This is a genomic window from Clostridia bacterium, from assembly GCA_024685775.1.
Classification (GTDB): Bacteria; Bacillota; Clostridia; order Christensenellales; family CAG-1252; genus CAG-1252.
On the sequence record JAIKVL010000011.1, the window covers coordinates 1 to 57,671 of the forward strand.

Genomic DNA, 57,671 nt, shown 5'->3' on the forward strand with positions numbered 1-57,671 from the left:
GCCATACCGTGGGCGCGCCCGTTAAAGGCGCTTCCGCCGATCTCGACGACGGGTAGTTCGTTGATGACGTTCGGGATGATCAGGTTCTTATGCGAAGAATTGCAGATATGATCGTTCAATCCCGTGATCTTGTAGCCGCTCTTTGTTTGCGAGCCGACGGTAAAGGTCGTGGACTCGATCTTGAAGCAGCCCCAAGTCGTCCCGAGGTTGAAGGTAATGCCCTTTTCTTCGCAGTATTCGTCCAGTTCGCTCGCGGTCATACCGTAGACGATAAGTCTCGAATCGCAGCCGTCGAAGATATTCGTCCCGATGATCGGGTCGGAATTGACGTAGACCTCGCCGAGTTTTTGGACGTTACGGAACGCGTAGGAACCGATCGACTTGATCGTGGAAGGCAGGTTGATCGTGCGGAGGTTCGCGTTTCCTTCGAAAGCCGCGTCGCCGATCTGCGTGACCTTCTTATTCTCGATGACGGACGGGACGATCAGACTTTCAACTCGGACGGCGTCGTCCACGTATCTCTTGATCTTGATCTCGTTTCCGTTTACCGTCTCGTAGACGAAGTTTCTGAGGTCGGTAACGAGGACGTGTTCCAAACCGTTCTCCTCGCAGTATTGCGCGAGGACGCCGTCCGACGCGCCGCTCGCATTCCTGTGATAGACGACGACGGGGAGATCCCCGAAGATCTTTTCGCCGAGGTGATCGGGACTATTGAATCCAAAGTGGAAATAGACGCTTTCGAGACCGGATCCCGCAAAGGCGTACTTCCCGATGAAGTTATTCGACGTGCTGCTCGTGTCGCCCGGGAGCTTCATATATTTCAAGCCCGTGCAATTCATAAAGGCGTACGCGCCGATCTTCGTTACGTTATTCAGATTCACGGTTTCGAGAAGCGTATTATTCGCGAAAGCATAATCGCCGATCTCCGTGCATTTATCCGGAAGCGTAAACTCGGTAACGGTATTGCTGCCGAGGAAGGCGACGAGCTTCAAGTTGCTGCCGTCTTTCAAGTACAAGCCGCCGCCCGAGAACGCATAGTCGGGATCGTTCTCGTTGATCTTATAAAGGACGTAATACTCGTTCGTGGCGTCGATACCGACTTCCTGAATGCCGTTCGTGTTGAGGAGCGCGCCCGCGCCGATATCGTTTACGCACTTTCCGAAGGACGCTTTGGTGATACCCGAGCAACCTTCGAGCGCAAAGTCGTAAAGGACGCGAACGTGGCTGAGATTATCGAGATTACCGCCCGAATCGACCATCGACTGCACGGAATCGTACAGAGAGTTATCGTAGAAAGTCATCTTGCCGTCTCTGTCCTTCTCGCCCGTGATCGTGCGTCCGTCGATCTTCGCCGTAAGTTTGCCGTAATAGCCTTGAGTCGATTTCGCGTAGTTACCGAGGGAAAGCGGATGCCCGGAGAGATATCCGAACGCGCTGCTTTCGAAGAATTGGAGCGCAATGGAAGTAAGCCCGCTACGATACACCGTCTTCTTCTTAATGAAATCATTGATCACCGTCAGGTTGAACTCGATATAGAACTTACCGTTTCCGTCCGCAGGCGAAATCGTGATGCCTTGGGTAACGATCGTCTCCGTCGAAGCGCCGATCTGATACTGGTAGAACATATTCAGATTCCCACCCTGCAAAAGTCCCGCCTGCGCGAGCTGGATCAAAGTGTAGCCGCCGTAAGTCGAGAAGACTTGAGTGTTCGTTACGTTTTGGACGAGGCCCATCTGGCGGACTTCGTTCAGCGTCTTGGTCTGGTTCGCAAGGATCGTGTTCGTAACCGCGGCGTCGTAATCATCCGGCGACAAAGCGATTTGATCCGCCGAAGCGACGATCTGAGCGACTCCGTAGAACGGGATGCGGACCCATGCGGTCTCATAGTAGGGTCTGACCGCAGCGTCTATATTTTCGACCCTCGCGCAATCCTCCTCTTTCGTGATCTGGATATCGAGAGCGGAATCGTACTTGATCTCGAAATCGCCCTCCGTCTTCGCCATGACCGAGTGAATCGCGACGTTATGCGTAAAGTCGGTGCGCTTGATCTGACTCAGCGTGTAGACTCTCCACGGCGCGTCGGGCGCGTCGGGATCGTTCTTCGTAACCGTCGTCGCATAAAGGATGCGGAGTTGACCCGTCATTTGCGAGAACTTCTCATTCTGCCAGTTGATCGAGACGGTACCCGTCGTTTCATTGTACTTAAAGAATCCGGTGTTCGGGATCGCAAAGTAATTCTGATCGTTCGGATTCGTCGTGTTCAAAGACACTCTTCCTTGCGAAACGGGATTTTGTCCTTCCTCGTCCAAAGTGAAGTTTTCATACCAGAATCCGGTGACCGCACCGATCGTAAAGCGGACGTACATTTCACGCGTGTGGTGTCTATCGGAATAAAAACCTTTACCGATATGACTCGTGTAATATTGATGGATTCGGATGACGTACGTTCCCGGTTGCGTAAGTATTCCCGTCTTTAAGGGTCTGAACGTGTAGGTTCCGTCGGCGGGATTCTTGTTCCAAGAAAAGTTCGTCGTAAGCCATTGGTTGATAACCGCGTTATAGATGGAGCTGTCACCGCTGGGAGCTTGCCAAAGCGTCGTAAACGCGATGGAACTCGGATTATCGGAAACCTTTTGATGTTGGTATCCGGGCGCCGACGGGCTCAAATGATATAAGCCCAAATAGTTATACCACAACTTACTATCCTCGGTCTTATTGAAATTGGTCGTGTTGTAATAATTCGTGCCGTCGTGCTCTTCCAAGTACGTGCCGTCGTACGGGAAGGTGAAGTTCTGCCCGTGGATCTCGAACGAACCGTTATCGAGAGCGACGCCCTCGGTCTTTTGGACGTTGATCGTTTCGTTCATATAGATGACCTCACCCTCGGCGTCGAGCTTATAGGCGTTGCAGCCTGCGTCGTCAATTTCGAGGTTGGCGCAACCCGCGAAGGCGCCGTTTCCGAGCTCGACCAAAGTTTCGGTCATCGTAAAGGTCGAGATCGCGCTGTACGCAAAGGCTTTTTCACCGACTTTTCTGAGGGACTTATATTCTTGCTCGGTAAAGAGCTCGCTGAGAGACGAGCAGCCGTAGAATGCGTACTCCTCGACGGTATGCAACGAGCCGACGAGACCGACTTTCGTTACGCCGTTGGTCGCCGTGTAGAGAAGCGACGTCAAGGACGAGCAGCCGTAGAACACATAACTCGGGATATAGGAAGCCTTCGGCATCTTGACGGTGATAAGACCGCTGCATCCGTAGAAGATTCCTTCGGTCAAACTCAACACATTATTCGGAATAACGACTTCCTTCAAGCTATGGCAGTTCATAAAGGCGTAGTTCCCGATGGTACGAACCGAGGACGGCATAACGATCTTTTCGAGCGAAACGCAGTTGCGGAACGCATTCGCACCGATATAGTAAACCGATTCGGGAATGCGGATCGTGCGGAGCGAGCTGCAATTATCGAAGAGCGTCGGATTGATAACGGTGATCGATTCGGGAAGAGTGACGTCTTCGAGAGTCGTCAATCCGCTGAACAGCGAATCCGCAAGCTCGTTTACAGTGACGCCGTCGATCGCATTCGGAATATTGATCGTCTTATGGTTCGCGTTGCAGACGTGATCTTTAATGCTGTCGATGCGAATCCCGTTCTGCGTCACGGTATAGTTGAAGCAGTTGATCGAAGTGCAGGAGTTATAGCCGATGCCGCTCTCTCCGAAGTAATCGATCATATACTGCGTGGACGGACCGAACGCGCTGAAATTCCTTTCGGCGCCTTGCGAAACGCTCATCGTGTTATTGAAGATATTCTCGCCGAGCGAAGTCGCTGCGCCGAGGAAGTACGCCTCGTAGAGATTCTTACAACCGCTGAACGCGAGTTTTTCGACGACTTGCAAGCTGGACGGGAAGATCAGGTTCGTCAAATTCACGCAGTTCGAGAACGCGAGTTCGGAGATCTTCGACAAACCTTCGGGGAAGACGACGGAGGACATAAGCCTTCCGTCGAACGCGCCCTTGCCGATCGTGGAGACGCGGCGACCGTTGATAAATTGCGGAATGACGAGCGTGCTTCCGACCGGAGTCTGGAATCCGCCCGCAGCCACGGCTTTGATGCCTTTTATGACGACGGTATTGTCTTCATCCTCCAAGTACTCGTAATCGAAGCCGGTCACCTTATTCGCCGCGACGACGTTGATGTTCGTCCCGACCAACGTCGTGTAGACCACGGACGAAGAGGACGGCGCGTAGACGACGAGGTTCTTATTCAGACCGCTGAACGCGGAAGAGCTCAAAGAGTAGACGTCTTCGAGGAAAGTAATGGAAAGCAGGTTCGCCGCGCCACTGAAAGCGGAATTCGAGATGTATCTCGCGTTACGGTTGACGTTCGCGGAGATGTCGCTTCTCGCGCACATATAGGCGTAAAGCGTCTTGAAGTCCGCGCTGTACAACGCGCCGTTATCGAGGGCGAAGTACTGGCTCGACTTGGTCTCGACGAAGGCGCCGCTTTCATCATAGTAGTAGAACGAAATATCGTTCAGCTTCTTCATTCCGACGAACGCGTTTTCGCTGATGCTCTTCACGGTGTACGGAATATAGAGCTTAACGACGGTCTTATTCCCGGTAAAGCTCGCGCCGGAGATCGAAGTTACGGTCTTTCCGTCGATCTTTTCGGGGATCACGATGCGGTTATGGCAATTCGGGCAAACGTGAGAAGCCAAGCCCGCAATACGGATCTCGTTTCCGTTAAAGACCGAGTACCTCAAACAGACGATCTCATCCAACCCCGCGACGACGAGTCCGCGCGTAAGCAACGACTCTCTGATCTCGGTCAGATTATCGGAGAGATAGACGGTCATGGAATCGTCCGCGCGCTCTTCGAAGCAGTCCTCCGAGAGGGAGACCTCTTCGGAAGTCAGGAAGACCTCGGTCAAGGATTCGCAGGAATAGAACGCTTTGCTTCCGATATAGGACACGTTCTCGCCGATGAGGATGCTCGTCAGGTTCTTACAACCCGCAAACGCCGCCACGCCGACTTTCGTTACCGTCTGCGGAACGACGATGGTCAGGACGTCTTGGTTATGCGCGAACGCTCTGTCGCCGATCGCGGTCACGCGAAGCCCGTTGATATACATCGGGACGACGACGTCGCCGTGATACTCGCAAACGTGCGATTGCAGACCCGTGACTTTGATCTCGCCCGCGACCATTCCTTCGGTCGTGGTCGTAAAGCAGGTGCTCGGGGTCAGGTTGCGGAAAGAGACGCCGCACTCGGTGCAGAAGAGTTCGAGCGCGCCTTCGGAGAGACCGCTGACGACGAGATTCGGAAGCGTGTTGCCGAACGCGCCGTCATCCACCGACGAGATCGCGCCGTAGACTTGGACGTCGATGAGCTGTTTCGCGCCGTAGAAAGCATTCGTGGAGATGCTGGAAACGCTCTGCGGAAGCGTGATGCTCTTCAAATGCGCCGCGCCGCTGAACGCGCTGTTTCCGACGACAACCACGCCCGAAGACACCGTGTAACTTTCCGCTTTCGTTCCCGCGGGATACGCGACGAGGTTGGTCTTGCTCTTATTATAGAGGATTCCGTTCTCCGCAAGATAACGGATGTTCTCTTCTTGGACGGTAAATTGGACCAAGTGGCTCGCGCCGCTGAACGCGCCCGTTCCGATCGAGAGGACGGATTTTCCGATCTCGATCTTTTCGACGGCGGATTCGAAGAGCGCGCCGGAAGCGATCTGCTTCGTATCCTCGTTGATCACGATCTCTTTCCCCGCGAGGGAATCGACGATCGCATAAAGGGTCTTAAAATCTTTGGAATAGACGAGTCCGTTCTCGACCGTCAAATACGGATTCTCATCGACGATCGTAAAGCTCGTCAGCGCGGTGCAGCCGTTGAAGGTTCCCGTCCCGATGCTCGAAACGTATTGCGAGATCGAGATCGATTTCAGATTCTTTCTGCCTTCGAACGCTCCGCTCTTGATCGCCATGACTTTCTTTCCGAGCATCAAAGGCGCGATCGTGATATCCGTGTGACCGTAGGGGCACTTATGGTTCTTTACTCCGTCGATGCGGACGTAAGACTCACCGAGCGCATTCATCAAAGTGGAAGTCAGGAAGCAGGTGTACGGCGTCCCGGTATTGAAGTTGATGGAACGCTCGTTTGCATACTTCGCGATTTCGTCGTTCGATTTCTCGGAATAGAGGATCAAAGTGGACTTCGCGGCGAGGAAGACTTTCTTTCCGCCGAAAGTCACGTCCGAAGTCTTGAAGACGACTTCATCCAAGGAAGCGCAGGACGCAAACGCGCTGTCGCCGATCGACTTCACGCTGTACGGGATCGCCATATACGCAAGCGAAGTACACGCTTCGAACGCGCTCTCGCCGATCTTCGAGATCGAAGTCGGGATGATGATCGACACGACTTTTTCGTTTCCTCTGAACGCGGAAGGCGCGATCTCGGTAACTTTTACGCCGTTGATAAACATCGGAATAACGACGTTGACGTGATCGCCGGAGCAACCTTCGTGACCCGAAGCGTTCAGCTTCGTGATGGAGATGCTGTCGATCGTCTCGTATTCATAGTCGAAGCAGGTCGCATCGTTCCACGAAACGTAAATAATGTTATGCCTCGTGCAGTAGCTTTCGAGGTACTGCCCTTTCGGCCCGAAGAGTTGCAACCCGATCATAAAGTTATCGAAAGCGGATTCGGCGATATAGCCGTGTTCGACTTCGGTCTCCATATCGGTGCAGAAATAGATCTCTTCGAGGTCTTCCATATTCTTGAACGCGCGATCGCCGACGCGATAAACGTGATACGGCACGGTCAGGAAGCGGATCGTTTGGACGCCTTCAAAGGCGCGATCCAAGACGATCTGGACGTCCTCTTTGCTCTCGAACACGTTGGTCGCGAACGCGTTGAACATCGTGTGGAGGACGGTTCCTGTCTCACCGTACAATGCGCCGTCCTTCAAGTAATAATAACCGTTATTGACGAGTTCGAACGTTTTAAGAGCGTTCAAATAGACGAACGCGCCTTTGCCGATCTCGTTTACGGTCGAAGAGATCGTAATGCTCGTCAGCATCGCGGAATTCTCGAACGCGCTCTCGCCGATCACTTCGGGTTCTTCGAGAATCAGGACGGAGGTCAAAGCGGAATCTTTGAACGCGTTGTCCGCGATTCCGTAGACCTTCGTGTTGTTAATGAAGCTCGGCACGGTCAAAGTGCTGTGGTTGCCCTTCTTGACGAGCGCGCCGCCGATGTAATCCATCGTCGTCTCCTGCGCACACGCTTCTTCCTCGGCAAAGCCTTCGATGACGTAACCGTTCTCGGTCAAGTTGAGTTTCAGGCAATCCTTCGGAGTGTACATCACGAGAGTAACGACGTTCGTCATTTCCGCCGGATGGTTGACGTAGCTCGTCGCGGGAGCGTAGACGGTCACCGTCCTTTCCTTGAACATCTCGCCGAAGATGTCTTTGACTGCTTCGACCGTTACTTCAAACGAAGTCTTGATCGCTTCGTTCTCCGCAAGGATAAGAGTGATCGTGTACTTACCGGAGAGGTACTTATTGTACTGCGAAGCGTCTACGATGTAATCGGTGCTTTCGAGAAGGACTCTGCCGCCGTCCGAATAGGTCGCGTAGACGGTCAAACCTTCCGCGCGGAAATCGTCGCCCCACTTGAAGCTGTTCGTTCCGACGAAGACTTCGCGGGAAGTGGTTTCACGGCTGTAATAGACGAGTTCGGGATCGTAGACCTCGTTATAGATCTTATAATCGTTTCCGACCTTGACGTAAAGCGTGCCTTGGACGTAATTCTCCTCGGTGACGTCGGTCAGCTCTGTGTAGACGTGCGTGTAAAGCGCGGTCGTGGCAAGAAGCCCATTCAGGACGGCTTTATCCGCCGGCACTTTCTGGCAAGCGATGATATCTTCTTCTTTGACTTCGACGCCCGCGGGTTCTTTCGCGTCCACGCCGATCGAGATGCGGTTCTCGAAGAAAATCTCTTCGAGCGCTTGCATATTCGCAAACGCGCAAGCTCCGATCTCGGACGCAGTCGAGATCTCGTCATTCGCACCGAGGTATTCGGGGATGCGAATATATTCGAGTCTATCGTTTCCTTCAAACGCGTAGGACTCGATCGCGGTCACGCCCTGCGGGACGACGAACACGCCCGTTCCCGCGTTGCCGCCACCCGTCGCGAGATAGGTGTGGAGCAAGGTCATATCGTAAGAATACAGCGTAAAGTTATCGAAACGGAAGCTCGTGTTGCCCGAAGCGATAATGATCTCGTTCAGCCATTCGCAATCCGCAAACGCGCCCTCGCCGATCTCTGTGACTTCGGAAGTCAAGCGGATCTTCGTCAGGTGTTTGGAGCCCGCGAATGCGCCCGCCGCCACGCGCTTGACGCTGTCCGGCAGGAGGAAATCGGTAAAGTTCGCGCCGATCGCGGTCGGAGCGTTCAGCGGGAGATACGCCATAAGCGTCTTCTTATCGCTCGTGTAGACGATACCCGCGGCGTAACTGTTTTCATTCGCGACGACGATATAATTCGCGTTATCGTTGACGTAGATATTCTCGATATTGTATGCGCCCTTGATGAATCCTTCTTCGATGAGGTCGATCGAGTAAAGGAGGGTCAGCATCTTGATCTCGACGCGGTTCTTAAAGGCGTCTTTGCCGATCGTGCGGATATCGTAACGAACGCCGTCCTTGACGAGATACGGAGCGACGACGATCTCTTGATAACCGTAGCCGTAATCGAACGCGGGTTCCGCGCTCATCGCGACGATCTTCGCGACGCCTCTCTTCTCGCTCGTCTTCGTAAGTTCGTACTCGAAGGCGTCGTCTTCCGTCCAAGCGACGTAGCGGACGCGGGTCGTCGCATCGTCACCCTCGTAGTAATTATCGATGAAGTACATTTGAACGGTGCTGTACTTCTCTTCGGGGATATTGCTCGCCCTGTCTTTTCCGCCCGGACCGTAGACGGTGATCTTACGGTCGACTTCGATCTCGTCGATCTTGCCCATGATCCAGTTGCCCATCGCGTTCTTGGTCGGAGAGCTCTCGAAGTAGACGTAGGTCAGGTTCTTCATATCCTTGAAGGCGTAGTCGCCGATCGAGATGATCGTGTCGGGCAAGCGGACGCGCGAAGTCACCGTTCCTTCAAAGGCGCGCGCGCCGATATGGGTCATATCGTTGCCGCCCATAACGTTGACGTTTTCGAGGACGACCGCATCCTTCTTGTTGGAATAGAGATAGGTGTGGAGGAGGGAGCGATCTTTGTTGAAGAGCGCGCCGAGGGTCAGATCGAATTCGTACTGCTCGTTATCGTTATCGACCAAGATATCGCGGAGCGCGGTCGCGACGGAGAATGCGCCTTCTCCGATCTCGGTCAACGTCCTCGAAACGCCGACGACTTGGACGAAGTCGTTTCCGTACATCGCGCCCGGGAGAAGTTTTTCGACGCCGCGGAAAGTGATCGTCGAGGTTTCGAGATCGACGACGGTGTCTTTGACTTCCTTATAGGAGACGACGATCTCGGTTTGGTTCGGATTCGCGGGCTGCTGATTCTCGGTGCCCTCGCTTCCTTCACTTCCTTCACTTCCTTCGCTGCTTTCGCCGCTTTCATTACCTTCGCCTTCGCTTCCTTCGCCGCCTTGGCTCGGGTCGAGCGCAGGATCGATGCTCGGTCCGGGGATCGGCGAGGGAATCGGATTGCCTCCGCTCTGTTCGCCGCTCTGTTCGCCGCTCTGGGTCTCGCCTTGGTTGCCGCCTTGGCTTCCGCCGTTATTGACGGGGACTTCGGTTTCGACCCTTTCGAGTTCGACGTTACCGAAGTTTACGTTCTTGAATTTGTTCGACGCGAGATAGGTGTGGACGACCGTCTTCGCCGCGTTGGAATACAGGACGCCGTTCTCGAAGACGTAAGGCGTCGTGTTGCCGTTGATCGGGCTCGCGAGAAGCTCGATCTCGGTCAGGTTATCCATATCCGCAAACGCGCCGATACCGATGATCTGCATCGCGCCGGTCACGCTGATCTTCGAAGCCGAAGAACCGAGCAACGCATATTGCCCGAGTTCCGCGACGGACGCGCCCTTATAGAAGAGCGGCAAGACCAAAGTGTCGTGACCGCCCGAGGGGCAAGGCGCCGTCAGGTGATCGTTGATACCCGTGATCATATAACCGTCCGCATTCTTTTCGAAGGTGAAGCAGTCTTTATAGGTATAGCGCAAGACTTCGAATCCGAGGATCTCTTTGGCGTACACCGCAAGACCTTCCGCATCGCTTCCGATCGGCAAGCAGATCTTGAAGGACGCGGCGTTACGAATGTTCGTAAACGCAGTCGGGCTGAACGTCTTGATATAGGTCTCGAAATAGACGAGCGTCAGATTGACCGCGCTGTCGAAGGCGCCGTCTCTGACCGCGGAGACGTCATAGCTCGATCCGATGATCGCATAAGCGGCTTTCGCGCCCGCGGGATACGCGACGAGCGAGGCTTCCGACGGCTTTCCGGTCTCGGAATCGGTCGCGAGGATCTCAAAGAGCATTCCGATCGCGCTCGAATCGGGCGAAGAAGAGGAGACGAAAGCGATATTCTCGGGATCGACGTAAATGTTTTGCAACTGCAAGCATTGCTCGAACGCCCTGTCGCCGATGATCACGACGTCTTTACCGATCGTGATCGCGCGGAGCGATTCGCTTCCGTAGAACGCGCCCGTTCCGATTTCGGTGATGCCTTCGGGAACGGTATAAGCCACCGCGGTATTCTTCGCAGTGTAGACGATGATCTTCACCCTCTCGGATTGATCGTTCTTTCCGAAGAGGACGCCGTCTTCAAAGGTGAAGTACGGATTTTGCTCGCTGACGACGATCTCCGTCAATCTCGTGCATCCGCTGATCGCGCCGTTACCGATCGTGCGGACGCTGTCCGGCAAGGTCATACGGATGATCTCTTTATTGTTTTGGAGCGCGCCGTCGCCGATCTTAACGACCGTATACGAATTCACGCCGGAGTAAACTTCGCTCGGAATCACGAGATCGTTGTGGCAATTGATACAGACGTGATCTTTGATCCCGATGATCGTGGCTTCGTTATTCATAAGATCGTAAGAATACTCGAAGCAGTTCTTGTCGTCGTCGAGCGAATCGAGGTAGACGACGTTGATATTGACTTCGCCCGTGCGGATCAACGCGCGGAAGTATTCGTCGAGCGTAGTGCAATCGCTCGTGAAGTAGACGTTCAAAGGCTCGGGCTCGTTAAACGTCGCGAAAGTCCCGTTTACGAGTTCGAGATCCGCGGTAAAGTAGACTTCGCGGAGCGCCTTCGCGCTATGGAAAGCGTCGGGATCGATATGATTGACGTTCTTTCCGATGACGATGCTTTGCAACGCGCTGTTCAGGAAGGCTTCCGATCCGATCTTCGTAACGGAATTACCCGTGCGAACGCCCGTAAACAGATAGTAGTACTCTTGGTCGACTCGGTACTCTTCCGCAAGCGTGTAGTGAGCGCCGCTCGCGTCGTAGGTCCTCGCGTAGAACTTGCCGGGGACGAAGCTTTGCTCGGAAAGGATCGCGAGCTTATAGCCCTCTTCGTAGGATTCTTCCGCGAAGGCGCCCTCTTTGATGCCGACGACTTCGTGACCGCCGATATAGAGCGGGATATTGATGACCGGGTGGACGTGATAATTACCGCAGGAAAGACCCGTCACGACGACGCCGCCTTCGACTTCCTCGGTCGCGAGACACTTCGTGATGTCCGCATAGAATTCCAAACCGGCGTAGATCGCCGCTTTTTCGAGGTTATAGCTGCCTTCGGGCGCGTAGATGGTCGCGGAGATATTTCCGACGTCACCGAAGATCTTCTCTCCGACTTCGACGTCGGACGTAAAGCGGATCTGCTCCAAAGAGGTCGCTTTCTTGAACGCCGCCTCGGAGACGGTGCGAACGGTCTCGGGGACTTCGTAGCTCTTTTCCTTATTGGTATAGAGATAAATATAGAGGTTGGTCTTATCCTTATTAAAGAGGACGCCCGCGTTGAACACGAAGTTCGGGTTCTGCTCGGAGACCGCGATCCTTTCGAGTTTGTCGCATCCGCGGAACGCGTCGGAAGCGATGGTCTCGACGGTGTCGTTCAAATAGAGGATCTCGACGTTGACCGCGCCGTCAAACGCGCCGTCCATGATCTCCACGACTCCGTCCGGAACGGTGTAGATCACGTCGGACGAGAGGCAGATGAACATCTTCTTGCCGTCCATGCTGAGGAGCGCGCCGTCCGTGTACTTATACGCGGGATTCTCTGTCGCGACGAAGACTTCTTTCAGCCCGGTGCAGCCGTAGAACGCGGCGGTTTCGATGTTCGTGATCGTGGCGGGGATGCTCAAAGAATAGATCTCGGTATGATTCGCGAACGCGCCCGTCGCAATGCCGACGACTTTCAAGCCGAGCATATAGTCGGGGATATCGACGTTCGTGTGACCGGTCGCGCAATAGTGATCTTTCAAACCGGTGATAATAAGGTTTCCTTCGACGTCTTTCGCATACTTAAAGCAAGTCGGCATCGTGCTGGCGTTGTAGGAAACGTTTTGATAGGTCAAAATATTCTTTTCGAGATTGCCGTCGGAAGGACCGAACGCATTGACGTGCTTATCGGTCGGGTACAGGATACGCGTTCCGATGGTCTCCAATTCGCCCTTGAAGTAAATCTCGGTCAAGTTGTCGCAAAGGAGGAACGCGAAGGATCCGATCGTCTTAACGGAAGACGGGATCGTAATGCTCGCGATCGAGGGCATATACGCGAACGCGCTGACGCCGATCTCCTCGACGTTCTCGCCGATAACGATGTTCTTCACGTTCTCGTAATACGAGTGATTCGCGCTGTTGTAGAAGCAGGAATCACCGAGTTTCACGATGCGCAAACCGTTGATCTGATACGGGATGACGACGGTTTCTTCCGTTACGCCGAGATACTTCGAAATGTAAGCGGTGTTTTGATCGATCGGCACGAAGTCGAACAAAGCGTCGTCCGTCCAAGGAACGAAGGTGATGTTGTTCGCGGCGCAGTACGCCTGAACGTTACTGCCCGACGGACCGTAGACGACGAGTTCTTCGTTCTGATCGTGAGAATCGAACGCGCCCTGCCCGATCGAGCTGCCCAGCGGAACGTCGTGATTGAAGTAGACCGAAGTCAGGCTCTTACAACCCTTGAACGCATTCGCGCCGATGTTTTGGATGCCTTCGGGGATGACGATCGAGGTCAACTTGATCGCGTTTTGGAACGCGCTGCGGCCGATCGTAAAGGTGTTTTTCGCAAACTTGACGGAGGTCAAGCCGGACGCGCCGTAGAAGGCTTTCGCTTCGATAATGAAGTCGGACGTGCCGTCTTCGAAGGTAACGCTGTAAATCTTCGTTTGCGCTTCGAACGCGGATTGCTTTACGCCGACGACGTCGCACTCTTCCTCGCTGCCGTCCTCGTGGATCTTGACGTGCTTCGCGGGGATGTTTACGAAGTTATGGCTGTTATTGCAGATATGCTGCGACTGACCGGTGACCATTTCGGTTCCCGCCGCCGCGCCGTCCGCGTATTCGATGCAATCGCCGTCGTTGCTCATCGCCGTCTTATAGCCGCGAGTGGAGTTATTGACTGCGTTGAAGAAGTCCGCCGCGGATTCGTCGAAATAGAAGGTAAGCGTTTTGAGTTCGACGCCTTCGAATGCGTCGAGCGCGATATTCGCGAGATCCATATATCCGCCGAAGTAGACGCTGACAAGAGAGTTACAATTCTTGAACGCCTTCGACGCGATCGCCTGAACGGTCGCGGGGATATAGATGCTCGTCAAGCGGTTGATCTTGCCGCCCGTCTCCTCGCTGAACGCTTCTTCGCCGATCGTAACGACGCGCGCGCCGTTGATATAGGGCGGGATCGAGATGTAAAGGTTCTCCTCTTCCGATCCTGCGGGGAAGCGGACGCCGGTTTTAAGCCCCGTTACGGTGACTTCCGCCGAATTGCCGCTCGTCTCGAAGCTCGAAGCGGAATAGCAGTTATTGAACTTAATGCCGTTATTGACCGCATACAAACCGAGGTTCTCGCCGTTCGGGCTGTACACGATGAGTTTCGAACAGCCGGTGAAGACTTCTCTTCCGAGCGCCGTTACGTCTTTTTCGACGTACAGCGAGGTCAACCCGACGTTTCCATAGAATGCGTAGTTACCGACGCTCTGCAAGCTGCCTTGGATGGTGACGCTGACGAGTCTGTTCGCGCCGTAGAAGGCGTTCGCTTCGATGACGGTAACGGTATCGGGGATGACGACCCTTTCGAGCGCGGTGTTGCCGTAGAACGCGCTGTCGCCGATAATCTTAACGCCCGGATTGATCGTGTAATACTCTTGCTCGTTATAGCTGAGGTAAGTGATAAGCGTCGTTCCGCTCTTATTGTAAAGCGCGACGTTATCGGTGCTGAAATAGCGGTTCCCTTCCGGGATGACGATCTCGGTGAGATTCGTGCAACCGTTGAACGCGTCGGCGGAGATCGAAGAAACGCGACTGCCGATCGTGATCATACGGAGATTTTCCGCTCCGGCAAACGCGCCCGCGGCGATCTTGGTAACGGATTCGGGAACGACGTAATTTTCCGCAGGAGAAGCGGCGAAGTAGCTGATAAGCGTGTCGCCCGAACCGTTGAAGATGACGATGGATTGCATCACGCTATTGATCTCATCGGTGACGATCTTATAGAAAGCGTTGTTTTCCGCCGTCACGCGAGCGAGATTCGAGCAACCGCTGAACGCGGAATTACCGATTCTTCTGACGGAAGCGGGAATCGTGATCGAGACGATCTCGCGGTTATTGAGGAACGCGTTATCCGCGATCTCGGTGACGGGGAGACCATCGATCATATCGGGGATCACGATATCCGAGTGACCGTACGCGCAGACGTGCGACTTCAAGCCGACGATGCGGATTTGATTGCCCGCGGCGTTCTTGGTGTAGACGAAGCAGCTCGTGCGCGTGCTCACGTTATAAGGATATGCGTTTTGATCGCAGTAGGTCTTGACGTTGCAATCACTGTTCGGTCCGTAAACTTCGACGGGCGTTCCTTCGAAGATCAAAACGCCGATCGTAGTCACGTCTCCTTCGAAGGTCGCGGATGCGAGCGCGGTGCTCTTCTTGAAGGCGTTATCGCCGATCTCTTGGACGGATTGCGGAATGACGATCTGTTTGAGCGCGCTGCACTCGCTGAACGCGCTTGCGCCGATCTTGGTCAAAGCCGCGGAAAGCGTTACTTCTTCGAGTTTCAAGCAGTGCTCGAACGCTCTTGGCAAGATCTCCGTCACGGTATCGGGAAGGACGAGCTTGGTGATATTGCTGTTTCCGAAACCGCCGATCTTGCGGACGATCGCCTGTTCGCCTTGATATTCGCTGATCGTGGCGTAATACGCTCTCGGGATATATGCGGGAACGATCAGCTCGATCTCCTCGTTCGGATCGAAGATGGAGGTCAGATCGGTATCGAAGATATAGTAGGTGGTGCCCGGGAGATAATCCACTGCGACGGAGAAGGCAAATCTGTCTCTGTCCGCGACGTAGAAAGTAACGTTCTCGTTGCCGAGATATGTATTCGAGTTGAATTCGTTCTCGCTGATCACCGCCTCGCGGAAGATGCCCTTGGTAAAGCCGCTGATCGTCGCGTTGCCGTTCTTATCGACGTTGGAGACGTAAGCGGAACCGTTTAAGGTCGTCAGATTCAAATAGGAGATCGCGGTATGCGGGACGAAGGTAATATGATAGGTCTCGCAGTAATTCTTCAAGATGCTCTCGCCCTGATCGTTGATCGGACCGTAGATAATGACGCTTTCATTTCCGATAAAGAGCGTCTCGAAGACGATCTCGGAGACGCCGACCGGAAGAACGTCTTGCATAAAGTAGACGTACTTCAAAGCGGTCGAATGCGCGAACGCGTTATCAAAGATCGTGATGACGGAAGGCGCGATGACCTTATTCGTCAAGTTGGTATTGTACGCGAAAGCGTAGGAGCCGATCTCGGTCACGCTTTCGTCGATCACATAGCTGAGCGCCGCGTTGGACGCGAGGTAGGTGTGAAGGATCGTAAACACGCCGGGCTGGCTCGCCTGCAAAATGACGCCTTTATCCATTTTATAATATTCGTTCTCTTCGATCGTCAGATCGGTGAGAGAGACGCAATCCGCAAAGGCGCCCTTCCCGATCTCGGTAATGCTGTCCGGAATGCGGAAGGAGACGAGTTTGCTGTCGTGGAAAAAGGCGAATTCGCCGATGGATTTGAGATACGACGCCTGCATCTTGACCGTTCCGAGAGAAGTACAGGAATCGAACGCGTGCTCGCCGATCGTTTCGAGACCGGAGGGCAAATTGATCTCGGTCAAATTCACGCAGCCGCTGAACGCGTAATTACCGATCTCCTTGACGCTGGACGGAAGAACCATCGTCTTGATGACGGTTTGATTCTGGAAGGCGAACGAATCGATACCGACGATGTGATACTTCTTTCCGTTATTCGTAACGGTATCGAGGATAACGATGTTTTCGTGACCGCCGCAAGTGTTGTGGTTTTTGAGTCCGGTCAGATAGATATCCGCTTCCACGTCGCCGTGGGAAGTATTCTCGATCTCGCGGAATTCGAAGCAGGACGCGTCGGTATAGACGACGAGACTGATCGTCCTCGTAAAGCCTTCGACCAAACCCTCGAATTCCTCGGAGGGCGTAAATTTAATGCGATAGATCGTCGTCGCGGTCGTAACTTCCGCGCTCGCGTTCTCCCATTCGAAGACGCCGGGGATCGGAATATACTTTCTCGTAAAGTAGAACTTATTCGCGGCGTACACCGTCGAACGGACGTATTCGCCTACGTAGTTGACTTCGTAATACGCGCCGCTCAGAAGTTGCGTTTGCGAAGAAACGATCGCGGGTTCGTACTCGCTGAAATAATTATAGACGTAGACGTCGATGCCTTCGCTATTCAGGTTGACTTCGGAAAGTTTGGTTCCCGAGATGACGCTGTCCGCCGTCGGGAGCGCGCTTGCGCCGACGAGTTCGGAGCCGCTCGCCTTTTCGACGTTCACGCGGAACCAGAAATATTTGCTTTCGTATTGGATGTCGGACGGAGTAAAGAGCGCTTTATAGTAGTAATAATCGCCGTTCTTATAGACGTTGCCCGAAGCGCTGATGCCCATCTCGCTGAAATCCGTCGTCCTCGGATCGGCGGGATAAATATTGCCGTCTACCCAAGAGAAAAGACCCTTCAAAGCGACTCGGGTATCCGCCGCGAGGACTTTGAATTCATCGGTCGTCGGAAGTTTGACATCTTTAAGTTTGGTGCCGAATTTAACGGTTTGGATCGCGCCGTAATTCGTGTCCGCGACTTCGGGAACGACCGCCTTTTTGATGACTTTGACGGAGATCTCGATGACCTCGTCCGAAAGGATCAACGCAAGTTCATCCGTGAGGAGGACGGTCACGCCGCAGGAGAAGGTATCGGTGAGACCGGGGAGCACGGTAAAGTTCTCCTCCGAGACGATCTCTTCGGGCTTCTCCCAGTCGAGGGTGATCCCCTCTTCCGGGATATCGATCTCTTCATCGCCGTATTTATAATAGGCTCTCGTGTATTTCAGGAAAGAAGCGCCGAGCTCGGATCCGTAATCGATCGAAGAAGCGTTGAGCCCCTCGAAAAGGATCTCCGCGCGATTGACGACGAGATCGATCTCGACGTCGGTATCTTCGAACTCGACGTCCACCTGACCGGTCGGGGTCAAAGGATGGTAAACGGCGACGTACTTATTCAATCCGACTTGCGGGATCATTTCTCCGTCTTTCCATTCGAAAGTTCCGTAATTGGAATTTTCCGCGTTGCCGCCCGTCAAAGTACTCGCAGAGAGTCGCTGACCGAAGCGGATGTCGCTCGCCTTCGGCAGACGGGTTTCGTCAAAGGTAACGGAGACGGGGCGAACGTCCAACGTGATCGTGTCGGTAACGGTGTTGACGTCGTTCTTATTTTGGGGTTCGAAGACGTACGAATAAACGGTTTGCGCGACTTTCGCGGTCAAATTCGAAGTGTATTGCGTAACGCCGTCGTTATCGATATAGCCCCAGAGGTATTTTCCGGCGACCGTCGTTCCGGAACCGATGACGTAGCCGTAACGGCGATTCACGGAAGTCGAGGGAGCCGCGACCAAACCGATTCTGGAAAGGGGCGTTCCGCTCTTGATGATGCCGCCCGAAACTTTGACGACGGGTTTATTCAGGTTGCGCTCGGTCTCATCCGCGCCGTAAAGCACAGGAGTCGCTTTAAGGACGGTGACGGGGAGTTTCGCTTCGGGGCCGACCGCCGCGGAGAGGTTGACCTTCTTATAGTTGTTGTAGTAGCTGCTCGAATCGGACGACGCGCCGGCAGGAGTAAAGACGACGTCGTAGGACGGAGTGGAAGTGGAAAGCGTTTGCCCGGAGACCCAGGAGAAAGTTCCGGGAACGTTCGCGTATTCCGAATAAATCGAATTGTCGAGAGTCGTGACCGAGAGCATCTCGGGCGTCAAGGTCGAACCGTACATCAAGCGCAATTCCGTCGGCGCTCTTTCGGGATAGTTCGGGACGACCTCCGGCCACTTTTTAACGACCGTATCCGCTTTTGTGATCGTCAGCGTCGCGGTAGCGCTCGCGGTGACGTACCCTTTTTTCGAGAACGTGACCGTTGCCTCGTACACGCCGGCGTTGATCGCCTCGGTCAGGGTTTCGCCCTTATCGCTTAGGAACGAAACCTTCCACCCGGACTGCTCGCCGAGCGAATTCGTGACCTCGACGGTGTGCGGCGTCCCGTCGTAAGCGACGGTGACGTCGAGCGCAGTGAGCTCCATCGTCTTTTTCGAGCAAGACGCAAAGACGAGGACGCTCGCCAAGACGACGAGGATCAAAAGGATCAAAACGGATAATTTTTTCTTGTTCATAACAGCCTCCTGTAACTGTTTGTCGGGCGAAACGCTTGCTTTATGCGTGTGCGCGCGATTTCACTTACCGTTATAGTACCATTTACAGCGGTTTTTGCGCAATGCACGCGCCGAATTCTTACTTATAAAATAATTGGGATTAAAATTTCTTAACATAAAATTATTGCATTCTTAATCTTATATCGATATATTCGCTTTACGTTTTTCGCCCTACGATCAAAAAGCCGAAAAATACGCCACCCTACTTTTTCCTTCGCGGGGCAAAAAGCACCGCCTGCGAATAAAAAAAAGCGCGCTGAACGCGGCGCGCTTCAAGAAAAAGAAAAGCGCGGAATTTTCCGCGCTTTTCGAGATTATTAATTAGGCTTTCGGCTTCTCCTCGGAAGAAGATTCTTCGATCGCTTTCCGCTTGTCCGCGGCTTTGAGTTTTCTGGTTTTTACCACGCCTTTTTTGACGCGCGCGACCTTTTCTTTTCCGTAGACGATGCGCTCGTTCGGCGGAACTACGCCCGACAGCAAACTCTCCATATAATGGACGGTGGCTTTCAAAACCTTTTTCGAGCTGTGCAACTTCAAATTCAGATACCAGCAATGGAAATCCGCCTTTTTCGCGGAATAGTAATGGACGTACGGAACGCGGTTCTTTTTCAGCGTGTCGATCATCATTTGCCCTTGCCCGAGGCAGAAGACGTCGCCGATCGTATCGCAAATAAAAGCGGGCGGGAAATTCGGTCCGATCCAATCGAGGACGTTTATATAATCTTTATAAACGTAATTATCGAAGGATTCTTGCTTACGCGTGTTGAATCCGAAGACCTTATTTCCGACCAAGTGCGCGAAATCGAAAGGCACGTCTTTATTCGTTAAAGCGGTAACGACGTCGTACGGACCGCAGAACAAAAGCGCGGCTTTGAACTTGATATCGGGTTTTACGCAGCCGAGCGCGTCCGCAAGCTTTTCGTTTTGAACGACCGCGATCGAATGCGCCGCAATCTGCGCGCCCGCGCTGTCGCCCATTATATACAGGTTATCCAAATCGATGTCGTACTCTTCGCCGTGCTCGACGATCCATTGAAGCGCCTTTACGCTATCCCGCAAATATTGAGGGAAAGGGTCTTTTTCGCATAGGTGGTAGCTGATGTTTACGACGCAAACGTCGAGCTTATCGACGAAATATCCGGCGATCCCGGTTCGATACTCTCTTCCGCCGCCCATAAAGCCGCCGCCGTGCACGTTGATCACGGTCGGAAGCTTTACGCCGACTTTATCCTCGTGGCGGTAAATATCGAGCGCGCAAATATTCGGATACTCGGGATCGTAGACGATATTCTTTTCAACGTGAATATTCTTGAACTTATGATAATTCTGCGTAAAATTAAAAAGTACGTCGATCGTTTTGAAAACAACGCGTTGAAAAGACGCCATAATTCCCTCCGAAACAAGTTATTAAATATATTATATCACTCAAAACAGCTTATTTCAAGGGGCAAAAACAAGAAAAAAGGACGTTTTTGCCGCATTTACGGCATAGCGAACGATCGAAAAATTCCGAGCGCCGACGCACGGCGTTCGGAGCAAATGCGGTTTTCTTCTTTTATTCGGATTTTTCCAAATAATCGACGATGTCGGAGATCTTTCTGACAGCCATCGCGACTTCGTCCGGGATCGTCAGATCGAACGCGTCTTCAAACGCCATAATGAGTTCGACGAGATCCAAAGAATCGGCGTGCAATTCTTTGACGAGATCGGTTTCGGGCGAAAGATCCGCCGGGTCGACCGAAAAATGCTCCGCGATGATTTCTTTTACTTTTTGCAAATTCATAGTATTCTCCTTTTTTAATCCAACTCGCGAACGACGAGGCCGCCCTCTCCGATCGCGCAAATCAAATAATCACCGTAGTCCATATATTTCGCGCCTTCGGTCTTCGCGCGGAGAATTTCCGCGTTTACGCCCGTCCCGACGCGCTTCCCTTCCGCCTCTTTCGCTGTCCAGATCTTATAAAAATCATAAAGCGATTCGGCTTTTTCGCTGGCGTGAAACAAACGGCTGAGCCTTTCGACGTTTCTCGGAACGGTGACGTCCTCGATGTCCACGCCGACGGGTTTTAAGGAGCAAGCGAGAACGACGACGTTTCCTTTATGGGAAACCGAGACCTTTACGTCCGAATTTTCAATATAGGGTGCGCCTTGCGGCGTCTTCGAAAGCGCCTTCGCGCCGATCTCGGCGAGTGCCTTATCCAATTTTCCTTTTTGCGTTATGTATAGGAGTATCTCTCCTTCTTTTACGATCTCACTCATTCTTGTTCGCCGCCTTCTTGTTTATTCTCTTGCTGAGAGCCTCCGTCCGCGCTTTGAACGGCGATCTGCTTGATATGCTTCAACCGTTCGCTGTCTGTCGAAACGAATCTGAAATTACTGCCGTGCCACTCATACGCGAGGCTGCCCGTCTGACCGTTTCTGAATTTCTCGATAAGAAGTTCGACGATCGTATCCTCGGGCGGTTGATTCTTCACCTTATGCAGGAACGCGACGATATCCGCGTCCTGCTCGATCGAGCCGCTGTCTCTGAGGTCGTGGAGTTGCGGCTTTTCGTTCAGCTTTTCCGCGCTTCTGGACATCTGCGAAAGGACGATAACGGGGGTGTTGATCTCTTTTGCGAGAAGTTTCATATGACGGCTGATCTCCGCGACTTCCTGCTGACGGTTTTCCTTCCCGGGGAAAGTCATAAGCTGCATATAGTCGATGATAATGAGATCGATCTCGCACTTATGCTCGATCATAAAGCGACGGCACTTGGCAAGGATATCGCCCGGCGTTTGGAGCGTCGTCTGATCGACGTAAATATGGCTTTTCCAAAGTTGCTGGCGCGCCTTATTCAAAAGCACGAATTCATTGAGTTCAAGTTCGCTTTTCGAAATGCTGGTATTTTTGATACCGGTCAACGAACAAAGCATACGCTGGACGAGCTGTTGATCCGACATTTCGAGCGAAAAGATCAAAATATTCTTGTTTTCGTCCCTTTGCGCGATATTCGTCGCGATATTCAAGGCGAACGCCGTCTTACCTACGCCCGGTCTTGCCGCGAGGATCACGAGATCGCTTCTTTGGAATCCGTTCGTGACGTAATCGAGATTCGCGAATCCCGTCATAAGACCTTTATCCGAATCGGGGTTCGCGTGTTGCTCCTCGATCTTATGGATGACTTCGTCCACGATCGGACCGACGGGCGCCAAGGACGATTTCTCCTGCGCCTGCGTAACGCTCAAAATACGCTGTTGCGCGTAGGAAAGGCTTTCCTCGCCGTTTTCCGAAGTGTAGACGTTCTCCGCGATATCTTTGGAGACTTCGAGAAGCTTTCGGAGAAGCCCGTCGCGCTTTAAGATGTCGACGTAATAGCCGCAACCCGCGGCGCTCGGAATCGAGGACGCGATCTGCGAAAGATAGGGGAAATCGCCCGCTTCGGCGAGCGTCCCTTTCAAGCGCATTTTATCCGAAACGCTGACGAGATCGAGCGGATGGCTTTCGAGATAAAGCTCTCGCATCGCCGCAAAAATAGACTTATGAGCAGGGAGAGAAAAATCATCCTCTTTCAGCTTGCCCAAATGGTCCATCGCCGCTCGGTTATCGATCATAAAAGCGGCGAGAACGCTCTTTTCCGCCTCCACGCTCGCAGGGTACGTTCGAATTTTTTTCTTTTCTTCCCGCGCCATATTACTCTCCTTTTCCCAAATCGAACACATCGTCCTTTTCGATCTCATCGTTTACGGGCGAATTCCCCGCGCCGCTATCGGGATTGATCGCAAAAGTTCGACGATTTTTTCCGTTCGTAATAGCTATTATAACAAATAATATCACAAGACTCAATACGAAAACGCAAATTACCGCGCCGTACACGATAGCTACGTTCAATCCGTAGCTTCGAATGACGACGTTCAGCGGCTTTCCGGATTCCGCTTTCCAAGTATGGTAATACATCGCGCCCTTCTTTTCCACGCGATCGGCGTTCGAGCGAACCGAGGCGAACCGCGTTCCGAAGACGTAATACATTTCGCTCGGATCGGGATAATCCGCATACTCTTCGCCGAGCAGCTTGCGGATCCTTTCGGAAACGGCGGAATACATTTCCGTTTCCGACTCGGCGTATTGATAGAGCCCTTTGTTCTTTATATCGGTAGGCTCCGGCTTTTCCTTGCCGGTGATCCCGCGCGCGATATACAGTTCGTTCAGATCGGAATAAACGATCGTAAGCGAGACTCTGCCGGGCTTGGACGCGTCGATCTTACTTCTTTCCTTTTCGTTTCGGCTCAGCTCGGTCGCGACCGCGATCGCTTTGTTTTTGATCTCTTCGGCGTCCGGTGCGTCCGCGTCGTAGGTCAAAACGTACTCGTAATGAACGGAACCGACCTCGTCTATGTAGTACGAATAAGTAAAAGATTCGGCGCACCCCGTAAAGAGCGCGACCGAAAGCACGATCAAAAGAAAAACCGCGACCGCCTTACGCTTCATGACCGCTTAATTCCGAGACGGCTTCCGAGAAAAGCGCGACCGCTTTTTCAAACGGCTCGGAAGACGTCAGATCCACGCCCGCTTCTTTTAAGATTTCGAGGGGCGGTTTGCTGCCGCCGAGCGATAAAAAGCGCATATAACCTTCGAGTGCGCCCTCTTTTCCTTCGAAAATATCCTTGGAGATCGCGGCGGCGGAGACAATGCCCGTCGCGTATTTATAGACGTAATACGACGTGTAAAAATGCGGAATACGCGCCCATTCGTAACGAATGAGTTCGTCCGTCGGCTCTTCCCCGTAATACTTAACGTTCAGCGCGGAATAAATCTCGCAAAGTTCCTCGGGCGTTACCGTTCCGTCGTTCTCGACCTTTTCGTGCGCCGCTTTCTCAAACTCCGCAAACATCGTCTGACGGAAGAACGTCGTTCGGAACATATCCGCAAGATAGGCTAAAAGGAAATTTCTGTCCGCTTTGCCTTCTTTCAGAAGATAGCGGATCAAAAGCATTTCGTTTACCGTGGAAGCGATCTCCGCGACGAAGATCTCATAGCCCGCTTTGGGGAAAGGCTGCGCGGCGTTGGATTTATAGGAATGGATCGCGTGACCGAGTTCGTGCGCGATCGTAAAGACGTCGTGCGTCGTCTTCTTGTAGTTCAAAAGGACGTACGGATGCGAAGTGTACGTTCCCCAAGAATACGCGCCGCTGCGCTTGTTTTCGGTCTCGTAGACGTCGATCCAGCCCTCGTCTCTCGCCTTTTCAAGCAAGCGAACGTAATCTTCGCCGAGGCAGGACAGCGCGCGGATCACGAGATCGTACGCGTCCTCGTATTCGAGTTTAATGTCGGCGTTTTTCGCGACGGGGACGTGCAGATCGTACATCGTAAGCGAGGGAAGCCCCAACGCCTTCTTGCGATAATCCAAATACTTTTTAAGCGCGGGAAGCCCCGACTCCACCCCTTTCAAAAGGTTCAAATAAGCTTCCACACTGACGTTCTCGCCGTCCATATACATTTCGAGCGCGGTCTTATATCCGCGGAAGAACGCAAAGAATTCGTCCTTCTCGATGTTGCCGAGATACAACGCGCCGATCGTGTTGATCATATCCTTATACGCCGAGAACATACTCTCGTACGCTCCGCGGCGAACTTCGCGGTTCGCGCTCATCAAAAGTTCGCTGTACACGCCGTGCGTAAGGCGGACGGTTTCGCCCGCGTCGTTTTTTACGTCCTTAAACTTGACGTCGGCGTTATCGAACATCGTAAAGGCGTTTTGATAGCCGCCCGCGACTTGGGAGACGCGCGCGAGGATCTTCTCTTCCTTATCGGAAAGATAACGCTTGCGGTTTCTCGCGAGTTCGGTCAAGACGTAGGAATAATCGGAAAAGGCTTCGAGCGAAGAGAGTTCGAGCAATTCTTTCTCGGAATAAGAGGAAAGGATCTCCGGCGTTATGAAACTGGACAATCCCGAAAGTTCCGCCGCCAGCGTCCGTATGCGCCCGACGCGACTTTGCGACGAGGAAAGCGCCGTGTCCTCGTCCTGCTTCATTTTTGCGAAAACGTACAAATTCTCCAAGACGATCGAACGCGCGCTCTCTTCTTTCAAGCAGGCGAGCAAAACCTCTTTATCCGCGAGCTTTCCCCGATAAGCGGCAAGCGCGTCTTTCGAAGAGGAAAGATCGGAAAAGGCTTTTTCCCAATCCGATTCTTTAATGATGCTGTCCAAATTCCATTTATAACGAGGATCGATCTGATCTCTTTTCATTTCACTCCCCCAATCAATCGAGTTTTTGATCGCCGAACGCGATCGCACCCTTCTTCCTCAAAAGTTCGCTGACGAAGAAGGAGACCACGGCGGGGATCACGAACAAACATAAGATGACGCCGATCGTGATCTTCCAAGCGGGGATTGAAGCCGCTTGCGAAGCGTCGATCGCGCCGAAGACGCCGACGAGACCGCTCGTCCCCATTCCGCCGCCCGCCGCGTTGCAGCGAAGGTCGAGAAGGACGGCGACCAAACCGGAGACCGCGCTCGCCGCGATCTCGGGAACCAAGATCACGGGCTTTTTCATAATGTTCGGGATTTGAAGCATACTCGTTCCGATCCCTTGCGAGATCAAGCCGCCGACGCCGTTTTCACGGAAAGACGCGACCGCGAATCCGATCATATGCGCCGCGCATCCCGCGACCGCCGCGCCGCCCGCGATCGACAAAGCGTCCGCATACTTTGCGGAGACCGCCGCCGTGATCGCGATCCAAATCGCCGCGGAAGAAGTCGGCATCGTCAGAAGTATACCCATAACGATCGCGACGAATACGCCGACGATGATCTTGACCGCCGCGCCCGCCTCGATCGCGAGAGCGATGCCCTTTCCGAGCAGTTCGATGAGTTTGATAAAGGGGAACGCGAGGAAAACGCCGCCGAGGCAGAGAATCATCATTCCGAGCGGAACGAGGACGATGTCGAGTTTGGTTTTACCCGCGTATAAAGAAGCGATCTCCACCGTAAAGAGCGAAAGGACGTACGATCCGATCGGGTTACCGGGCGCACCGAAGGCGAGAGCGAACGCAGCGCCTTTGACGAGGCTGTCCACGAGCCCCGAAGCGAACGCACCCACGAGCCCCGTGACCGCCGCGGTAAAGACGACGAGGGGCTTCGCTTTGAGCTTATTCGCGATACCGACGCCGATCCCCGCTCCCATTAAAGATTTCGCGATCTTCGCGATCGCGTTTAACGTGTTCGCGAAAGAATTCTCGCCGCACCAAGAGGCGATCTGCGCAAGGATCGTTCCCGCGATCAGCGTGCAGAAAAGCCCTTGCGCCATTCCGGAGAACGCGTCGATAAACCAACGGTTACAGAAAAACTTTACTTTTTCTTTTACCGGGCAAGACTTCTTTTCGGGAGCCGCGGGCGTTTCCGTTTCCGTTGTCTTCAATTCGATTTCTTCACTCATTTTTTCATCTCCTCTGCAAACGTGCGGAAAACCGCCGCCGCCTTCATTTGTTTTTCATCGCCTTTCGTGGGTTTCGCGGGATCGAACGCGAGCGCCGTTTCTCGAAGAAATTCCTCCAAAGAATATACTTTCCACCTTTCGACGCCGTAAAACTCGGCGAAGGTCTCGAAAAAGCGGATCCAGATCCGATCGGCGGCGCGATTCGTCATTCCGAAAATCTGCCCCAAAAGAAGGGTCAGCATCGCGAGTTTTTCCTTGTCGTCCCCACCGATCGAGATCCCGAACGACAAGAGCGCTTTATTTATGAAGTCGCCCGTTCTCGCAAGCGTTTTCGCGAGGTCGCGCATCGTAAAAGATTTCAGATAATAAGTTTTACCGGTCAGGGAATCCAAATGGCGCAAAGCGTCGAAATAGCCCATACGCAAAGAGCGATTCAAAGTCGCGCTTGAAAAGTTGATGAGCTGTCCCGCCGAAAAGGTGGGATCGATATATTCGATCTTGACTTTTTCTCCCTGCTTCGGCTTATAACTCAAATTCCCGCCGAGGCGGATCGCCGTAATGTTTTCGTAGCCTTTTTCGACGAGCATCGAAAGCGGAAGATTATCGATCATACCGCCGTCCCAATAGCGCGTGCCTTCGATCTCGACTTTTTTGAAAAGAGGAAGCGCCGCCGACGCCATCATAAAATCAATGAGTTTGCCGCGCGGAATATCGTTTATAAAAAGTTTTTTGAGATTCTTTTCTTTGCCGCCTTCTACCGTTACGAGCCCGAAATTGATTTTCGAAGAGCGAAGCGCATCCTCGTCCACGTTCTTTTCGAGGATCGCGCGAATGCGCGACGTGTCCACACCTTGGGTCAGGATGTTAAAGGCGGACGAAGCGACCGAGCGGAAAGAAAGCCTGCCGCCCTCCGCGATGCGATCCACGGGAAGCACGTCCGTCAGATCGAGGTTCTCCCATAAAGAATAGAGCTCGTCGATCTTTCCCTGCGCGACCATCGCCGCGTTTAAGCAACCGACCGACGCGCCGACCGCGCAGTTAAACTTGTAACCGCGCTCTTTCAGCGCTTTGATCGCGCCCGCTTGAAAGGCGCCTTTCGCGCCGCCGCCTTGCAAACACAATGCCCTTTTCATCTCTCTCCGTGTGGAATGCTACCGCTTCCCGCCGATTTTATTTTTTACGCACGCTTCATACAAAAGAACGGTTCCCGCGACGCCAACGTTCAAAGAATCGCACTTCCCGAGCATCGGGATCGCCACGAGGGAGACATCCTTATCGTACCAAGCGCGGCTGATCCCGTAGCGTTCGCTCCCGAGGACGAACGCCACGCGTTTGCCGTACGGCAGTTCGTAGTACATTTTTTCCGCGCGGCTGTCCGCAAGATAGACGGTAAAGTTCTTGCTTTTCAAAAACTCGAACGCTTCGTCCGCGTCTTCGAATTCGACGATCGGGACGTTAAACGCCGCGCCCATCGTGCTGTGGATGAATTTCGGGTGCGTAAGACGCGCTTTGCGATTGACGATGACGACCGCATCCGCGCCCGCGCCGTCCGCCACGCGAACAAGCGTACCCATATTGCCGGGGATCTCGATCCCGTCCAAGACGAGGACGACCGCTTTGTCGTCGAAAGTCAAGTCGGACGGCTTCGTTTCCTTCATTTGGCAAACGGCGATGATCCCGTCCGGTTTATCCTTTTCCGCCACGCGCTCGAAAACTTTTTTACTGACCGTAAAAGCGGTTTCGGCGACTTTCAAAAGATTCTCCGCGAGCGTGACGCACTCTTGCGTGTAAACGCATTCGGGCGCGATGATCACGCTTTCGACCCGAAGCCCCGCGTCCAGCGCGAGAGAGGCGAGCCAAAAGCCTTCCGCGACGAACATCCTCTTGGGATTGGGTCTCGAATTGGTTTGAATCGCTTTGATCGTCTTGATCGCGCTATGCCCCTCGCCGACGTTCAAAAGACGATACGGCGCGAGGATCTCTTGCAGTCTTTCGCCGACGTCTTTCATTATCTGACGATAAAGTTTATGATCTTTCCGGGGACGTAGATGACTTTGACGATCGTCTTACCCGCAAGCGCCTGCGCTGCGTCCGAATCCATCACGGCGGCGACCGCTTCTTCCTGCGACGCGTCGCGGGAGACGGTGATCCTGCCTTTGAGTTTTCCGAGGATCTGGACGGGGATCTCGACTTCGCTCGAAACAAGATGCTTTTCGTCGTAGACCGGCCAAGCGCTTTCCGCGATGAGCGTCTTATTCCCGATCATTTCGTTAATCTCTTCGGTGACGTGCGGCGCGACCGGATAGAACAGCGTCAAAAGGGTTTTAAGCTCCCCTTTCGTGATATAGTTATCGGCGTAGATCTCGTTTACGAAGCCCATCATCGCGGCGATCGCGGTATTGAAGCCCGTCGCTTCATAGTCTTCCGAGACCTTCTTGATGAGTTTATGGATCGAGCTCGTGTGCTTCGCGCTGTATCCTTCCTCGTCCGTAACGATCTCGGCGAGTCTCCAAAGCCTTTCGATGAAACGCTTACAGCCGACGATCGAATTATCCGACCAGGGCGCGGGACGCTCGTAATCGCCGATAAACATGATATACGTTCTCAAAACGTCCGATCCGAATTTGTCGATGCACTCGTTCGGGTTGACGACGTTTCCGAGGGATTTGCTCATTTTGTTTCCGTCGCTGCCGAGGAGCAGACCTTGCGCCGTGCGTCTTTTATACGGTTCGGGGAACGGCACCGCGCCGATATCGTAAAGGAAGCGGTTCCAGAAACGGGAATAGATCAAGTGACGCGTAACGTGCTCCATACCGCCGTTATACCAATCCACGGGGCCCCAATATTCGAGTTTCTTTTTATCCGCAAGCACGTTGTCGTTCTTCGGGTCGATATAGCGCAGGAAGTACCAAGACGATCCCGCCCACTGCGGCATCGTGTCCGTCTCGCGGCGCGCTTTTCCTCCGCACTTCGGGCAAGAGCAATTCACCCAATCCGTGACGTGAGAGAGCGGCGATTCGCCGGTATCCGTCGGCTTGTAATTTTCGAGATCGGGCAAGCGGAGCGGAAGCTCTTCCTCGGGAACGGGAACCATTCCGCATTTGTCGCAATAGACGATAGGAATGGGTTCGCCCCAATATCTTTGACGGTTGAACGCCCAGTCTTTCATATTGTAATTGACCTTTCTTTCGCCGATCTTTCTCTGCTCGATATAGTCGATCATCGAAGCGATCGCTTCCTTGACGGGCTTTCCGTTCAGGAAATCGCTGTTGATCATAACGCCGTTATAAATATCGGTGTAGGCTTCTTTTTCGAGGTCGACTTCTCCGTCGATGACCTGAATGATCGGAAGAGAATATTTCTTCGCAAAATCGTAGTCGCGGGTATCGTGCGCGGGGACCGCCATAATCGCGCCCGTGCCGTAGCCCATCATAACGTAATCCGCAACGAAGATCGGGACTTCTTTCTTCGTCAAAGGATTGATCGCCTTTACGCCTTTCAGCATAACGCCCGTCTTGTCTTTTTGAAGCTGGACGCGCTCGAATTCATTCTTGCGGCGCGCCGCTTCGCGATAGGCTTCGACTTCCGCCATATTCTCGATCTTGTCTTTGTTCTCTTCGATCAAAGGATGCTCGGGAGCGATACACATAAAGGTGACGCCGAAGATCGTGTCCGCACGCGTCGTGAAGACGCGAAGGTTGCCGCCCGTCGTTACGGGGAAATCGATCTCCGCGCCGTAGGATCTGCCGATCCAGTTCTCCTGCTCGGTCTTGACCCTCGGAAGGAAATCCAAGCCTTCGAGCCCGGAAAGGAGCTTATCCGCATAGTCGCGGATCTTCAAAAACCAAACGTCCTTTTGTTTTTGGATAACGGGCGAGCCGCAGCGATCGCATTTGCCCCCTTGCGATTCCTCGTTCGAAAGGACGACTTTGCAGTTCTCGCAGAAATTGACGTAGGTATTGCTGCGATAAGCAAGCCCGCGCTTGAACAGCTGAATGAAGATCCATTGCGTCCATTTATAATAAGACGGATCGGTCGTGTCCACCGTGCGATCCCAATCGAAGGAATAGCCGACGCGTTTGAGCTGAGAAACGAAGGTCTTGATATTGCGGTCGGTAACGATGCGCGGATGCTGATTGGTCTTCATCGCATAGTTTTCGGTAGGCAGACCGAACGCGTCCCACCCGATCGGGAACAGGACGTTATAGCCTTGCAATCTTCTCTTTCTCGCGATCACTTCCATCGAGGTGAACGCGCGGATATGCCCGACGTGTAACCCCGCGCCGGAAGGATACGGAAACTCGATCAAACCGTAAAATTTCGGCTTATCGCTGAAATCTTTCGCTTTGAACAATCCTTTCTCTTCCCAAATCTTTTGCCACTTCGGTTCGATTTCCTGCGGACGATAGTCTTTCATAATTCTCCTTGGCGTACGAAACGCATTTTTATTCTTATAATATTTAATAATATTATACGGCGATCGGAAAGTCAAAGATTTTCGGGGACAAAGCGCGAAAACGAAGCGAAATCGCCGCGCTTTCCCGTGATACCGCCCTTCCGCGTTTATTTTTCCCGAAATCGGCGATACTGAATACGGAGGTAAAAGATGAATCCTTTTGAATTAAAACCGATGGAAATGGAACAAACTTTCAAAGAGCGCAAAGACCTGTACGGATACAGCTACGACAAGCATAACGCGAATCCCTATTCCAAACTCCGCATCATTTTGATGAACGGAACGGAATTCGAAGAGGTCTATTTCGGTCATAACGCGATGCGAAACGAAGCGCGCGGAGATCTGAGGCGCGATCTCGCCCTGCTTCGCCGCTCGGAGCAAATGCAACAAAAACGCATCGCCTGCCTGAAACCGATCAGCGAAAGCGTCCTCGAAAACACGATCGCCTACGAGCAACTCGCCGTGGATCTGACCGCGACGATGGCGGCGCGGGAACACGATCCCTACGTCAAGCACTGCATGGATTTCGCGCTGCTTGAAGACTTCGATCACCTGTATCGCTACGCCGATTTGATGAATATGGAGACGGGCGAAAAAGCCGAAGAACTCGTCGGCGGCTATACCGAGATCATGCCGGGACGCCCGACGATCGCCGAACATCGCCACCCCTACGACGACGTAAAACGCCCGATCAACGCGGCGAACGCTTCCCTGCTTACGAAATTGCAGGTCAATATTATCACGGCGGCGGAACAGCAAACGATGAATTATTATATGAACCAGTGCGGCTTCTATAAATCCGACCTCGGAAGACGGCTCTATCAGGAGATCGGAATGATCGAGGAACAGCACGTCAGTCAGTACGGTTCTCTGATCGATCCCGTCTGCTCTCCGCTCGAAAAACTCTTGATGCACGAATACACCGAAGCCTATCTCTATTACAGCTGCTACGAAACCGAAACGGACAAAAAACTCAAAGATATTTGGGAAGAAATGTTTTTGCAGGAAGTGACCCATTTACACTTCGCCGCGGAACTTTTGAAGAAGTACGACAAGCGGGAATGGAAGCAAGTGATCCCGAATGCGAATTTCCCCGAATTGCTCGTAATTTCCGAGCAAAAGGAATACGTCCGTAACGTCCTCAAACACACCGTTACGGAGACCGCGATGCGCGAAGATTTCGCCTCGGTGGACAGTTTGTCCGACACCTTCGATTTCTTCGATTATCAAAAGCGCGTAAACGGAAGCGCGACGGGCGTCGCGAGCCACGAAGTCATCGAAAGACACATTCAAGAGCTCGGCGAAGACTATCGCTACCAGATCAAAGATCACCCCGTCTCCGCGCTTCGCAAACGCGACGAGGATAATTACACGCTCGGCAGAGTAAAAAGCAAAGTCGGCGCGAATTGACCGATCGAAGCGAAAAGAGCGCCCGCCGAACGGCGGACGCTCTTCTTTTATTTTCGAGTGATTCGCAGTATTTTACGCCGCTTGATACGGCATTCCGTCGATGACGCGCGGAATCAAAGCATAGTCTTTTTCATACCAAACGCTGTACAGATCGAAGGAAGAATCCGCCTTGATCTCGATCACCGCATATCCCTTCATAAGATTGGTGGGATCGTCGGTCTTGCCGTTCGAATATAAGCTGTACGTCGCGTAGCCCGAGCAAGTGCCGTACGCGAGATAGAGAGGTTTTTCGCCCGGATCGCAGTCCTCGTACAGAATAGAGTTATTGATGTGATCGTGACCGTTAAACAAGGCGTTCACACCCGCGCGAAGCGATTTCATCAAGTCGTACATTCCGTTGTTATAATCGGACGAGCAGCAACCCTCGTAATTCGCGGTTCCCTCGACGACGTTCCATCCGTCCTTGATCACGATTCTTCCGATCACGGAACCGCCCTTCTTAACTTCGCTGTTCGGGACTTCCGTCCAACCGCTCGGGACTCCTTCGCCCGCGGGCAAGTACTTCACGTTCGCCTGCTCGACCAAGGGGATATGGATAAAGAGCATCGTTTTGACGCCGTTCGTCAGATTATTCGTCACCTTTCTGACTTGCTCTTCGTACCAAGTCTTTTGGCTGTCTTTCAAGAAATCGTAGCTGTCTTTCGCCACGCCGACTTTCTTCGCGTCCGCTTTCGTGATCGCGTCGCCGGAATCCATAAAGATCATCGACTGAACGACCTTATAATCGGCGCCGAGGAGGTTGACGACGAAGTTTCCGATGCCCCAAACCTTTTCGCCGGATTCCGTTCTTTTAACGTCGTCGTCCAAAAGCGCGTGGGGATATTTTTCGAGGATGGACATCAGCTCCGCTCTCGAAAGCGCGAAGATTTGATCGCCTTCGTGGTTTCCGAGGCAGTACGACCAATAAATCCCGAGTTTTTCCATGATCTCGGCAAGTTGGATCGCTCTCGATCTGCCGCGAATGCTCGTTATGATATCGCCGGTCAAGACGATGTAATCGGGTCTTTCTTTATACATCGCGTCAAGGAAATTATTGATCGTGCGCTCCGTCCCGTCCATCTTGTCGGACAAGTGCATATCCGTAAATTGCAAAACGCGCCAAGGCGAATCGTCGATCAATCCGTTTTCTTGCATTTTGACGAGCGCGGGCGCGTCGGTCGGGTTGCCGCCTTCGTTCGGAGCAAGCAGCATTACGTTGTTCTCGATCGGCTTCACCCTGCTCCAATCCACGCGCATCGGTTGCGGCGCGTACAAAAGGATCAATAAGACGCAGACGATGACGAAAAGCGCGATGCAAACGGCAATGATGATTTTTTTTCTGACCGGAGTGGTCTCTTCCATACTCATAGGTTTCCTCCCGAAGTAAAGTCTCTTTTTCGTTATGATCAGCGAACGACGGGTTCGGACGCGAGAACGCGCGGGATCATCGCGTATTCCACGTCATACAAAACGCTGCTGAGATCAAAGCTCTTATCCGCGTTCACGCTGATCACGTTGTAGCCGCGCATAATGTAGTTATCCTTATCCGACAGCCCGTACTTATAAAGGTTATAGCCCTGAATTCCGCTACACGTCGCGTAGCAAAGGAACAGGGGCTTTTCCGTGGCTTCATTGTAGTTTTCATAAAGAACGGTGCTGTTGATATGATCGTGCCCGCAGAACAAAGCGTTTACGCCCGCACGAAGCGATTTCATCAAATCGTACATCCCGTTATTGTAATCGGAGCAATAACATTTTTCATAGCTTGCGGTTCCGCCGATCAAATTCCAACCGTCTTTGACGACCATGCTGCCGACCAGCGCCCCGTTGACGGAGAGTTCGCTACCCGCCGCAAAATACCAACCGTCCTCTTTCGGAGTCCCGACTTTCAGGAATTTCGCGTAGCCCTGCTCGACCAAGGGAATATGGATGAAGAGCATCGTTTTCGAATTCGCGGCAATCGCTTTTTCGACCTGCTCTTTGTACCAAGTCTTTTGGCTGTCCTTCAAATAATCGTACGTTCCGCCCGCCACGCCGAGTTTTTTCGCGTCTGCGGAAGAGATCTTGTTGCCGCTGTCCATAAAGATCAAGGATTGCGAAAGTTTATAATCCGCGCCGAGAAGGTTGACGACGAAGTTTCCGTTACCCCAAACTTTCTCGCCCGTCGAGGTTTTCTTGACGTCGGCTTGCGTCAGGCAATGCGGATAGGAAGAAAGGATCTTGACGCACTCTTTTCTCGAAACGGTAAAGGGATTGGAATCTCCCTCGTGATTTCCGAGGACGTAGCCCCAGTAAATCCCCATCTTTTCAAAGATCTCGGCGAGTTGCTTCGCGCGGGGTCTCCCGCCCTTTCTCGTGATGATATCGCCCGTGATCGCGACGAAATCGGGTTTTTCTCTATTGAGAGCGTCGATGAAATGATCGATCGTGTTATTCGTCGTTTCGAGTTCGTGAGAAAGGTGCATATCGCTGAATTGGAGGATTTTCCAAGGAGAATCGTCGATCGTTCCGTTCTCGTTCAGTTTCACGAGCGCTTGCGCGTCCGTCGTGTTCCCGCCCTCGCCGGGAGCGAGAAGCTTTACGTTCGAATCGATCTTCTTTACCTTTTCCCATTTGATCTTCATCGGGATCGGCATAAACGAAACCAATCCGAACACGATAAAGCCGACGATGAGGACGACGGCGACGATAATGATGATCTTCGCTTGCAGTGACATGGCTACTTCTTTCATAAAGCTCTCCTTTGCTTATTGTTCTTTGCGGATCCCTTCGGCAACGTTGATATGGCAACTCGCGCCGCCCGCGCTGACTTTAATATCGCCCGACAGATAGTCGGTTTGGACGAAATCGCTATCGTAACGCTTATACTCGGTCTCTTGCGTTTTTCCGTTGACGGTGAACGCGCCGCCATAGGTCAGGGACAGTTCTCTTTCTCCTGTCTTATACGTCAGGACGTTCCCGTCGAACGAAACGGGGTTTTCCGTGATTCTCTTTCGGAACGCATCGAAAGAGCCTTCTTTATCGAGCGTGGAAAGCTCGTAAGCGGTGAATTGGACTCTGCCTCTTTGCACAAGCTCGAATTTCTTCGTTTCATCCTTCAAGAGCCCTTCCATAATGCGCGTCTTTTTCGCGTCGTAATCGAGATAGATAAAGTCGCTCGCGCCGATTAGCGCAAGAAGGACGTTTCCTTTTCTCGCGAAAGCGTATCGTCCGTCTACGACGACCTCGTCTAAAAGTTCTTCGGGAAGATAGGTATGCGTGTAGCGAAGCATCGAGCTCGGCGAAAAGAGAATGCTCTTCGGGATCTTATGGATCAAGAGCGTCACGTTCTCGTCTTGGACTGCGTGCGGCGCGACGCCGTAGCCACCCCAAAAGCCGGGAGAAGTATGGTAGGTCTTATCTTTCAAAGGTTGATGAGTAAAGACCGTTACGCCGCCCGGGAGGACCGCCGCCATCGTCGTCTGCTGCGCGCCCGAGCTTCCGGGCTTATAATCGACGAGCGTGGAAAGTTTGTAGCCGTCCGCGCGATACGCGTAGACGTTCGAGCGCTCGATACAGACCCCGTTCGGATAGAGTTTGACGAGCGCGGAGACAAACGGGAAAATGCCGATAAAGCGCAGGAAAGATGCGTTGAAATACTTGAAATAAGAGAAAAACTCGTTTTTCAAAAGGGAGTACTCGTTTACGATATCGAACGTATTATTGATAATTTCGGGATTGGAAAACGCTTCCATTCCGAGCTGGAACATGATTTGGCGGTCGGAAAGACCGATCATATCTTCCTTTTCGAAATCCGCGAGATTCAAGCCGAAAGAAGTCTTGACGACGCGCGTCTCACTGTCAAGCCCGACGTTCTTGATCGCTTCGGGGACGGTATAATAGGGCGTCCCGTCTTTTTTCCTCGAATGCAACATCAAAAGGAAAAGCGAGGCTTGCGGACCGACGTGACAATATTTGCCGCCGAATTTCTTTCCTTCGTTCCAGATCGCGTCGATCAGAATATCACTGTTATTCTCCGCGAACGCGCAGTTGATGTTGTTTCTCGCGTACGCCCTGCCCTGCGCGCCGATGATCGTCCCGTTTTTATAGCAATGCGCATAATCCAAGCAAAGGATATCCAACACGCCTTTCGCTTTATTCATAAGAAGGGTATCGTTTTGATCGCCGTGCAGGATCAAAAGGGAAAGCTGCGCGAAATTGATCGGGAGATAATTGTGGGAATAGAATTCCGAAAAACCGTACTTACCGCGCAGATCCAACCAGATCAGCATACGAGAACGGGCTTCTTCCGCTTTTTCTTTTCCGGTGCGTCCGTCGTTAAAAAAGATGCGATCGGGATATCTTCTTCCGATCAAATATTCGAGGACGAAAAATGTGATCTCGTGGTTTTCGGAAAAATAGCAAACGCTGTCGTTTCCTTTCTCTGTCAGCCAAAACTTCATTCCGAGGAAGGTCTCGTCCAACAGAGCGCGGACTCTTCCCGAAGGAGAGATCTTTTCGAGATAAGGATCCGCCGCCGTCGCGAAACGGTAAAGACGCGTCGCGCGAAAATCCAAGCAATCGAAACGGGAGTTGATATAGCGGCAATCGGGTTGCAGCGTCGCAAGAAGAATATGCTCCTCGATATCGTCGATCGAAAGCTTTATATCGGGGTTTTTCATCCCGGGATGCTCGAACAGCCAAAGCATATCGGGATAATCGTAACGTCTGGAATTATAGTCGGGCTGCCCTTCGGGCGCGACCGGGCGCGGCTTTTTAGCGACGCCGATCAAAATATCGATCCCGATCCAAACGAGGATCGCGAGGAACAGAAAAGCGAAATACGGGCTGACCGCAATAAGAAGACCGATCGCGGTCAATATAACCGCGATCTTTACGATCATCCATACGAGTTCTCTTTTGAGCGATTTCGTCATCTTGCCCTTAGACATCCTGTCCTCCGAATCGATCGATTATTCCGCGGATACCGATCCGCTCTCTCCCGCCGCGGCAAGAGCCTTCTGCTGCTCGTGGAGCGCTTGCGCTTCCGCGCGGCGTTTATGAAGTTCTTCGAAAATCTCTTCACGGCGCTTTCCGTAGAAGTTATCGAAAAGCATCGGCACGATCGCGAGGATCGAACCCGCAAGCGGCGCAAGGGTTACGAGATAGAACAAGCCTTGCTTGGTCGCATCCGATTGGATGACGAGCTCCGCCGCGTTCTGCGCGGTGTGATATCCGATCAGCCCGAGACCCATCGGGAGCCACATACCCGAAAGCGTGCTCGTTGCTTTTGCCTTCAAACCGTTGATGGACCAAACGAGACCGTCCGAGCGGATCCCCGTTCGCCATTCCATATAGTCGATCGAGTCGGCGACGATCAAGGTCGAGCAAGTCCCGATCATTCCGTTCGGAACGCCCGAGACGATAAAGAAGAACGCGACCCAGAAGACGCTCTTATACCCCGAGAAGAAGAAGAGCAGGAACATAACCGCGTTATAGACGTAACCCGCGATGCAAAGGTTTCTCGGAGCGAATTTTTTCGCGAGAAACGGAACCGCCGCCATAAAGATATAGCTCGGGATCGAGCTGCCGATTCCGATGAAGGTCGCAAGCGCGTAGTTATTCATCGTCTCTTTGTAAAAATAGATCGCGGCGCCGTACCCCATCGAACGAAGGGAGATCGCGACGCTGGAAAGGAAGATGCAGATGAGCGGGCGGTTCTTGAAGATTGCGCCGAGGTTTTTCGTGAGTTTTACTTTTTCGGTCTTCGCGGAAGCGAGCGGCTGGACCTTTTCCTTCATCGTAAAGAACGCCATAACGCCGAAGACGAGCGTCCCGATTCCGATGACGAGCGCGATGATAAAGTACGCCGTTTCCTGCACGCTGTGGACTTTCGTCTCGTCAAAATGCGTCTTGATGAATTGAAGAACGATCGGCACTGCGCCGGGGATCGCGGTTCCGAACGTTCCCATAAAGCCGGAGATCGTGTAGATATTCTTTCTTTCTTCGGGGACAGCGGTGATCTTTTGACCGAGCGTCGCGAGAGGGACGGAGTACATCGTCTGCGAAAGACCGTACGCGATATAGGTGACGTAGACGTAGACAAGACGCCCCATCATACTCAGATTCGGGACGGTAAAGATCAAGACCGTAAAGATCGCGAGCGGGAAGGACGACCAAAGGACGTACGGACGGGCGTTGCCCCACTTGGTGTGCGTAATATCGACGATCGAACCTGCGATCGGGTCGGTAAACGCGTCCAAGATCCTCGTTATGAGCATAAGGACCGTGATCTGCGCGGTCGGGATCAACATAAAGTCCGTCAGGAAGAGCGTAAAGTACGAAGCGAGCAATTCGCCGATTCCTTTCGAGAAAAACGTGGAACCGCAAAACGTTACGATAGCGGACAGTGTGGCTGCTTCGGGATCACGCTTCTTAAACAATCTCTTTTTCTTGACTTCCGGGGCAGTCTGAACGGCTTCGTTCTCCATTCTGGTCTCCTTTGATCGGGTTTTATCATCCGCGAAAGGGATTCGCAAACGTTTGAAAACGCTTGATAAAAACTATACTCGCGCTAATGTATAAATTATAACATAAACGCGCGTGTATGTAAAGAGTAAATTTTTTCCGATTTTCCCGAAAAGAAAAAGAGTGCGAAAACGGGCGTTTTTCAGTCCCGCGCTCTCTTTCGGGCGTTTCTCCGCAAGAAACGACTCCAAATGGAAACGCCTCTTCCGTTTTAAGAAAATGCGCGCCCTCCCGCCTCGGGAAAGCGCGCAAATTTTTACTTGAAAAGATCGGATAAATCGGGATTATTCGAAAATCGTGAAGAAGCGTTTCGCGTTGTTGTAGGAGACGTCCGCAATCACCTTGCGGAGGACGCCTTCGTCCTTCGTAAACTCGCCTTTTTCCGCAAGTTCGCCGACGTAAGAGCACAAAAGACGGCGGAAGTAATCGTGGCGGGTGTAGGAAATAAAACTGCGGCTGTCCGTCAGCATTCCGACGAACGAACCGAAATGCGAAAGTTCGGAAAGCGCCTTGAAATGATTCAAGATGCCCACTTTCGTGTCGTTGAACCACCAAGCGGCGCCCATTTGGATCTTTCCTTTAACGCCGTCCTGACCGCCTTGGAAACAGCCGATGATCGTCCCGATATAGGCGTTATCGGCGGGATTCAGGTTAAAGACGATCGTCTTGCCGAGCACGCCCTCGGTGTTCAAATCATCCAAGAGATCGCGAAGCCCTGTTTGATACGGCGTCACGGCGACGGAATCGAACCCGGTGTCCGCGCCGAGGCGAAGATTCATAAAGGTGTTGTTGTTCCTCATCGCGCCGATATGGAGCTGCGCGCTGAATCCGCGCTTATAGCACTCCTTCAAGAGGAAATGGAGCATATAGCTCTTGTAGCCGTCCAAATCCACCTTTTCCATCTCGCCTTTGAGTCCCGCGCGGAAAGAGGCGTCCGCGTCCTCGCGCGAGATCTTTTTATAGTTCAATCCTTCGATCGCGAAATCGGAAGTCACAGCGCCCTGCTCTTTGAACGCGTCCAATCTTTGGCAAAGCGCGTCTTCCATATCTTCGAGGTTGCGGATCACGAAAGAAGCGACGTCGCCGAGTTTCGCGATGTTCTTCGCGAATTCGGGGCTGTCGATATTGATCGCGCGATCCCCGCGAAAAGCGGGCAAAATCTTCGTCTTGATCTCTCCTTTTTCGCGGAGAAGTCTATGATAACGAAGATCGCAGAAAATCTCTTCCGTCGTACAGACGGTGTCCACGTTGCTCATTCCGATCGCGGTCAACGGCGAAAACGAGGTCTTTTCGATGACGGCGTTCGCTTCGTCCCAAATCTTTTTCGCGTAGCTGCGGGTCAGCGGATACTTGATCCCGAAATAGAATTGCAACTCGAATTGCGACCAAAGATAAAGGGGGTTTCCGACCGCGGTTTCGAGCATCGAGATGTAGGAATAGAATTTATCGTAATCGGACGCGTCGCCCGTGATAAATTCTTCGCTTACGCCGAAGGTACGCATCTGACGCCATTTGTAATGGTCGCCTTTGAGCCAGATCTCGGTGATGTTTTTATACGGTTTATTCTCGTACATCTCCTTCACCGACAAATGGCAGTGATAATCGAAGATCGGGAATCCCGTCGCATACTTATACAGTTTTTTCGCCGTAGAATTCGTTAATAAAACGTTGCCTTTCATATTCTCTCCTTTCTTGCAGACGGATTACGCCTGCGGTTCTTCTTCTTTCGGAAGCGCGGCGAATTCGCTCTCGCATATCGCTTTGTTTTCTTCGCTCAGATATTTATCCAAACCGGTCTGTTTGAATTTATTCGCGACGCTGCAATCGACTTTGTCGTAGCTGAACTCATACGTCCTCGTGATCGTTCCCTGACCTCTCTTTCCCTGAACGCTCGCGACGACGCGCACGTTGACCTTCAACGAACGGAACAAGCCGCACGGCCAAATTTCCGCTTCAAAGGAGAGTTCGAGGATGTCGATCTTTTTCATGACGTCGCCCGTTCCTTCCGCCAATCTGCGGACGGTTTCTTCCGAAGCGTTCGCCTTTTCGATATCCGCGACGAATTCGACGGAATAATAAGGCTTCCCGTCCGACGGGTAATCGATCGACACCTGATCCGAGATCAAAGAAGTTTTGATCTCGTTATAAGCGTCCTGCTTCCCGCCCAAATCGATCGGAAGATCGTACCAGCTGTAAATGATGTACGGAGTTTCAGCCGGGAGATCCGATTCGCGATTCTCGACCTTGGGATCGTTCCAAGCGGTCGAATAAATCTTTTCTCTTCTGTCGTAGGTCACGCTGATCGAATAATCGGAAACGCGTTGATTATTGTAATCGATGCGGCGAGTCGCCGAGTTTGCCGAACCGCCCGTATAAGCGAACGCCTCGTAAAATGCGTTCGCGCCTTGCTCCGTCCTGTAATAATCGGAACAAGAGTATTTATTTCCGGAAAGCACGTCGACGTGCGCTTTGAAGAAGAATTCCTTTACGTTGATATGGTTGTACGCCGTGTAGACGAGAAGGTTCGCCGCTTTTTGCTTGGCGGAAGGCGCCGCAAGCATCGTTTCCACGTCATACCAATGAGCCGCGCCGTCTTTTACGTTCGCGGGAGGAGCCGCAAGCAGACCCTTCGAAATCGTCTCGCTGATTTCGGGAGCTTTGCGCGTCGCGCCGTAAACCAAAAGTCCGCCGGTCACCGCGATCAAGACTGCTAAGATGATGACAAATACTTTTTTCATATGTTCCTCCTATTTTACAGCGCGGAATACGCCATGGTTTTTACGTTGACTGCGATATTGTTATCGCCCGGAGCGAGGTCGATGCTCCCTTCCAAATGATCGATCTCGGAATAGTCTTCCAAACTGTCGTTTGCCAAGCTCAGAAGCACGGGACCCGAGAAACAGGCGTCCATCAAAGCGCCGAGCTTGATAAAGCCGACTTTTTGCGACGCGTTCGCGGTGATATACTGTCCGACGTCCAATCCGAAAAGCATATCCTTCAAGTTCAAGGTGTTCGCCAGTTTCTTTACGGATTCGAGCGCTTTATACGGATCGGTCGATTCGTTAAAGTTCAGATACTTTTTAACGATCGCGATATCCAAAGAAGAGACGACGCCGACGAGAAGATTGGTCGAGCAAACGTCCAACATTCCGCGTTGGAAGAGATTCGGAAGCGCGCTCGCGAGATCGATCTCCGCGACGTTCGCGTTCAATGCGCGCAATTTCCCGAACAGATCGAACTCGGAAACGAACTCGAAGAAACTGAAAATCGCGTTTTTCAAAAGGACGTAGCGATCGTCCGTCACTCGGACGCTTTCGTCGCCGCCGTACAGCGCGGACGCGTAGCTCATCGCGAGATTAAAGACCGTCGTGTAATTCGAAGCGGGGATCGAGACTCCGTACTTTTCCGCGATCGCCTCGACGGACGTTTGTCCCTCGCGCGCGTCTTTCTTATAAAGCGGCGTCTTTACGAAGCCGAGGAAAAGCTCGTTATAGATCGAATTCGCGAGCGCGTCGACCGCCGCGTCGTTCGTCCCGTTCTTTTTGATCCCGAACGCTTTGATGATTGAAAACATCATATCGAGATCGACCGTGTTTTTGACCTTGCCGAGCATACTCTCGTCGATATACCCGACGGAATACGAATGGAAATCCGAAAGGATCGCCGCTTGATCCGCCTCGGGAAGAGAGGTCGGCAGATAATCCTCTTTAACGGAATTCATATTCCAAGTGCGGATGCGCGCCTCTTCGCCTTTCGCGTGGAAGACGCGGATCGGCGTCGGATAGTTCGCGAGCGAAGCGCTGTTGATATCGAGGATCTTATTGCCCGCCTTCGAAGTGTAGATCGCGTTATCCTGAATATGGATATGCCCCGTAAAAATAAATTTCATTCCCGCGTCCGCGAGAACGTCCGCGACCGAATAACCTTCGGGATTATTCGTCTGCATATTCGCGGCTTGGATCATCGGACCGAAATGCTTGATCAACGGGAAATGCATCATTCCGAGCGGAATTTTGCCGTCCGCGATCGCTTCTTCGGTCTTTTGCTTCGCCCAAAGGAGCAGGTCTTCGGTCATATGCCCGTCGTGACGATTTCGGACGTAGGGATACGGTTTTCCGTCGTATAAAACGTTTCCTTCGCTATCCGTCTGCGCTCCCATCGCGGCGTACTCGCCCGAGCCGTCCGTCAGATAATTCGTCATAACGTGATTGCTCATATCGATCGCGATCAAACGGTATTCGTCCGAAAGATCGGCGACGTACGACAAATTATCTCCGTCCGCGAAATTGTCGTCCGCGAGGTCTTCCGATCCCGCGTTTTTGAAAAACTCTTTGACGTCCGATTTCGAGTATCCGAAATTCTTATAAATCTCGGCGAATTCTTTTTCGGTCGTCGGATTCGCGAGTTGCATCGAACCGCCCGCATAGGTATAAGAGCGGTTGTTGATATCGTGATTGCCGGGGATCGTAAAGACTTTGATTCCCGCGTCTTCGAGACGTTTGAGTTCGCGCGCCACCGCACGGTGCGAAATCTCGCCGCCGTCGTCCGCGTTATCGCCCGAAAGAAGAATGATTTTGAGATCGGATTCTTCGATGATGCGATCCACCGCCGTCTTTAAGATCGATTCGGAAAGCCCGAGCATCTTTTGCCCCTTGGATTCGTAGGTCTTGAAATCCGCGCAGGTTATATCGACGGCTTGATCCACGCTCATGACGTGAATATCCGCGAGAACGCCGATCGAAAGATCCGAGTCCCCGTCCGAAATATACTTGCCGTAATCGGAAGACGGCGTCTTTTCCTTGTTGCCTTTACACGCGGTAAAAGAAAGACAAGTCAGCGCGATCGCCGCGACGCAAATACAAACCAAAAACAACCGAATCGCTTTTTTCATTTTTCCTCCTTTTTCACTGTGTTTTTCAACGTGCAGACCCCTTCGAGTTCGACCTCAAACGTGTCGCCGACCGCAAGAGAGCCGATCCCTTCCGGCGTCCCCGTCAGAATGACGTCGCCGGGTTCCAGCGTCATAACGCCCGAGATGAAAGAAATCGAACGCGCCACGCCGTTGATCATTTCCTTTACGCTTCCGCGCTGAACGACTTCGCCGTTTTTCCTTCCGACGACGGTCAGTTCTTCGGGGCGGACGTCCGTCTCGACGTACGGTCCGAGGGGGCAAAACGTGTCGAACCCTTTCGCCCTCGTCCATTGACCGTCGCGCTTTTGCATATCGCGCTCGGTAACGTCGTTTGCCGCGGTATAACCGAGGACGTAAGAAAGCGCGTCCTCTTCTTTTACGTTCTTCGCCCTCTTCCCGATCACGATCGCGATCTCCGATTCGTAATCGACTTTCGTCGCCGAAGAGGGATAGACGATCGCCTCGCCCGACGCGATGACCGAAGTCGAAGGCTTCAAGAAGATCGTGGGTTCGGGAAGAACGTCCAAATGAAGCTCCTCCGCGTGCTTTTTGTAATTCGCGCCGAGGCAAACGATCTTCTTCGGCGAAACGGGAGGCAGGATCTCGACCGCGCCTTCATAAGGCTCGGAGAGCGCGCCCCATTCCCCGAAGATATCGCCGAGGATCAAGTGATAACCGTCCGCTTTGACTTCCGCGTAAAAATCGCCGTCCGCCGTCCGTATCCGCGCGAGTTTCATTTCAGTTTCCCCTCTCGAACGAGTTTATCCCGCTCGATGGACGCCCAAAGGAACGCCGCCACGCCGTAAGTCAGATTCGCGCAGCGCAAGATACACGCGTAACCGCAAAACGGAAGAACGGGAAGCGGGATCGTGGGGCCGCTGATCTTGGTAAAGAGGACGGCGCCGTTCGCCTTCGTCTTTACGCAAGAGACCGCGAACGCGTACGCCTTTTCCGCGACGGGGAGATATTCCTCGCCGATATAGCCGCTTCGGACGCCGTGAAAGATTCCGTCCGCGATGAGCGCGGCGGCGGAAGATTCGAGATAGGTCGACTTCTTTCCGAGAAGCGTCCTGAATCCGCCCGACGCTTCCTGCTTTTTCGCGACGGCTTCGACCGTCTTTTGATACACTTCGACGATCTTTTCCTTTTCGGGGTGATCCCCGATATCGTCCAAGATCTTCGGAAGCGCGGAAACGACCCAGCCGTTTCCTCTCGCCCAATAAAGCTTGCGGTTCGGATAGTGGCGACCCTTTTTCACCCAAAACGAGTGATACCAAAGGTGATCGCACGGATCCATCATGCAATCCGCGTAAAGCGCGGGCTGCTTCGCCGCGATCTCCAAAAGTTCCGAGTCGCCTTCCTGTTTCGCGTAGCGCGCTGGGAAGACGCTGAACATCATCAAGCTGTCCACCCAAATGGATTTCGGATAAAACTTTCCGACCGTGGCTTTGCCGAGGTGATTGACCGCGTCCTTATATACGCGGGGCTCGTTCTTGATATAGTCGAGGACTTTATCCGTCAGCTTTTTATACTCTTCTTTTCCGGTTTTCGAATAAACCGCGTAAGAGATAAAGCCGGGCGCCGCGGTATCCGCGGAGGCGACTTCCGGCTCGTTCTTGACGTAATAATCGCAAAAGGCTTGCAGGAAAGGCAGGTACTTATTCGTCCCGAGGTAATCGTCCAGATCGGAAAGAGCCGCGCCCATGATCCCCTGACCCCACGTCCAACGCATTTCGGGGTCCTTGCTTTTTACGATATAATCCGCGAGTTTTTCGGCAAGTTCGATGCTCATTATTTCATATCCTCGCCGTATCCGATCTTTCTGACGTGCTCGACGCTCTTCGCGATCTCACTGAACGGATGCTTGGTATTTTGCTCGATCGCGCCGTAGACGACGCCGTTCGCTTTCGCGGCTTCGATGATCCAGTTGAAATCGATGACGCCGTCGCCGAGCGCGTAGTTCGCGGGATTTCTTCCGATAAACTTACGATAAAGCGCGTAATCGCGGAGATGGACGCCGCTGACTCTGCCCGACAGGCGTTCGAGCATTTTCTCGACGTTGATACCGGCTTTGGTCGTCCAGTAGGTGTCGATGATGAAGTTCATATCCTCGCTCATATTCTCGACGATGATATCGAACCGCGTTCCCGCGCCGCTGCGGATAAACTCGAAGTCGTGATGATGGTAGCAAAGTTGGATCCCGTGCTCCTTATACTTTTTTGCGAGTTCGCTCGCCCATTTGCAGAATTTGACGAGCTTCTCGTCCGACCCGATGATGCAGTCGGTCGGAAGGACGGAGATGATCGCGATCTTGCAATCCGTCGCGTTCAAAAATTTCAAACACTTATCGAAATCGTCCGCAAGAATATGCGGTTTGATCTGCGCGGAAACGACCTCGATCCCATAGGCTTCCTTCGCCTTGACGAACGCTTCGATATCCGAGTCGTCGAAATTGATACGAGCCGCTTCGATATACTTGATCCCGAGGGAATGAAGGGTGCGTAAGGTCCCGAAAAGATCTTTTTGCGCCTGCTTACGGCAGGTAAAAAGCTGTAACCCGATTTTCATATCGCACCTTTCAGCGAAGATCGGTGGTCTTCACGCCCTGCATATCGTCGAAGACTTGGTTCTCGCCGCACATACCCCAAATGAAGGTATAGTTCTTGGTTCCTACGCCGCTGTGAATCGACCAACTCGGCGAAATGACCGCTTCTTCGTTTTGGACGACGATATGGCGGGTCTCGGTCGGGTTGCCCATCATATGGAAGACGACGTTATTCTCCGGAATGTCGAAATAGATATAGACTTCCATACGGCGTTCGTGCGTATGAGAAGGCATCGTGTTCCAGTTGCTTCCCTCTTCGAGCTGGGTCAAGCCCATCGTAAGTTGGCAGCTGTCGCAGTTGCCGGGGACGATGAATTGATTGATCGTGCGTTTGTTGCAATCTTTGAAGTCGCCGCAAGCGCGATGGACCGCGTTCACGAGAGGAATATGCTTGGTCGGATATTCCTTGTGAGCCGGCGTGCTGTTGATATAGAAATGCGCGGGAGCGTTTTTATCCGCCGAACGGAAGACGATCTCTTTCGTCCCGCGACCGATATAGATCCCGTCGAAATGATCCATCTTGTATTCCTTGCCGTCCACGAGGATCGAGCCCGCGCCGCCGATATTGATGACGCCGACTTCCCTTCTCTCGCAGAAATAATCCGCGCCGAGCTCTTCGCCCGCGAGAAGCGGAAGCTCCTTTGTCACGGGGCAAGCGCCGCCCGCGATGATCCTGTCGATATGCGAATAAGTCAGGTTGATCTTATCGCTTTCGAAAATATTTTGAATGAGGAAATTCTCGCGAAGTTCCTCGGTGTTCATTCTGCTGTACTCTTTTTTTGAAACTGCGTATCTGACGTCCATTGTTTCGCCCTCCCTTTTATCTTTGCACGCGACCGCTTCCGTCGCCTTCGATGAGTTTCAGCACTTCGTCCGCCGAAACCATATTGTAATCGCCCTCGATCGAGTGCTTCAAGCAGCTCGCGCCGACCGCGAATTCGATGACCTTTTGCTTATCCGAACCGAAATTCAGCATTCCGTAGATAAGACCGCCGCCGAAGCTGTCGCCGCCGCCCACGCGATCCACGATATGGATCATATATTCCTTGCTGAAATAGAACTCCTTGCCGTCGTAAAGCATCGCGCTCCACTTATTGTCGTTCGCGGAGATGCTGCCGCGAAGCGTGATCGCGACGTACTTGAAACCGAACGCGTCCACGAGCTTTTTCGCGACGGACTTATACCCCTCTTTGCTGAGCGAGCCTTTGGAAATGTCGGTGTCGTCCGCCTTGATCCCGAAGACGTCGGAAGAATCTTCCTCGTTCGCGATCAAAACGTCCACGTACGGCATAAGAGAAGTCATCACTTCTTTCGCTTTCTCTTTCGACCAAAGTTTCTTTCTGTAATTGAGGTCGCAGGAAACGGTGATCCCCTTTTTCTTCGCCGCCTTCAACGCGTCGAGCGTGATCTCCGCCGCCGCATCCGAAAGAGCGGGCGTGATCCCCGTAAAATGGAACCAGTCGACGCCCTCGAAGATCGCGTCCCAATCGAAATCCTCTTTCGAAGCGAGCGCGATCGCCGAATTCGCGCGATCGTAGATGACCTTGCTCGGGCGCTGGCTCGCGCCTTTTTCGAGGAAATAGATACCGATTCTGTCGCCGCCGCGCGTGATCTTGCTAACGTCCACGCCGTATCTTCTGAGACTGTTCACCGCCGCCTGCCCGATATCGTTCTTCGGGAGTTTGCTAACGAACGCCGCGTCGATCCCGTAATTCGCGAGAGAAACCGCGACGTTGGCTTCGCCGCCGCCGAACGTTACGCCGAAACGATCCGCCTGCACGAAGCGGATATACCCCTCGGGGGCGAGCCTTAACATCAATTCACCGAACGTAACTGCTTTCATTACTTTACTACCTCCATGGCTTCCTTGGACAAAGCCGTAATTTTATCGAATTCTTTCGCTTTGATCAAACTGTCTTTAACCATCCAGCTGCCGCCGCACGCGATGACCTTTCCGGAGTCGAAATAGCCTTTGATATTCTCCGCGGAAATGCCGCCCGTCGGCATAAATTTCAGCTGCGGGAAAGGACCCGCGAGCGCTTTGATCGTCTTGACGCCGCCGTAATTTTCCGCGGGGAAGAATTTGACGACTTTCAAGCCCTCCGCGACCGCCATCATAACTTCGGTCGGGGTAACGACGCCGGGCAGATACAAGACGCCCGCTTCGCGGCAAACGTCCGCGACTTCTTTCGAGAAACCGGGGCCGACGACGAACGCCGCGCCGAGCGAAACCGCTTTCGTGGCTTGCTCCGCGTTAATGACGGTGCCCGCGCCGATCAGCATATCGGGGCAGCTCTTCGCGGCAAGCGCGAGCGCATCCGGTCCGACCGCCGTGCGGAAAGTGATCTCCGCGCTCATGATCCCGCCGTCTTTCAAAGCCTTCATCAAAGGCAAAGTGTCTTGCACGTCGTCGATCTTAACGACCGGGACGATCTTGCATTGTGCGATACGATCCAAAACGTTATCTATCATAAAAACCTCCTAAAAGATCCGTTTTCCGAAACAAAAAAAAGAAAAAGCGCCGCCGCGAGAACTCATTTTTCCTCAGCTGACAGCGCAAACGTTTCTTTCATACTTTCGACTCCTAACTCTATGCGTGCGCGCCGTTGCGCGCTATAAAATAATAATAGCATAGTGAATAAGTTTCCGTCAATACGGAAAAAAATAAAAAACGAAAAAATCAAAGGCAAAATCCGAAGTTTTTTCCGAAAAAAAAGCCGATAAACCGAAAAACGAAGGCAAACGGCGAACCTCTTCGCCGTTTTCAGGTTCGAAACGACTTCGCGAAAGAGAAGCGAGTCGACGATCAAGAGTACTTTTTGAACAGTTCGTCCAGTTCGCGCGTAAAACGCTTGGTTTCGGAATTCGTCCTTCCGCTGAAATTTTTGATAAGCTCGCCGATCCTGCCGCCCGATTCCAAAAGGTACTTATAGACGGTGTTCGGAGTCAGGCGCGAACGCTTCTCGGGGACGTAGCCTTCTTTCGACCTCTCGTTCTTCAAAAGATCGTAACTTTCCGCAAAAAGCGGCGCGACGGCGTTATAGCCGAATTGCTTTCGGACGTCGTCCGCCCAACGCTCCGTGTTATCGCCGCCGCCGTGGACGACGAAGACCCGTTCGGGGCGGGAATCGAAAGAATCGAGCCAACGCATCAGTCCCACGCGGTCGGCGTGAGAACTCGTGCTCCCGAGCGACAGGATCTTTGCGTTGACGACGATGTCTTCTCCGAAAATGCGGACGCGTTTCGCTCCGTTCACGAGCGCGTGGCCGAGCGTCCCGACCGCTTGGTAACCGACGAAAAGGACGGTGCTTTCCTTTCGCCAAAGATTATGTTTCAAATGGTGGCGGATCCTACCCGCCTCGCACATGCCGCTTGCGGAGATCACGACTTTCGGCAAGGGGTCTTCATTGATCTCTCGGCTCTCCTCGGTCGTCACCGCGACGGAAAGCCCGTCGAACCCGATCGGATTGATCCCCTCGGCGATCAGGGAGCGCGCTTCTTCGTCGTAGTACTTTTCGCCGACTTCCTCGAAGATATGCGTCGCGTCCACGGCGAGAGGACTGTCCACGACGACGGGGAAACCGTCGTGCCCTTTCACCTTTCCGAGTTTTTTGATGTTTCTGATAAAATAAAGGATCTCCTGCGTGCGCCCGACCGCGAAGGACGGGATCACGAGATTGCCGCCCGCGTCCAAAGTAGATTGAATGATCGAAGCAAGCGCGTCTTCCGCTCTTTCCGATCCGTCGTGCAGGCGATCGGCGTAGGTCGATTCCATAACGACGTAATCCGCTTTCTTCAAATAAACGGGGTCGTTCAAAAGGGGTTGGTCGGAATTTCCGATATCTCCCGAAAAGACGATGGTTTTTTCCGTCTCGCCTTCTTTTGCGATAACGGTCGCGGAAGAGGAGCCGAGAAGATGCCCCGCGTCCGAAAAGACGACTTTCAGTCCCTCGAACGGTTCGACCGTCTCGCCGTACGCGTAGCCGCGGAAAAGCCCGGAGACGTTCTCCGCGTCTTCCGTCGTGTAAAGAGGCTCGATCGCGAATTCGCCGCTTCTCTTTCCCTTGCGGTTTTTCCACTCCGCGTCGCTTTCTTGGATATGCGCGCTGTCGAGGAGCATAATGCGGCAAAGTCTGGCGGTCGCCGCCGTGCAAAGGATGCGCCCGCGAAATCCTTTTTTATAAAGAAGAGGAAGCCTGCCGCTGTGGTCGATATGGGCGTGCGTCAGAATCACGCAATCGATTTGCTCCGCATTAAAGACGAAGCCGTCGTCCTCGCCCTCGAAGACGTCCGTCCCTTGCCTCAGACCACAATCGATCAAGGCTTTTTTCCCGTTGACTTCAAGCAAAAAACAACTTCCGGTAACTTCTCTTGCCGCGCCGTAAAACGTCAAAAACATAGGTCCTCCGCTCCAAGATGAATTTCTATCAATATTATAGCATCGTTTCCCGCAAAATACAACGGGGGTTTTCCGTCTCCGAAAAAAAATGTCAAAAATGTGTTGACTTCGGGGAAACTCGGTTCTATTATAAAGATATCAACCGAAAGGGAGAACGATATGAAACTCATTTCCATTTTCTTTTTCTTTACGCCGAAAGCGATGTGTTGAAAGGGTTAACCTCATAGAAACGCACCGCTACTTTTCATTTCCGAAAAAGTAGCGGTTTTTTTATTATAAAACGGGAAAAGGAGGCAATTATGAATCAAGCGAAACTGAAAATCGCCTTTTGCGGCGCGCGCGGTTCCTTCTCGGAGATCGCGGCGAAAAAACTCTTCCCCGAAGGCGAGCTTCTTCCGAGCGGAAATTTTAAGGAAGCCTACGCGAAGACGCTGCGCGGCGAAAGCGACTTTACCGTCCTACCCCTCGAAAACAGCTACGCGGGCGAAGTCGCGGCGGTCACGGACGAACTCTATAAAGGCGATCTCTTCGTCGAAAGCGTCCGCTCGATGCGCGTCGTTCAAAATCTTTTGGGAGTCCCGGGCGCGACGATCGACGACGTAAAAACGGTCGTCAGCCATCCGCAAGCGCTTTCTCAATGCGCGGATTACATCGCGGCGCGCGGACTTCGCGAGATCACCTCGGAGAACACGGCGTTCGCGGCGAAGACCGTCGCGGAAGCGGGCGACAAGTCGATCGCGGCGATCGCAAGCGTCGATTCCGCCGAAGCGAACGGACTGATCGTCCTTGCCGAAAACATCGCCGCCGCAAGCGAAAACGCGACTCGGTTCGCCGTCCTCGGAAGAAAGGCTCCGCAAGAGACCGCAGGCGACCGATTGATCCTCTTCTTCGCGCTCAAAGACGAATCGGGCGCGCTCGCCTCTTCGCTCGCCGTCATCGCGCGGCACGGCTATAACCTAAAAGCCATTCACTCGCGCCCGCTGAAAGAAAAGGCTTGGCACTACTATTTTTACGTCGAAGCGGAGAAAAACGCGGGATCTTCCGAAGAATCGGAGCTTATCGGCGAAATGAGAAACCATTGCACGGGCGTTAAGATCGCAGGGCGTTTCGACCCGAATCGAATGATATAAAAAAAAGGAGAATCCATTATGAATATGATCTATGAAAGAACCGTGGCGAGCCCCTCGGAAATCAAACAAGCCTACCCGATCGACGACAAGATCCGCGAGATCTTCGAATCGCGCGACAAAGAACTCAAACGCATTTTGGCGGGCGAGGATGACAAGATCGCCTTGATCATCGGTCCCTGCTCCGCCGATTCGGAAAAGAGCGTCCTCGATTACGTCGGGCGGCTGAAAAAATTGCAGGAAGAAGTCAAAGACAGGATCTTTATCATCCCCCGCGTCTACACGAACAAACCGCGCACGACGGGCGACGGATACAAAGGGATGCTCCACCAGCCCAACCCGAACGAAAAACCCGATATGATGAAAGGGCTGATCGCGATCCGCGAACTGCACCTCAAAGCGATCTCGGAGACGGGATTCACCTGCGCGGACGAAATGCTTTATCCCGAGAATTACGAATATTTAAACGACGTCTTGTGTTACGTCGCGGTCGGCGCGCGCTCAGTCGAAAACCAACAGCATCGACTGGTTTCGAGCGGGATCTCCGTCCCCGTCGGAATGAAAAACCCGACGAGCGGCGACTACACCGTTATGCTGAATTCGATCACGGCGGCGATGCACCCGCACACCTTCATTTATCGCGGCTGGGAAGCTCATTCCGCGGGCAATCCGTTCGCGCACGCGATCCTGCGCGGTTACGTCGACAAACACGGGCGCACCCATCCGAATTATCACTACGAGGACCTCGTCCTTTTAGACGAAATGTATAAAGAAAAAAAGCTCGCGAATCCCGCCGTCGTCATCGACTGCAATCACTCCAACTCGGGCAAGAATCCTTTCGAGCAAGAGCGCATCGTAAAAGAAGTCCTCTCCTGCCGCAAATATAACGGCGAGATCAAGAACTTCGTCAAAGGATTTATGATCGAAAGCTACATCGAGGACGGCGCGCAAAAGATCGGCGGCGGCGTCTACGGAAAATCCATCACGGACGCCTGCCTCGGATGGGAAAAATCCGAGCGCCTTGTTCGTGAGATCGCGGAGCTTTGCTGACATGAAGATCAGACGTTGCGAAAAAGAAGACGTAAAAAGCGCGGGGGAATTTTACGACGCGGTCGTTCGCGCGCTCGACGAAGGGATCAATTACCCGATCTGGACGTATAAAGTCTACCCGTCCGAAGAAAGCGTCCGCGCGCGGACGGAAAAAGGCGAACAGTATCTTTGCTTGTCGGGCGAAAAAATCATCGGCGCATTCGTTTTGAACGAAGAGCTTCTGAACGAGTATCGCCCGAAGACGACCGCAGACGCGCCCTATAAAGTTCTGCACACGCTTGCGACGGATCCAACCCTCCGAAACCGCGGACTCGCTTCCGAGATCGTCGCGTTCTGCGCGGAGACGGCGCGAAAAGAAAAACGCAAAGCGATCTTCGCGGAAGTCATTCCGACCAATCTCCCCGCGAAAAGGCTCTTTGAAAAAAGAGGATTCGTTTCTCTCGGAGAAGTCGCGCCCGATCCGAAGATCGAAGGAATCGACCGTTTTACCCTCTTAAAGCTCTCCCTGTAACGAGTCCCCTTTTCCCCTCGACCGAAAAAGAAAAACTCCCGACGACTGTCGGGAGTTTTCGTTTCGTGCGAATTAAAAGGTTTATTCCGCTTCGAGGATCGCGGCTTTCTCCTCTTCGAGCTGCGCGAGCTCTTCTCTGAGTTCGAGGACTTTTACGCGCGCGGCGTTTACGCTCTTAACGGTTTGATTCTCATCCGTAAGAATGTTTTCGTATTTTTCAAGCTCGTGGATCTTCGCGTCCACTTTCACTTGGATCGCGTCGATTTTGGATTCTTTCTCTCTGGAAGACTGCGAGAATTTTTTGCGTTCTTCCAAAACTTCCTTCAAAGCGTACAAATCGACGTGTCCGCAATCTTCGCAAGCGAACGCCTGAACTTCCGACGCCTCGCTCTCGCCGAGCGATACCGCGAACATTTTTTTACTTCCGCAAACCGTACATTTCATGTTGATTCCTCCTTTCGTTGGCTTTGTGTAATACTATTATAACAAAAACCGTTAACGAAATTCAATACCCATTTTCAGATTGATCGAAATCCGCGCGTCAAGCCGCCGTTTCCGCAGGATAGGTCTTTTTGCGCGCGTTCAAAAACGCGCGGTTCTCTTCGGAAAGATATTGATCCCAGCCGCCTTCCGAGAAAAGCCGCTCGACGTCGCAGTTATAATCGTCGTAATAGAAAGAATAGTTCATCTCGATGACGGCGTCCGACTGCTTGCCCTTGATCTTCGCATTGATCTCGAAACGCGCCGTCATTTGGCGGAAGAGTCCGCAGTCCCAAATCTCCGCCTCGAAGTCCGCTTTGCGGATCGTTATATCGCTCATTTTGCCGCCGAGCGCCGCGTCCAACCTGTTTTCCGTGTTTTCGGGGATCTGCGCTTTGGTTACGTCTTCGGAGAACGACAAGGTGTAAAACGGTTTTGCGTCGGTCGGCGCGGTCAAAACGACGGTGCTTCCGTCGATCACGGAGCCGTCCACGCGCGCGGTCGCGGTTTCCGCCGAGCTGTCTCCTCCTCCGAGATAAAGCGGAAGCGTCAGCAGGTTGTACGTTACGAACGGAGTTTCCTGCGGATCGCCGTCGCGCGGTTCGACGGTCGGTTTATTGAGTTGGTAAGCGTAAGCCCCCGTCGCCGCGTCGTAGGACTGTACAAGATTCCCGCTGCTGACGATTCTTTGGTCGTTATACGCCGCGCGAAGAGTCGCGAAAGAAGAAAAACTGCTCCCCGTCCATGCGAGGGAAAGATCGAAACGATTCAAAACCGTCGGCTTGAAATAGCTGCGGATGCGCGTGTTATCCGAATAGCTCGTCTTCCCGCTCGCGCGCGTTTCGATATGACTCGCCATACGGAATTGTTTCGCGCGGTTGTGGTTATAAGCGATCGCGACGAGCATATACGCCGCGAGATCGGCGCCCGTGTGACGGATCGCAAGATTCGTCGAGGGGTCCGCCTTCCCGAAAACGTCGTACCAGCCGTCCGTTTCCGCCGCGAAAACGGACGGATCTTTGGCGGGGTTGGTCGCCGCGCTGAGCGTGTAAAGCCCTTTTTCTTCGGCGTAAAGCGCGATCCATTCCGCAAGCTCGTGCGCATAAGCGTTCGGTTCTTCGGGCGGCAAGAGTTCGCCTAGATCCGCAGCGACGAAAGACGCGCTTCCGCCGAACGTGACGGCGCCGTAAACGATGAGTCCTCCCGACAACGCAAGGATCACGCTAAGAATAATAACGATTACTTTTTTCATTTTCTATTCTCCGATCATTGAAATATCCTTTCGGAACGCCTTTCATTATATCATAAACCGCGTTCTTTGTGAAGACACGAACGAAGAAAAACCATTCGGAATATTGCGAAAAGAGCTTTATCCGTGATATAATATCAAATGCAGTAAAAAATCGGCGAGGCGAAAGATGAAAAAAGGATTCGTAATATTGCTCGCGCTATTCTGTTTGATCGCGATATCCGCTTGCGGCGAAAAGAGTGCCCGAAGGCTCGTCTTGGGGAACTCCGCCATAGACGATTTGATCCAAGACGCCAAAGCGCAACAAGGCGGCGAAACCGCCGACGCGCAAATCGACCGAGAGGAAAGCGACGCTCGATCTGCGGAAGAAACGGACAAGGACGGCGATTCTTCTTCGAAACAAGAGTCTTCGAGCGAAACTCCGAACGAAACTCCGAACGAAACTCCGAACGACACTCCGGACGAGACTCCGGACGAGACCCAAAACGAGACGACTCAAACGGACGAAGGTTCTTCGACGACGCCGAACGACGAAACCGACTCTCCCCTGCCGCCGGACGAGACGCAACCGAAAGAAACCGCGCCCAAAGCCGATCCTCCCGTTTACGGCTCGATCGACGTCGACCTTTCTTCGATGCGCGGCTCGATCGCTTACGCGCAGGTTTACGACCTTTACGCCAATCCTTCCAAGTACGCCGGCAAAGTCGTCAAGGCGCAAGGTCCCGTTTCCGTTTACTTCGATTACGAATCGAAAAAGTATTATCCCGCCGTCCTCATCCGAGACGCGACCGCCTGCTGCGCGACGGGGCTCGAATTCGTCTTATTCGGCGACCCCGAGTATCCCGCGGGATACCCGAAAGGCGGCGACGAAGTCACCGTGATCGGCGTCTTCGAGATCTATTACGAAGGAGCCAACCGCTACTGCCATTTGATCGACGCAGTCTTGGAATGACCGACCGCGCCGCGCGAAAGAATCAAACGATCCGAACGATCGCCCGCCCTTCCGAGGGAACGGACGGGGATCGAAAGCTCGCCCGAAACCGACGGGCTTTTTTATTTAATAAGAGTTTACTTTGCAAACTTGAAATATGAATAATTATTCACATTTTCTTGACTCGGCGAACGAATGGCGGTATACTGATACCGAAAACGGATGGAGCGCGCGTCAAAGAGTTTCTTTTCAAAGGAGGCGAAAATGAACAACGCAAGTTTGACGATTTTGGGGATCCTTCTCATCTTTCTTGCCACGACGGCAGGCGCGGCGCTCGTTTTCTTTTTCAAAAAAGACATTTCCGAAAAGCTGAATACCGCGTTTCTCGGGTTTGCCGCGGGCATTATGATCGCGGCGTCCGTTTGGTCTCTTTTGATCCCTTCGATCGAAGATTCTTCCTCGTGGGGAAAATGGAGTTTCGTTCCTGCGGTCGTCGGGTTCATCCTCGGCGGGCTGTTTCTCGTCGTGCTGGATAAAGTCGTCCCGCATTTTCACGTCGGAACGGGAAAAGAAGAAGGTCCCGGAACCTCTTTGAGAAAACCCGTCAAAATGTTTCTCGCCGTCACCATTCATAACGTCCCGGAGGGCTTGGCGGTCGGATTCGCCTTCGGCGGCGCGGCTGTCATCGGCGCGAGGGAAGCGTTCTTGTCGGCGTTGGGGCTTGCGATTGGAATCGCGATCCAAAATTTCCCCGAAGGCGCGGCGGTGTCTCTTCCCCTCAAAAACGCGACGGGAAGCAACGCAAAGTCGTTTCTGTTCGGAATGGGAAGCGGCGCGGTCGAGCCGATCGCCGCGATCATCGGATACTTTTTGGCTACGAGCCTGAGCGTCGCTCAACCGTGGCTTTTGGCGTTTGCGGCGGGTGCCATGATCTTCGTCGTGGCGGAAGATCTCATCCCCGACGCAAAACTAAGCGAACACTCTCATCTCGGAACTTGGGGCGTTATGATCGGGTTTGCCGTTATGATGGCGCTTGACGTGGCGTTCGGATAAAAGGAGGAAAAAAAATGAAACTGATTTTATTGAGACACGGCGAAAGCCTTTGGAACAAAGAAAACCGATTTACCGGATGGACGGACGTCGATCTGTCCGACGCCGGCGTCAAGGAAGCGACGGAAGCCGGGCGGACGCTTGCCGCGGCGAACGTCGAATTCGACGTCTGCTTCACTTCTTTCCTGAAAAGAGCCGTTCACACCTTAAATTACGTTTTGGCGGAAACGGGAAACGATCATCTCCCCGTAATCAAAAGTTGGAAACTGAACGAAAGGCATTACGGCGCTTTGCAGGGATTGAACAAGTCGGATACCGCGAAAAAGTACGGCGAGGAGCAAGTAAAAGTTTGGCGAAGATCGTTTGACGTTCCGCCGCCTTCGCTCGACGAAACGGACGAACGCAATCCCGCGTTTTGCAAGACCTACAAGGGCGTCGACAAATCCGAATTGCCCTTGGCGGAAAGCTTAAAGGACACCATCGCGCGCGTCGTCCCGTATTTCGAAGAGCAAATCAAACCCCT

34 protein-coding genes (1 of these 34 running past the window's edge) are annotated in these 57,671 nt (G+C 52.9%); 7 read left to right on the forward strand and 27 right to left on the reverse strand.

Annotated elements, in window-relative coordinates:
* The 11 genes from K5753_02460 to leuS all read right to left on the reverse strand — a co-directional run.
* A partial coding sequence (locus K5753_02460) for a leucine-rich repeat protein (protein MCR4726064.1) occupies nucleotides 1-18,968 on the reverse strand: 18,968 nt, incomplete at its 3' end.
* Nucleotides 18,969-19,328: 360 nt separating this feature from the next.
* Nucleotides 19,329-20,393, reverse strand: coding sequence for an alpha/beta hydrolase (locus K5753_02465; GenBank protein MCR4726065.1), 1,065 nt, complete (start codon nucleotides 20,391-20,393; stop codon nucleotides 19,329-19,331).
* A 169-nt stretch (nucleotides 20,394-20,562) separates the two neighbouring features.
* A complete protein-coding gene (acpP, locus tag K5753_02470; GenBank protein MCR4726066.1) occupies nucleotides 20,563-20,790 on the reverse strand; it encodes an acyl carrier protein in 228 nt (75 codons plus the stop codon).
* Nucleotides 20,791-20,804: 14 nt separating this feature from the next.
* Nucleotides 20,805-21,266 carry a 4'-phosphopantetheinyl transferase superfamily protein gene (locus K5753_02475; protein ID MCR4726067.1) on the reverse strand — a complete coding sequence of 154 codons (462 nt, stop codon included), beginning with the start codon at nucleotides 21,264-21,266 and terminating at the stop codon, nucleotides 20,805-20,807.
* Nucleotides 21,263-22,678 (reverse strand): replicative DNA helicase, encoded by a 1,416-nt coding sequence (gene dnaB / locus K5753_02480; GenBank protein ID MCR4726068.1) that lies wholly within the window; start codon nucleotides 22,676-22,678, stop codon nucleotides 21,263-21,265. The genes K5753_02475 and dnaB overlap by 4 nt, the downstream gene beginning before the upstream one ends.
* Nucleotide 22,679: 1 nt before the next feature.
* Nucleotides 22,680-23,474, reverse strand: a complete 795-nt coding sequence (locus K5753_02485) for a hypothetical protein (protein MCR4726069.1) — start codon at nucleotides 23,472-23,474, stop codon at nucleotides 22,680-22,682.
* Entirely contained in the window at nucleotides 23,464-25,233 is a 1,770-nt protein-coding gene (gene pepF / locus K5753_02490) for an oligoendopeptidase F (GenBank protein ID MCR4726070.1), read from the reverse strand. Before pepF ends, K5753_02485 begins: the two co-directional genes overlap by 11 nt.
* Before the next feature lie 13 nt (nucleotides 25,234-25,246).
* Nucleotides 25,247-26,422, reverse strand: a complete 1,176-nt coding sequence (locus tag K5753_02495; GenBank protein ID MCR4726071.1) for a PTS sugar transporter subunit IIC — start codon at nucleotides 26,420-26,422, stop codon at nucleotides 25,247-25,249.
* The gene (locus K5753_02500) at nucleotides 26,419-27,555 is read right to left on the reverse strand and encodes a patatin-like phospholipase family protein (GenBank protein ID MCR4726072.1); all 1,137 of its coding nucleotides are present in this window, start codon (nucleotides 27,553-27,555) and stop codon (nucleotides 26,419-26,421) included. The genes K5753_02495 and K5753_02500 overlap by 4 nt, the downstream gene beginning before the upstream one ends.
* Before the next feature lie 18 nt (nucleotides 27,556-27,573).
* A complete protein-coding gene (locus K5753_02505; GenBank protein ID MCR4726073.1) occupies nucleotides 27,574-28,431 on the reverse strand; it encodes an RNA methyltransferase in 858 nt (285 codons plus the stop codon).
* Nucleotides 28,431-30,839 (reverse strand): leucine--tRNA ligase, encoded by a 2,409-nt coding sequence (gene leuS, locus K5753_02510; protein MCR4726074.1) that lies wholly within the window; start codon nucleotides 30,837-30,839, stop codon nucleotides 28,431-28,433. The genes K5753_02505 and leuS overlap by 1 nt, the downstream gene beginning before the upstream one ends.
* A 189-nt stretch (nucleotides 30,840-31,028) precedes the next feature.
* Between leuS and K5753_02515 the strand changes: the two genes are divergently transcribed.
* Nucleotides 31,029-32,288: a hypothetical protein gene (locus K5753_02515; protein MCR4726075.1), complete on the forward strand. Its 1,260-nt coding sequence runs from the start codon at nucleotides 31,029-31,031 to the stop codon at nucleotides 32,286-32,288.
* Between the two features lie 72 nt (nucleotides 32,289-32,360).
* Here K5753_02515 and K5753_02520 read toward each other — a convergent pair whose 3' ends face one another.
* The 14 genes from K5753_02520 to K5753_02585 form a co-directional block, all read right to left on the reverse strand.
* Nucleotides 32,361-33,695 (reverse strand): metallophosphoesterase, encoded by a 1,335-nt coding sequence (locus K5753_02520; GenBank protein ID MCR4726076.1) that lies wholly within the window; start codon nucleotides 33,693-33,695, stop codon nucleotides 32,361-32,363.
* A gap of 38 nt (nucleotides 33,696-33,733) precedes the next feature.
* Nucleotides 33,734-35,059 (reverse strand): metallophosphoesterase, encoded by a 1,326-nt coding sequence (locus K5753_02525; protein MCR4726077.1) that lies wholly within the window; start codon nucleotides 35,057-35,059, stop codon nucleotides 33,734-33,736.
* A gap of 15 nt (nucleotides 35,060-35,074) precedes the next feature.
* A complete protein-coding gene (locus K5753_02530; GenBank protein ID MCR4726078.1) occupies nucleotides 35,075-37,258 on the reverse strand; it encodes a hypothetical protein in 2,184 nt (727 codons plus the stop codon).
* Nucleotides 37,259-37,279: 21 nt separating this feature from the next.
* Nucleotides 37,280-38,797: a glycoside-pentoside-hexuronide (GPH):cation symporter gene (locus K5753_02535; protein MCR4726079.1), complete on the reverse strand. Its 1,518-nt coding sequence runs from the start codon at nucleotides 38,795-38,797 to the stop codon at nucleotides 37,280-37,282.
* 321 nt (nucleotides 38,798-39,118) lie between these two features.
* Complete coding sequence (gene uxaC / locus K5753_02540) at nucleotides 39,119-40,513, reverse strand: glucuronate isomerase (protein ID MCR4726080.1); 1,395 nt, start codon at nucleotides 40,511-40,513, stop codon at nucleotides 39,119-39,121.
* Between the two features lie 24 nt (nucleotides 40,514-40,537).
* Nucleotides 40,538-41,572: a hypothetical protein gene (locus K5753_02545; GenBank protein ID MCR4726081.1), complete on the reverse strand. Its 1,035-nt coding sequence runs from the start codon at nucleotides 41,570-41,572 to the stop codon at nucleotides 40,538-40,540.
* A 14-nt stretch (nucleotides 41,573-41,586) separates the two neighbouring features.
* Entirely contained in the window at nucleotides 41,587-43,725 is a 2,139-nt protein-coding gene (locus K5753_02550) for a metallophosphoesterase (protein MCR4726082.1), read from the reverse strand.
* A complete protein-coding gene (locus K5753_02555; protein MCR4726083.1) occupies nucleotides 43,722-44,483 on the reverse strand; it encodes a fumarylacetoacetate hydrolase family protein in 762 nt (253 codons plus the stop codon). The genes K5753_02550 and K5753_02555 overlap by 4 nt, the downstream gene beginning before the upstream one ends.
* Nucleotides 44,480-45,538 (reverse strand): glycoside hydrolase family 88 protein, encoded by a 1,059-nt coding sequence (locus K5753_02560; protein ID MCR4726084.1) that lies wholly within the window; start codon nucleotides 45,536-45,538, stop codon nucleotides 44,480-44,482. The genes K5753_02555 and K5753_02560 overlap by 4 nt, the downstream gene beginning before the upstream one ends.
* Nucleotides 45,538-46,314 (reverse strand): sugar phosphate isomerase/epimerase, encoded by a 777-nt coding sequence (locus K5753_02565; protein MCR4726085.1) that lies wholly within the window; start codon nucleotides 46,312-46,314, stop codon nucleotides 45,538-45,540. Before K5753_02565 ends, K5753_02560 begins: the two co-directional genes overlap by 1 nt.
* A gap of 10 nt (nucleotides 46,315-46,324) precedes the next feature.
* Complete coding sequence (gene kduI, locus K5753_02570) at nucleotides 46,325-47,155, reverse strand: 5-dehydro-4-deoxy-D-glucuronate isomerase (GenBank protein ID MCR4726086.1); 831 nt, start codon at nucleotides 47,153-47,155, stop codon at nucleotides 46,325-46,327.
* 16 nt (nucleotides 47,156-47,171) lie between these two features.
* Entirely contained in the window at nucleotides 47,172-48,194 is a 1,023-nt protein-coding gene (locus K5753_02575) for a sugar kinase (protein MCR4726087.1), read from the reverse strand.
* Nucleotides 48,194-48,820, reverse strand: coding sequence for a bifunctional 4-hydroxy-2-oxoglutarate aldolase/2-dehydro-3-deoxy-phosphogluconate aldolase (eda, locus tag K5753_02580; protein MCR4726088.1), 627 nt, complete (start codon nucleotides 48,818-48,820; stop codon nucleotides 48,194-48,196). Before eda ends, K5753_02575 begins: the two co-directional genes overlap by 1 nt.
* A 337-nt stretch (nucleotides 48,821-49,157) precedes the next feature.
* Nucleotides 49,158-50,750 carry an MBL fold metallo-hydrolase gene (locus K5753_02585; protein MCR4726089.1) on the reverse strand — a complete coding sequence of 531 codons (1,593 nt, stop codon included), beginning with the start codon at nucleotides 50,748-50,750 and terminating at the stop codon, nucleotides 49,158-49,160.
* Nucleotides 50,751-51,049: 299 nt separating this feature from the next.
* Here K5753_02585 and K5753_02590 point away from each other — a divergent pair, with 299 nt between their 5' ends.
* From K5753_02590 to K5753_02600, 3 genes are read left to right on the forward strand one after another with little or no spacing between them, the layout of a single operon-like run.
* Entirely contained in the window at nucleotides 51,050-51,880 is an 831-nt protein-coding gene (locus K5753_02590) for a bifunctional chorismate mutase/prephenate dehydratase (protein ID MCR4726090.1), read from the forward strand.
* Between the two features lie 18 nt (nucleotides 51,881-51,898).
* Nucleotides 51,899-52,927 carry a 3-deoxy-7-phosphoheptulonate synthase gene (locus tag K5753_02595; GenBank protein ID MCR4726091.1) on the forward strand — a complete coding sequence of 343 codons (1,029 nt, stop codon included), beginning with the start codon at nucleotides 51,899-51,901 and terminating at the stop codon, nucleotides 52,925-52,927.
* Nucleotide 52,928: 1 nt separating this feature from the next.
* The gene (locus K5753_02600; protein ID MCR4726092.1) at nucleotides 52,929-53,438 is read left to right on the forward strand and encodes a GNAT family N-acetyltransferase; all 510 of its coding nucleotides are present in this window, start codon (nucleotides 52,929-52,931) and stop codon (nucleotides 53,436-53,438) included.
* 81 nt (nucleotides 53,439-53,519) lie between these two features.
* Here the strand turns inward: K5753_02600 and K5753_02605 are convergent, their stop codons facing one another.
* Nucleotides 53,520-53,882, reverse strand: coding sequence for a hypothetical protein (locus tag K5753_02605; GenBank protein ID MCR4726093.1), 363 nt, complete (start codon nucleotides 53,880-53,882; stop codon nucleotides 53,520-53,522).
* Between the two features lie 97 nt (nucleotides 53,883-53,979).
* Entirely contained in the window at nucleotides 53,980-55,170 is a 1,191-nt protein-coding gene (locus K5753_02610) for a hypothetical protein (GenBank protein MCR4726094.1), read from the reverse strand.
* Nucleotides 55,171-55,336: 166 nt separating this feature from the next.
* On the opposite strand from K5753_02610, the gene K5753_02615 reads away from it, so the two are divergent.
* The 3 genes from K5753_02615 to gpmA form a co-directional block, all read left to right on the forward strand.
* Nucleotides 55,337-56,119 carry a hypothetical protein gene (locus K5753_02615; protein MCR4726095.1) on the forward strand — a complete coding sequence of 261 codons (783 nt, stop codon included), beginning with the start codon at nucleotides 55,337-55,339 and terminating at the stop codon, nucleotides 56,117-56,119.
* Between the two features lie 243 nt (nucleotides 56,120-56,362).
* Complete coding sequence (locus tag K5753_02620) at nucleotides 56,363-57,151, forward strand: ZIP family metal transporter (GenBank protein ID MCR4726096.1); 789 nt, start codon at nucleotides 56,363-56,365, stop codon at nucleotides 57,149-57,151.
* A gap of 14 nt (nucleotides 57,152-57,165) precedes the next feature.
* On the forward strand, nucleotides 57,166-57,671 hold the 5' portion of the coding sequence (gpmA, locus tag K5753_02625; GenBank protein ID MCR4726097.1) for a 2,3-diphosphoglycerate-dependent phosphoglycerate mutase. The gene runs 238 nt beyond the window's last position; 506 of the gene's 744 nt are visible here — the first part of the coding sequence; the start codon lies at nucleotides 57,166-57,168; the stop codon falls past the right edge of the window.

What these genes read in the sequence shown, in the direction of transcription:
- K5753_02465 (MCR4726065.1), bottom strand. Translation starts at nt 20,393, where the DNA reads ATGGCGTCTTTTCAACGCGTTGTTTTCAAAACGATCGACGTACTTTTT.
- acpP (MCR4726066.1), bottom strand. Translation starts at nt 20,790, where the DNA reads ATGAATTTGCAAAAAGTAAAAGAAATCATCGCGGAGCATTTTTCGGTC.
- K5753_02475 (MCR4726067.1), bottom strand. Translation starts at nt 21,266, where the DNA reads ATGAGTGAGATCGTAAAAGAAGGAGAGATACTCCTATACATAACGCAA.
- dnaB (MCR4726068.1), bottom strand. Translation starts at nt 22,678, where the DNA reads ATGGCGCGGGAAGAAAAGAAAAAAATTCGAACGTACCCTGCGAGCGTG.
- K5753_02485 (MCR4726069.1), bottom strand. Translation starts at nt 23,474, where the DNA reads ATGAAGCGTAAGGCGGTCGCGGTTTTTCTTTTGATCGTGCTTTCGGTC.
- pepF (MCR4726070.1), bottom strand. Translation starts at nt 25,233, where the DNA reads ATGAAAAGAGATCAGATCGATCCTCGTTATAAATGGAATTTGGACAGC.
- K5753_02495 (MCR4726071.1), bottom strand. Translation starts at nt 26,422, where the DNA reads ATGAGTGAAGAAATCGAATTGAAGACAACGGAAACGGAAACGCCCGCG.
- K5753_02500 (MCR4726072.1), bottom strand. Translation starts at nt 27,555, where the DNA reads ATGAAAAGGGCATTGTGTTTGCAAGGCGGCGGCGCGAAAGGCGCCTTT.
- K5753_02505 (MCR4726073.1), bottom strand. Translation starts at nt 28,431, where the DNA reads ATGAAAGACGTCGGCGAAAGACTGCAAGAGATCCTCGCGCCGTATCGT.
- leuS (MCR4726074.1), bottom strand. Translation starts at nt 30,839, where the DNA reads ATGAAAGACTATCGTCCGCAGGAAATCGAACCGAAGTGGCAAAAGATT.
- K5753_02515 (MCR4726075.1), top strand. Translation starts at nt 31,029, where the DNA reads ATGAATCCTTTTGAATTAAAACCGATGGAAATGGAACAAACTTTCAAA.
- K5753_02520 (MCR4726076.1), bottom strand. Translation starts at nt 33,695, where the DNA reads ATGAGTATGGAAGAGACCACTCCGGTCAGAAAAAAAATCATCATTGCC.
- K5753_02525 (MCR4726077.1), bottom strand. Translation starts at nt 35,059, where the DNA reads ATGAAAGAAGTAGCCATGTCACTGCAAGCGAAGATCATCATTATCGTC.
- K5753_02530 (MCR4726078.1), bottom strand. Translation starts at nt 37,258, where the DNA reads ATGTCTAAGGGCAAGATGACGAAATCGCTCAAAAGAGAACTCGTATGG.
- K5753_02535 (MCR4726079.1), bottom strand. Translation starts at nt 38,797, where the DNA reads ATGGAGAACGAAGCCGTTCAGACTGCCCCGGAAGTCAAGAAAAAGAGA.
- uxaC (MCR4726080.1), bottom strand. Translation starts at nt 40,513, where the DNA reads ATGAAAGGCAACGTTTTATTAACGAATTCTACGGCGAAAAAACTGTAT.
- K5753_02545 (MCR4726081.1), bottom strand. Translation starts at nt 41,572, where the DNA reads ATGAAAAAAGTATTTGTCATCATCTTAGCAGTCTTGATCGCGGTGACC.
- K5753_02550 (MCR4726082.1), bottom strand. Translation starts at nt 43,725, where the DNA reads ATGAAAAAAGCGATTCGGTTGTTTTTGGTTTGTATTTGCGTCGCGGCG.
- K5753_02555 (MCR4726083.1), bottom strand. Translation starts at nt 44,483, where the DNA reads ATGAAACTCGCGCGGATACGGACGGCGGACGGCGATTTTTACGCGGAA.
- K5753_02560 (MCR4726084.1), bottom strand. Translation starts at nt 45,538, where the DNA reads ATGAGCATCGAACTTGCCGAAAAACTCGCGGATTATATCGTAAAAAGC.
- K5753_02565 (MCR4726085.1), bottom strand. Translation starts at nt 46,314, where the DNA reads ATGAAAATCGGGTTACAGCTTTTTACCTGCCGTAAGCAGGCGCAAAAA.
- kduI (MCR4726086.1), bottom strand. Translation starts at nt 47,155, where the DNA reads ATGGACGTCAGATACGCAGTTTCAAAAAAAGAGTACAGCAGAATGAAC.
- K5753_02575 (MCR4726087.1), bottom strand. Translation starts at nt 48,194, where the DNA reads ATGAAAGCAGTTACGTTCGGTGAATTGATGTTAAGGCTCGCCCCCGAG.
- K5753_02585 (MCR4726089.1), bottom strand. Translation starts at nt 50,750, where the DNA reads ATGTTTTTGACGTTTTACGGCGCGGCAAGAGAAGTTACCGGAAGTTGT.
- K5753_02590 (MCR4726090.1), top strand. Translation starts at nt 51,050, where the DNA reads ATGAATCAAGCGAAACTGAAAATCGCCTTTTGCGGCGCGCGCGGTTCC.
- K5753_02595 (MCR4726091.1), top strand. Translation starts at nt 51,899, where the DNA reads ATGAATATGATCTATGAAAGAACCGTGGCGAGCCCCTCGGAAATCAAA.
- K5753_02600 (MCR4726092.1), top strand. Translation starts at nt 52,929, where the DNA reads ATGAAGATCAGACGTTGCGAAAAAGAAGACGTAAAAAGCGCGGGGGAA.
- K5753_02605 (MCR4726093.1), bottom strand. Translation starts at nt 53,882, where the DNA reads ATGAAATGTACGGTTTGCGGAAGTAAAAAAATGTTCGCGGTATCGCTC.
- K5753_02610 (MCR4726094.1), bottom strand. Translation starts at nt 55,170, where the DNA reads ATGAAAAAAGTAATCGTTATTATTCTTAGCGTGATCCTTGCGTTGTCG.
- K5753_02615 (MCR4726095.1), top strand. Translation starts at nt 55,337, where the DNA reads ATGAAAAAAGGATTCGTAATATTGCTCGCGCTATTCTGTTTGATCGCG.
- K5753_02620 (MCR4726096.1), top strand. Translation starts at nt 56,363, where the DNA reads ATGAACAACGCAAGTTTGACGATTTTGGGGATCCTTCTCATCTTTCTT.